This window comes from Bradyrhizobium sp. NAS96.2, assembly GCF_001908235.1.
GTDB lineage: Bacteria > Pseudomonadota > Alphaproteobacteria > Rhizobiales > Xanthobacteraceae > Bradyrhizobium.
This window is the reverse complement of the sequence record NZ_LGHK01000009.1, coordinates 1-57,671: the sequence shown is the minus strand read 5'-3', so window position 1 is coordinate 57,671 and position 57,671 is coordinate 1. Positions and strand designations below refer to the sequence as shown.

Sequence of the window (57,671 nt, the reverse complement as noted above, 5' to 3'; positions counted from 1 at the left end):
GGCTCGAATGTTGCCGTGATGTTCACGATGCGAGCCTTCGATGGAAACGAAGGTTCACCAAGCCAGACACGCATTCCGCGCGGCAGTCACCGCGCGCTGCTGGTCTCGATTACGTGATGCTCAGGCGGCGACCGCAGCGGCGCGCGGGCTGACCACGTATTCCTTCAGCACCTTGTCGGTGCCGTCGACTTCGGTCAGCGCGACGTCGTAGGACCACAGATCGGCGAGATGCTGCAGCACCCGCCGCGCGTCGGTCTCGTTGAGCTGCGCACCCTTCACAGTGGTGTGACGCAGCATCAGGCGGCGATCGCCGTCGAGATCGACATCCATGACCTCGATATTGGCGTCGACGAAGCCGACGTCGTATTGCCGCGCCAGTTCGCGCCGCACCCGGCGATAGCCGCGCTCGTCGTGGATCGCATCGACCTTGATCCCCTGGCTTTCGGCGGGGTCGTCGTGCAGATGGAACATGCGGAAGCGCCGGATCAGCGCCGGGCTGAGGAACTGGTTGATGAAGCTCTCGTCGCGGTAGTTGCTCCAGATCTCGCGCAGCACGCCCTCGACGTCGCCCTTGCCGGCAATATCGGGGAACCAGTCGCGGTCCTCGTCCTCAGGGTTCTTCACGATCCGCTCGATGTCCTGCATCATGGCAAAGCCGAGCGCGTAGGGGTTGAAGCCGGAATAGCGGCGGTCGTCGAACTCGGGCTGGAACACCACGTTGGTGTGCGACTGCAGGAATTCGAGGAAATTGCCGTCGGTGATCCGGCCCTGCTGATGCAGCCGGCTCATGATACGGTAATGCACGTAGGTCGCGGTGCCCTCGTTCATCACCTTGGTCTGGCCCTGCGGATAGAAATACTGCGCGATGTGGCGAACGATGCGAATGAGCTCGCGTTGCCAGGGCGCAAGGCGCGGCGCGGTCTTCTCGAGGAAATAGAGGATGTTCTCCTGCGGCAGACCGAGCAGCGCGCGGCGGCGCTCGACGGTGAGCGTAGCCTTGCTCTTGTGCTTGGTGTTGGGCACTGTCCGCCACAAATCGTTGAACACGCTTTCCTCGTGCTGCCGGCGCTCGCCGGCACGCTTCTCCTCGGCGCGCAGGTCGAGGATCTTCTTGCCGGGATAGCGGTCGACGCCATGCGACATCAGGGCATGCGCGGCATCGATGGTCCGCTCCACGGTCTCGCGGCCGTGGCGGTCCTCGCAGGCCGCGATGTAGCCCTTGGCGAATTCGAGATAGTCGAGGATGCCTTCGGCATCGGTCCACTGCTTGAACAGATAGTTGTTCTTGAAGAAGTGATTGTGCCCAAACGCCGCGTGCGCGATCACCAGCGTCTGCATCGTCGCCGTGTTCTCCTCCATCAGATATGAAATGCACGGCGAGGAGTTGATCACGATCTCATAGGCGAGGCCCATCAGGCCCTTGCGGTAGGACGCCTCCTGGAAGGCGAACTGCTTGCCGAACGACCAGTGCTTGTAGAACAGCGGCATGCCGACCGAGGAATAGGCGTCGAGCATCTGCTCTGCGGTGATCACCTCGATCTGGTTGGGATAGACGTCGAGCCCGAGCTCCGTGCGCGCGATCTTCTCGCAGGCGTCGTGAACTCGCTGCAGCGTCTGGAAATCCCAGTCGGCGCCCTCGAACAGCCGTCCCCCGGAAGATCCCATCAAACTATACCCTTTCCTGACTGGTGGTGCGGCGCTTGAACAGGTCCTGGAATACCGGGAAGATCTCGCCGCGCTCGCTCACCTTGCGCATCGACAACGGCGCGCCGTCGTTGCGCAGACGCTCATAGAGCGTCCAGAGCGAGGAGTCCGGCATGTCGAAGGTGTAGTTGGCGGCCTCGCCGACCTCGAGATAGGCGAAGAACTGGCAGACCGGCAGGATCTTGTCGGTCAGCAGAAGTCCGGTCAGCCCGCTATCCGACGTCATGTTGTCGCCGTCCGAAGCCTGGGCCGCGTAGATATTCCAGTCGGCCGGGCGGAAGCGGGCGCGGACGATGTCGTTCATCGCAACCAGTGCGCTCGACACCAGCGTGCCGCCGGATGCCGGTCCATGGAAGAACGTATCCTCGTCCACCTCCTCGGCGCGGTCGGTGTGCCGGATGAACACGATCTCGACATGCTTGTAGCGCCGCTTCAGGAAGACGTAGAGCAGCATGTAGAACCGCTTGGCGAGGTCCTTCATGTGCTCGGACATCGAGCCCGAGACGTCCATCAGGCAGAACATCACGGCCTGCGCCACCGGCTTCGGCACCGTCTCGAAGCGGCGGTAGCGGATGTCGATCGGATCGATGAACGGGATCCGTTTGGCCTTGGCCTTCAGCGCTTCGAGCAGCGCGAGCAGCTCGCGGCGGCGCGTATCGTCGTCGCATTCCGCAAGCTCCGCCTCAAGCGCCTCGATGTCGTCCTTGCGCGGCCTGCGCAGCGCCACCCGGCGCGCCAGCGCCCGGCTCACCGTGCGGCTGATCGAGATATTGGCCGGCGAGCCCGAGGTCGCATAACCGGCGCGCTGGAGGCCCTCGCTCTCGGTTTCCGCGAGCTTGCGCTTGGCGAGATCAGGCAGCTCGAGATCGTCGAGGAAAAGATCGACGAACTCCTCGCGGCTGAGCACGAAGCGGAAGGCGTCCTCGCTGTCGCCCTCACCCGCACCGGAACCCTTGCCGCCGCTCTGGTTCGGCCGCTGCAGCCAGTCGCCCTCGACGAACTTCTTGTTGCCGGGCAGCACCATGTCACGCGTGCCGCCCTCGCGCCGGAAGCGCGGCTCATCCATGCCGTCCAGCGGGATGGTTACTTCGCCGCCCTCCAGGACATCCTTGATGTCCCGGTCCTGCGACGACTTCTTGACGGCTCCCTGAACCAGCGCCTTGGCGCGCCGCAGGAAGCGCTGCCGGTTCTCCAGGCTCTTGCTACCCGGATTCAACCGCCGATCGACGATGTGCATGACCACTTTGCATCTGCCTCGCGCCGGATGCGATCAAAGTCGCATCGCATTCTTGCTTGGACGGAACGGAAAGCCGGTTGTTACCGGCCTTCCGGATCGTGCACTAGCCGGCCTGCTTCACCCGCATGTACCACTCGACGAGCCGACGGACCTGGCGCTCGGTATAACCGCGCTCCACCATCCGCTCGACGAACTCGCCGTGCTTCTTCTCGGTCTCGCCGTCCTTCTTGGAGCCGAACGAGATGACCGGAAGCAGATCCTCGACCTGCGAGAATATCCGCTTCTCGATCACGTCGCGAACCTTTTCGTAGGAGGTCCAGCTCGGGTTCTTGCCGCCATTGTGCGCCCGCGAACGCAGCGAGAACTTGACGACCTCGTTGCGGAAGTCCTTCGGGTTGGCGATGCCCGCCGGCTTCTCGATCTTGGTCAACTCCTGGTTCAGGAGTTCGCGGTTCATCAGCTGGCCGGTGTCGGGATCCTTGAAGTCCTGATCCTCGATCCAGGCGTCGGCGTAGTCGACATAGCGGTCGAACAGGTTCTGGCCGTAGTCGGCATAGGATTCCAGATAGGCCTTCTGGATCTCGTTGCCGATGAACTCGGCGTAGCGCGGCGCGAGATCCGCCTTGATGAATTCGAGGTAGCGCTTCTCGGTCTCGTCAGGCAGCTGCTCGCGGCGGATCGCCTGCTCCAGCACATACATCAGATGCACCGCGTCGGCGCCGACCTCGGTCGTATCGTGGTTGAAGGTCGAGGCCAGCACCTTGAAGGCAAAGCGGGTGGAGACGCCGTCCATGCCTTCGTCGACGCCGGCGGCGTCCTTGTACTCCTGCACGCTGCGCGCCTTCGGATCGGATTCCTTCAGGCTCTCGCCGTCATAGACCCGCATCTTGCCGAACAGCGTCGAGTTCTCGTGCTTGCGCAGGCGCGACATCACCGAGAAGCGCGCCATCGTCTCCAGCGTTGCCGGCGCGCAGGGTGCGGCGGCGAGCTCGGAGCCCTGGATCAGCTTCTCGTAGATCTTCTGTTCTTCGGTCACCCGCAGCACGTAGGGGACCTTGATGACGCAGATGCGGTCGATGAAGGCCTCGTTGTTCTTGTTGGTCTTGAAGCTCTGCCACTCGGCTTCGTTGGAGTGCGCGAGGATGATGCCGGTGAACGGGATCGCGCCGATGTTCTCGGTGCCGATGTAGTTGCCCTCCTGCGTCGCGGTCAGCAGCGGATGCAGCATCTTGATCGGCGCCTTGAACATTTCGACGAACTCGAGCACGCCCTGGTTGGCGCGGTTGAGGCCGCCGGAATAGCTGTAGGCGTCGGGGTCGTTCTGTGCGTAGGTCTCGAGCTTGCGGATATCGACCTTGCCGACCAGCGAGGAGATATCCTGGTTGTTCTCGTCACCGGGCTCGGTCTTGGCAACCGCGATCTGGCGCAGCCGCGACGGCTGGATGCGAGCAACGCGAAATTGCGAAATGTCGCCGCCGAAGGCCTCGAGCCGCTTGTAGGCCCACGGAGACATCAGCCCGCTCAAGCGCCGCCGCGGAATGCCGTACTTCTCCTCGATGATCGGCCCGAGCGTTTCCGGATCGAACAAGCCGAGCGGGCTTTCGAACACGGGCGAGAGCTCATCGCCGGCTTTCAGCACGTAGATGGGGTGGACTTCCATCAGTGACTTGATGCGCTCGGCGAGCGATGACTTGCCGCCGCCGACCGGTCCGAGCAGATAGAGGATCTGCTTGCGCTCTTCGAGGCCCTGTGCGGCGTGACGGAAGAAGCCGACCAGACGCTCGATCGTGTCCTCCATGCCGTAGAAGCCTGCGAAGGCCGGATACGACCGGATCGTACGGTTCAAAAAGATACGGCCAAGGCGTGGGTCCTTGGCCGTGTCGATCATCTGGGGCTCACCGATTGCCGCTAATAACCGCTCGGCCGCATTGGCGTATCGCATCGGATCACTTCGACACGACTCCAGATACTCGGCCATCGACATGTCGGTCTGGCTTCGCGCTTCAAACGACCTTGCGAAGGCGTTGAACAAAGAATCGTTGTACATGATCCCTATCTCCACGATATGTATCGCCGCACGACTGACACGAGTCGTAACCAGAGCGTCCTAGGATCGAATCAGCGTCGGCACGCTGGGTCCATTGGACACTCGACCGACTCACTTCGGCAATGCACGGCGCGTGCAGCCTCTGCCTTATCAACAGGCAGGAAGCTTAATGGTTCATCAATATCCCCTTGTTTTTGGTGGTTGTAACCCCTTCGCCACATCCGTGGTTTACCGGGGCCCAGCCCTCCCAAGTGGACATCCGAGCGGGGCAACTTCCCCGTCCGGCGATGAACGTTGGGCTTCCCTGAAAAGGTGTGGCTGTCCAGCCTTGGCGTCAAGATGTTTACGTCACAGACTCGCATGAACAAACTGTCAGGCGAGGTTGAACGTGCCTCCTTGTCGCCGCGACTAAGGCAACGAGCCCGCGCAGTTCCGCGCGGCACCATTGCCGCGCTGTAAAGATGACACCTTGGAGGCGCAGGCTATTCCCGAGGCCGCCATGAAGCAGACGCTCCTTGTTGTCGCACTTGCCGCCGCAGCCTGCGCCGGCGCGTCGTCAGCCATCCAGGCACAGGGAGAGGTCGACAAGGCCACGGCAGCCGCCTTCGACAACAGGATGTTCGCAGGCCCGCCCGGCGCGAAAGCCTATGCCTGCTTCGTGCGGCGATACGATGCAAATCATCTGGCGCAGCATCCGAAGCAGAAGGTCAGCGCCATGAAGCTTCTGGTCTCAGTCGAAGACGCCCCGGAGGACAAGACCACCAACTACTCATTCCGCCTCGGCGTCACCTACCGCCACCGCTCCGGCAATTTCGACTCCAGCGGCTACTGCAACCACGCGGTCGCGACCGACTCCGGCCACGAAATCCGCTTCGAATGCGGCGTGGATTGCGAGGGCGGCGGTATCAGCGTGGCCTTGTCGAAGGACGACAAATCCGCGATCGCACGCCTCGCCAGCATCAGGATGTGGAATCGCAACAAGCCCGACGATGACGCCAGCGAAGAGCTGCTCGCCGGCGCCGACGACAAGATCTTTCGCCTCGATCGCGCGGCCGCCGGCGAATGCGCCGAACTTGTGACCGACCGCAAGGAACTCGCGGCGCTCCGCCACAAGTGATAGGCTCGGTCAGATCAACAACAATTGCGCGGGGGACGCCATGCACCGACGCAGCATCCTGTGGGGCACCCTCTCGGCGATCGGCGCCGCCTTCGCGGCGTCATCAGCGAACGCCGCCGCCGAGGCGCCGCCCCAGAAACTGAAGGTGGTCTATCACCTCGACGACCTCGACAAGGTCAGTTTCGTGATCGGCAACATCCAGAACCATCTCGACGGCGTCGGCGGCCCCGGCAATGTCACGATCGCGCTGGTGGTGCATGGCCAGGCGCTGAAGGCGTTTCATGCCTCGGCGGCCAATCCCGACCTGTCAATGCATGTCGGGCAGTTCACCAGGGACGGGATCGAGCTTGCCGCCTGCGGCAACACCATGAAATCGCAGAACATCGGCCTGAAGGACCTGCTGCCCGGCTTCGTCGCCGCCGAGCGCGGCGGCGTCGTGCGCCTCGCCGAGCTGCAATCCCGGGGTTACCTCTACCTGCGGCCCTGACCTGCGGCGTGCGCCGCAACGCGTCATAAAAATGTGCTGAGTTCGGGGTCTGCTCGCACCCGCGTCCGAGGGGATCGAACTGTTGTGAATGGCGTTATCCCTTGGGAATGCTGATATTCCGCCCGGGGCCCCCAGCCATGTTGACAATCCCCCTCCGCCCCCGAAAGCTGCCCGGGAACCTAAAAATCGACCCTCGATCGAACGAGAACAGGCACCCATGAACCCCGTCAAAGCACTCGAAAATCACCGCCAGGCCGTCTGGCTGGACTTCCTCGCCCGCGGCTTCGTCGCCAAGGGGGACCTGAAGCGGCTGATCGAGACCGACGGCGTCAAGGGCGTCACCTCCAACCCCTCGATCTTCGAGAAGGCGATCGGCTCTTCGGACGAGTATGACGGGGCGATCGGCCAGGCGCTCAAGAAGGGCGACCGCTCGGTCGCCGACCTGTTCGAGCATCTTGCCGTCGCGGACATCCAGCATGCAGCCGACGTGCTGCGCCCGGTCTACGACCAGAGCCATGGCGGCGACGGCTTCGTCAGCCTCGAAGTGTCGCCCTATCTCGCGATGGACACCAAGGGCACGATCGCGGAGGCCGAGCGGCTCTGGAAGGACGTCCATCGCAAGAACCTGATGGTCAAGGTACCGGCGACGCCGGAGGGCCTGCCGGCAATCGAGTATCTGATCGGCGAAGGCATCAGCATCAACATCACGCTGCTGTTCTCGCAAGAGGTCTACCGCCAGGTCGCCGAGGCCTATCTCAAGGGCCTCGAGAAGTACGTCGCCAAGGGCGGCGATCCCTCCCATGTCGCGAGTGTCGCCAGCTTCTTCGTCAGCCGCATCGACAGTGCCGTCGACAAGCAGCTCGACGAGAAGATCGCGCGCGCCAACGACCCCTCCGAGAAGGAGCGGCTTGCCGCGCTCAAGGGCAAGGTCGCGATCGCCAATGCGAAACTTGCCTACCAGGACTACAAGCGCCTGTTCTCGGGCGCGCGCTGGGACAAGCTCGCCGCCAAGGGCGCCAAGCCGCAGCGGCTGCTGTGGGCGTCGACCGGCACCAAGAACAAGGACTACAGCGACGTGCTCTATGTCGAGGAGCTGATCGGCCCCGACACCGTCAACACCGTGCCGCCGGCAACGCTCGACGCCTTCCGCGACCATGGCAAGGTCCGCGACAGCCTCGAGGAGAATGTCGAGGACGCCCGCCACGTGCTGGACGAGCTGGAGAAGTCCGGCATCTCGCTCGATGCGATCACCGAGGAACTGGTCAAGGACGGCGTCAAGCTGTTCGCCGACGCCGCCGACAAGCTGTACGGCGCGGTCGCCCACAAGCGCGCCACCTCGCTCGGCGGCGGCATCGACCACCAGAAGCTGGCGCTGGGCGCCACGATCGAGAAGCCGGTCGAGAAGAGCACCGAGGAATGGCGCGCCTCGGCCAAGATCCGCAGGCTCTGGCACAAGGACAAGTCGGTCTGGACCGGCGATGACGAGGACAAATGGCTGGGCTGGCTGACCAGCGCCGCCTCCGCCGATGTCGCCGACTACGAGGATTTCGCCGCGCGCGTGAAGGGACAGAGCTTCACCGACGCCGTCGTGCTCGGCATGGGCGGCTCGAGCCTCGGGCCGGAGGTGCTGGCCCAGACCTTCCCGCACAAGTCCGGCTTCCCGCGGCTGCACGTGCTCGACTCCACCGATCCGGCGCAGGTGCGCGCGATGGAGGAGTATGTCGACATCGCCAAGACCCTGTTCATCGTCTCCTCCAAGTCCGGCGGCACCACCGAGCCGAACGTGATGAAGGACTACTTCTTCGACCGGGTGGCCAAGGCGATCGGCAAGGACAAGGCCGGCCACCGCTTCATCGCGGTGACCGATCCGGGCTCCTCGCTGCAGAAGGTCGCGATCAAGCAGGGCTTTGCCCGGATTTTCTACGGGGATCCAGCGATCGGCGGCCGCTATTCCGTGCTGTCGCCGTTCGGCCTGGTGCCGGCGGCTGCCGCGGGCATCGACGTCCGCAGCCTGCTCGGCCATACGCTCGCCATGGTGCGCTCCTGCGGCGCCGACGTGCCGCCGCAGGAAAACCCGGGCGTCCAGCTCGGGCTTGCGATGGGCATCGCCGGGCTCGAAGGCCGCGACAAGGTGACGATCTTCGCCTCGCCCGAGGTGGCCGATTTCGGCGCCTGGGCCGAGCAACTGATCGCGGAGTCAACCGGCAAGGACGGTAAGGGCCTGATCCCCATAGAAGGGGAAACCATCGGCGCCGCCGCGGTCTACGGCAATGACCGCTTCTTCATCGATCTCCGCACCGAAAGCGAGAACGACGCCGCGCATGAGGCCAAGCTCGCGGCGCTCGAGGCCGCCGGCCATCCCGTGGTCCGGATCGTGATGAAGTCGATCGACCATATCGGCCAGGAGTTCTTCCGCTTCGAGATCGCGACCGCGGTCGCGGGCTCGATCCTCGGCATCAACCCGTTCAACCAACCCGACGTCGAGGCTGCCAAGATCAAGACGCGCGAGCTGACGGCGGCGTTCGAGAAGACCGGGTCGCTGCCGGCCGAGCAGCCGGTGGTGTCGGCGGCCGACGTCGAACTCTATACCGATGCGCAGAACGCCGAGGAGCTGCGCCGGGCCGGCGCCAATGGCGACCTCAATTCCTGGATCAAGGCCCATCTCTCGCGCTCCGGCCGCGGCGACTATGTCGCCCTGCTCGCCTATATCGAGCGCGACGGCGACACCATCGACGCCATGCAGGCGATGCGGCTGAAGCTGCGCGACGCCAAGCACCTTGCGACCTGCGCCGAGTTCGGCCCGCGCTTCCTGCACTCGACCGGGCAAGCCTACAAGGGCGGGCCTGACAGCGGCGTGTTCCTGCAGGTCACGACCGACGATGCCCAGGACCTGCCGGTGCCCGGCCAGAAGGCCAGCTTCGGTGTCATCAAGGCAGCCCAGGCGCGCGGCGATTTCGACGTGCTCACCGAGCGCGGCCGGCGGGCGTTGCGCGTGCATCTCAAGGGCGATCTCAGCTCCGGGCTCGCGGCGCTCGATGCCGCGATCTCGGCCGCATTGAACTGACGGAGGCCAGGATGCAACTCGGCATGATCGGCCTCGGGCGGATGGGCGGCAACATCGTCCGCCGCCTGATGAGCAACGGCCACACCACCGTGGTCTACGACAAGGATCCCAAGGCGGTCGCCGCGCTGGTCGCGGACAATGCGACGGGGTCCACCTCGCTGGAGGATTTCGTCCTCAAGCTGGAAGCGCCGCGCACCGCCTGGGTGATGCTGCCGGCCGGCAAGATCACCGAAGCCACCATCGAGGCGCTGTCGAAGCTGATGCAGCCCGGCGACGTCATCATCGACGGCGGCAACACCTTCTGGCAGGATGACGTCCGCCGCGGCAAGGCGCTGCGGGAGCGCGGGCTGCACTATGTCGACGTCGGCACCAGCGGCGGCATCTGGGGCATCGAGCGCGGCTACTGCATGATGATCGGCGGTGACAAGCCGGTCGTCGACCGGCTCGACCCGATCTTCAAGACGCTGGCGCCCGGGATCGGCGACATCCCGCGCACCTCGGGCCGCGAGGGCCGCGACCCGCGCATCGAGCAGGGCTACATCCATGCCGGTCCTGTTGGCGCCGGGCATTTCGTCAAGATGATCCACAACGGCATCGAATACGGCCTGATGCAAGCCTATGCCGAAGGCTTCGACATCCTGAGGAACGCCAATATCGAGGCGCTGCCGGCGGAGCATCGCTTCGATCTCGACATCGCTGACATCGCCGAAGTCTGGCGGCGCGGCAGCGTGATCCCGTCCTGGCTGCTCGACCTCACCGCCTCGGCGCTGGCGCAGAACCACACGCTCGACAACTACTCCGGCTTTGTCGAGGATTCCGGCGAAGGCCGCTGGACCGTCAATGCCGCGGTCGACGAGGCGGTGCCGGCCGAAGTGCTGACGGCGGCGCTCTACACCCGCTTCCGCTCGCGCAAGGATCACACCTTCGCGGAGAAGATCCTCTCGGCGATGCGCGCAGGTTTCGGCGGCCACAAGGAGCCGCCGAAAAAGTCTTAACTTAAAGCGTTTTCGAGCGAAGTGGGCACCGGTTCGCGTCAAGCAAACGCGTCTCGAGCATGATCCGGAAAAGTGGAAACCGGTTTTCCGAAAAGATCATGCTCAAACAAGGAGATCGGATCATGATGCGTTTCCGTGGAAACGCATCATGATCTAGAGATAACCGTGGAAGGTCACGTGCAGAAGAAACCCGATCCTTGCTCCTTCATCATCTTCGGCGCCACCGGTGATCTGACCCACCGCCTGGTCGTCCCGGCGCTCTACAATCTCGCCGCCGGCAACCTGCTGCCGGACAAATTCTGCGTCGTCGGCATTGTCCGCAAGGGCATGTCGAGCGAGCAGCTCAACGACAGCCTGCTGCAGGGGCTGCGCAAGTTCGCCACCCGCCCGGTGGACGAGGCGGTCGCCAAGCGGCTGTTCGAATGCGTCACCTCGATCGAGGCCGATCCGCGCGATCCCGCGTCGTTCGATGCCATGAACGAACGACTCGACAAGCTGGAAAAGGCGCGCGGCACCGGCGGCAACCGGCTGTTCTATCTCGCGACCCCGCCGAGCGCTTTCCTGCCGATCAGCGAGCAGCTCGGACGCACCGGTATGCTGGAGGAGAACGGCGCCTGGCGGCGGCTGATCATCGAAAAGCCGTTCGGCACCGATCTGCCGTCGGCTCGGGCGCTGAATTCGGCGCTGCTGAAGCTGATGGACGAGCATCAGATCTACCGGATCGACCATTACCTCGGCAAGGAAACCGTCCAGAACATCCTGGTGCTGCGCTTCGCCAACGGCATGTTCGAGCCGATCTGGAATCGCAACCACATCGACCACGTCCAGATCACGGTGGACGAGAAGCTCGGCGTCGGCCATCGCGGCAGCTTCTATGACGCAACCGGCGCGCTGCGCGACATGGTGCCGAACCATCTGTTCCAGCTGCTGTCGCTGGTGACGATGGAGCCGCCGGCGCGCTTCGACGCCCATGCGGTGCGCTCGGAGAAGGCCGAGGTGCTGAGCGCGATCCAGACCCAGACCGAGCATGAGGCGCTGTCCAATTCGGTGCGCGGCCAGTATCGCGGCGGCCGGATCGGCGACAACGAGATCGTAGATTATCTGAAGACACCCGACGTCAGGCCCGACAGCTCGACCGAGACCTATGCCGCGCTGAAACTGACCATCGACAATTGGCGCTGGGCCGGCGTGCCGTTCTATTTGCGCACCGGCAAGGCGCTGACCACCAAGCGCACCGAGATCGCGATCAAGTTCAAGCAGGCGCCGTTCGCCATGTTCCGCAATACCGCGGTCGACCGCCTCTCGCAGAACTACCTGGTCATCTCGACCGAACCGACCGAAGGCATCGAGCTGCAGTTCAACACCAAGGTGCCGGGCCCGGCGATCAACATCGACGGCGTCGAGATGAAGTTCCGCTACAAGGACTATTTCAAGGCCGAGCCGTCGACCGGTTACGAGACGCTGATCTACGACTGCATGATCGGCGACAATCTGCTGTTCCAGCGCGCCGACAGCGTCGAGGCCGGATGGCAGGCGGTGCAGCCCTTCCTCGACGCCTGGAAGACCGCCGGCGGCCGCGGCCTGCAACCCTACAAGGCCGGCAGCGAAGGCCCGGAGGCGGCCAACGCGCTGCTGACGCGCGACGGTCGCAGCTGGCGGAAGCTGGGTTGAGATGACCACGAGCAACCAGCGCAAGGTCATCACAGTCGCCGATCCGGCGGCGCTGGCGAAGACGGCCGCCGAGCGGGTGATCGCGGGGATCGACGAGAACCCCGGCCGGATCGCGATCTGCCTCACCGGCGGCTCCAGCCCGAAGGCGCTCTACCAGCTGCTGGCGACGCCGGACTATCGGGCGAGGATTCCGTGGGACCGCATCGACTGGTTCATCGGCGATGAACGCCTGGTGCCGCGCAAGGACAAGCTGCACAATATGGGCATGGCGCGCCAGGCCTTCCTCGACCGCTGCGCGCCGGCCGCCAATGTCCACCCGATCGCAACCGACACCGCCGATCTCAGGGATCCCGACGTCAGCGCGGCGCTGTATGAGAACGAGCTGATGGCGTTCTACGGCGCCGAGCAGCTCGATCCGAAGCGGCCGCTGTTCGACCTGGTGCTGATGGGCATCGGCCCCGACGGCCACACCGCCTCGCTGTTTCCCGGCTATCCCGCGGTCGAGGAAACCCAGCGCTGGGTGGTCGGGGTGCCCAAGGCCAATGTCGAGCCATTCGTGCCGCGCGTCTCCTTGACGCTGCCTGCCCTCGCCTCCTGCCGCGAGATGCTGTTCGAGGTGTCAGGTCAAAACAAGCGTGCGATCTTGACGCGCCTGTTCGCAGGCGAGAACCTGCCGGCAAACCGCGCGCGATCGCTGGGCGAAACCGTCTGGCTGATCGATCAGGCCGCGCTGCCGGAGGATTTTGGTGGATGATATTCTTGGATGATTTTGTTGGGTGACTTCCTTGGGTGACGGGCAAAATCCCTGCGCGCTTGTCGTGATGGGCGTCTCCGGCTCGGGCAAGAGCACCATCGCTGACCGCCTCGCGATCAGGATCGGCTGGCGCTTCGAGGATGGCGACAGCTTTCATCCGCCGAGCAATGTCGCCAAGATGCATTCCGGCCAGCCGCTCACCGACGAGGATCGCTGGCCCTGGCTGCGCGCGATCGCCGCCGAGATCGACCGCACCTGCGGCATCCGCGAACGCGCCGTCATCGCCTGCTCCGCGCTGAAGCGCAGCTATCGCGACATCCTGGTGCATGGCCGCGACGATATCCGCATCGTCTTCCTCGACGGCACCCAGGAGCTGATCGCGACACGGCTTGCCGCGCGCAAAGACCATTTCATGCCGCCGGGGCTGCTCACCAGCCAGTTCAAGACGCTGGAGCCGCCGACGCCGGACGAACGCCCGATCACGGTTGCGATCGACCGTTCCGTCGACACCATCATCGAAGACATCGTCACTCAATTGAAGCTGGACCGCCCATGAACAGTATCGCGCTTGTCGTGTCCGACGTCGACGGCACGTTGCTCACCAAGGACAAGACCCTGACCGACGTCGCCAGGGCTGCGGTGCGCAAGCTGCATGAAGCGGGCATCGGCTTCACCATCGTCTCCAGCCGGCCGACGATCGGGATGGGTTTCCTGGTCGCGCCGCTCGAAATCACGCTACCGATCGGCGCCTTCAACGGCTCTTCGATCGTCGACCCGCAATTGAAGCCGCTCGAACAGCATTTGATCCCCGCGGCGATCGCAAAGCGCAGCATCGACCTGCTTCGCGAGCGCGGCATCGACATCTGGCTGTTCACCAACGACCGCTGGCTGACCCGCAATCCTGACGGCGAGTACAACGCGCACGAAAAGCGCGCGATCAAGCACGATCCGACCATCGTCGGCGATTTCACGCCGTATCTCGACCAGGCCTGCAAGATCGTCGGCGCGAGCTCGGATGCGGCCCTGCTGCAGCGCTGCGAGGCTGACATGCAGCAGATGGTCGGCAATGATGCGACCGCAGTCCGCTCGCAGACCTACTATCTCGACGTCACCCCGCCCGGCCACGACAAGGGCACCTTCGTCGAGGGCATCGCCAAGCGTCTCGGCGTATCGCTGGAGAATGTCGCCACGATCGGCGACATGCAGAACGATCTGCCGATGTTCGCAAGAAGCGGCGTCGCCTTCGCGATGGGCAATGCCAGCGACGACGTGAAGGCGCGCGCCACCCATGTCACCGAAACCAACGAGCACGACGGCTTCGCGCGCGCGATGGACACGGTGCTGCAGCTTCGCTGAAGGGTTCGGACGATCACCCGCTCCGCGCGATCGAGCGCGGTGGCAGCGTGATCGCCATTCCTGTCCGTCACATCGGATCCGCGTCACCCTGATCATGTGATCGCATCACAGTGACCACGCGGCCATGTGTCGCGGCGATGTCTGCCGTCCGACCAACCCCGGCTCCACCGATCCATCGGCAGTCAATTTTGAATGCCCTTCCTTCACGTTCGCGCGCGGCCGCCCGCATCCAGGAATTTTTCAGGAGGCAACCGATCACATCAGTTCGGCGAGTCCGGCCTGGGACACGCCAATATTGACTGGAGTGCAACTCATGGCCGTCACCGCCAACCTCGCCGCTGGAGTCCTCACCGTCCTCGGCGATGCCGCCGACGACACCATCACCACCAGCCGCGACGCGGCCGGGGTCATCGCGGTCAACGGAGGAGCGGTTCCGATCATGGGCGAGCCTGCGACGACGGCCAACACGACCGCCGTCGACATCCTCGGCCAGGATGGCAACGACACCGTCACGCTCGATGCGAGCCAGGGCGCGCTGCCGCCGGTCACATTGAACGGCGGAGCGGGCAGCGATACCGCCGTGATCGAGGGCGAGGACACGAGCGAGACCTTCGTCATCGCAGCCAACGGCAGCCATGTCAGCGTTCTCAGGACCAGCCCCGACCCATTCTCTGTCGACATCAGCGCGACGGAAAACCTGGTTGTCCACGCCGGCGGCGGAAACGACATCATCACCGCCGGCAACGGGCTGAGCGCGTTGATCTCGCTCACGCTCGATGGCGGCGACGGCAACGACACCATCACCGGCGGCGACGGCAACGATCTGCTGATCGGCGGCGCCGGCAGCGACATCGTCACCGGCGGACGCGGCAACGATACCGCCCTGCTCGGCGACGGCGACGATACCTACATCTGGAATCCCGGCGACGGCAGCGACACGGTCGACGGCGGGGCCGGCAACGATACCCTGCAATTCAACGGCGCCAATATCGCCGAAAAGATCGACATCTCGGCCAACGGATCCCGGGTACGGCTCACGCGTGACGTCGCCAACGTCACGATGGACCTCAACAGCATCGAGAACATCAACGTCAAGGCGCTGGGAGGCGCCGACCGGCTCACCGTCAACGACCTCAGCGGCACCGACGTCAGGCACGTGACCATCGACCTGCAGGCCAGCGCAGGCGGTGGCGACGGCGCCGCGGATACGGTGATCGTCGCCGGCTCGGCCGGCGCTGATCACGTCACCGTCACGGAAAGCGGCGGACGCATTGTTGTCGATGGTCTGCATGCCGACGTCACGATCACCGGTCAGGAAGCCGAGAACGACACGCTCGAGATTCACGCAGGGGCCGGCAACGACATCATCGACGGATCGGCTCTCGGGCCCAACCAGATCAAGCTTCTGATTGATGGCGATGGGGGTGACAACACCTACATCTACAAGCCCGGAGCCGGGGCCGAGACCATCACCGACTTCGTTGCCGGAGCAGGCACTCCCGACAAGATCGACGTCCGTGCCTTTGCAGGTGCCGGCGTCCACGGCCTCGCTGACATCCTCGCACTTACGACCCAATCCGGCACCGACACCGTCATCGATTTCGGGGGCGGCAGCACGCTGACACTCGAACACGTCACCAAGGCCAATCTCGCCGCTGACGATTTCATCTTCAAGGTTCCGCTTGTCACCGCGGTCACCACCTCGGGCACCGGGATCGCTGCCGGGTCAGGCGATCTGAATGCCAACAAGGAAGTCGATTTTGCGCTGAAGTTCGATGAGAACGTGACCGTCGCGGGCAACCCGATTTTGCTTCTCAACGATGGCGGAGCCGCTGTCTATGCCGGCGGCAGCGGCACGGACACGCTCGTCTATCGCTATGTTGTCGGTGCGCATGACAACACCCCCGACCTTGCCGTCATCGGAACCGGTGGCGGCACGATCAAGGACCAGGCCGGTAACGACGCCGACCTTGCCGGCGCCGTCGGCAACCCGGCCGGCGTCCTCCAGATCGATACGATCGCGCTGCATCTGACCGACATCACTGCTCTGCCCACAAGCGGCACCCAGACGGCCGGATCGCTGATCCAGTTCACCCTCGACTTCGACGAGGCGGTTCACCTCGCGGGCGGATCGCCGGCCCTGTCGCTGAACGATGGCGGCACCGCAACCTTCGACGCCGCGGCCACCGCACTGCTTGGCGATGCGAGCAAGCTGGTGTTCGACCATGTCGTGTCGGCCGGCAATCCACCGACGTCACCGCTGGCAATCACCGGCTTCAACGCCAACGGTGCTGTTGTGACCGACCTCGCCGGAAACCTTGCCGACCTTGGCCATGTGTCGCACACGTTCGACAATCTGTTCGTCAACGAGAACACGCTGCCGGCGTTCACGCTGAACGGCTTCACCCGGCCCGAACTGCACCTGAACGGATCAGGACAAATCCTGCTCGACGATACGGCCTCTGCATTCGCAGCCAAATATGGCCTGGAATATCTCTATCTCGGCGTGCCGCCGGGAACCCCATACCCGCCGGTTGACCTGCACTGACGAACCAGGATGTGGACTCATAAGCTTCGGCCATGTCCGCTTCGCTCCGATAACGACCACTCTTGTGCAACCGCAGCAAATGACGCGATGGGCCAGAGGCAGACTCACATGCCGAGCGGTTCGCCCGCTACCGGCTGCAATCGTCGTCGCATAACCATGGCTTAGCGCCACGGGGGATATCACCCCTTGGCTGCGAATACGTAGCCGTTGCCATCCTTAGCAAGCGTGCCGACGTTCGGCATCAGCCAGTGAGTACCCGAAATGGTGAGCTTGTCGGCGACCGCGCGATCGAAGATCTTCCTTCGCGTTTCCACTGCCATTTGTGGATCCTGATCGATTGAGAGCTGCCACTCGGGGTTTGTTGCAATGTGGGGCGCAAGATTGACCACGTCGGCGCTGATCAGGAACTGCTCGCCGCCGGAAGCGACCAGATGCGCGACCATTCCCGGGCTATGGCCGGGCACCTCAATTGCGTGCACGCCAGGCAGGAGTTCAGGTTCTCCCTCAAAGGTCCTGACGTTTTTCCAAGTAGCCACAGTAGCCTGAATGCGCCGCGCGAGACCCTTGCGCGTCGGTCCAAGATCGAGCGACTCGACCCCCGGGCGCGTCCACCATTTCAATTCCGCAGCGGGCACCACGATGTCGGCGTCCGGAAAGACCTGTGCATTGCTCTCATTGTTCATAAGTCCATAAATGTGGTCGCCATGAAGATGGGAAATGAGGATCGTCTTGACGGCCTTTGGGTCGAGACCCGCCGCGACCATGCTCTCGAATAGCCGGCCGTTCCCCTCGCCATAAATCGGATGACCGCCCGTACCCGAGTCGATCAGGACCACTTGATCGCGCAGCTTGAGCGCCATGACGATAAACCGCACGGGCGCCTGATTTTCGGGAAAACCGGCACCACGCAACACAGTCTTTACCTGTTCGGCGCTGACATTCCGGACCATACCGTCGCGCAGCGGCGCGTCCCGCATGCCATCAATCAGAGAGAAGATTTCAATGTCGCCGACTTTGTATTTGCGGAAAGGTTGAGTGACGGACTGTTGAGCGTGAGCCGCGCCGACAAACGTGATCGGCTTGTCGAGTCCAAACGCGGCAAAAGCACCGGCTGCGCCAAGTGTCACGTCACGACGCGAGATATCGGACATCGTTCGGGACTCCCCGCTGACTGAATGGATCGAGCATATCAATGGGGATGTACACTGCACAAGGTTGGCTTTGGGTCAAAGCACTGTTGGGATGATCGGCCGTCCGATTCCGGTCTACTCCGATCCATTGACAATTTGGCTCTCCGCCGGGACTTCGCCCTTGGTGCCAAGAATGGACGCTCCCACGGTTCATCTGATATTACCCACTGCCTCAGCAAATACAGCTTCTATGAGATTGAAGCGGCCCGCAGGATAAACCGCGATTGCGCGGAAGCCACTCTCGGTCAGGAGCCGATAATATTCCCTTTCCGTCCGTTCCCGTCCACCTGGACCGCGCAGCATGTTTAAATCGCTCATCGCGCACGACCTGCCCGCGTCATCGGTACCGGGCAATTCCGGCATCGCACGTTCGACCAATAGCAGTCTGCCTTTTTGGGGAAGCGCTTTGCGGCAGTTTCCCAAAATGATGCGGCTGCGCTCGTCATCCCAGTCGTGAATAATGCTTTTCAAGATGATCGCATCGGCCACTGCAGGCACCGCGTGAAAGAAATCGCCTGCAACAAAGTCGACGCGGCCGGAGATTCCGAGGTGCCCGAAGTGCTGGTTGGCGGCGTCGGCGCACCTCGGCAGATCGAACACCGTTCCTCTGATGGTTGGATATGCCCTCGCCACCGCGCTCATGAGTTCCCCGGAGCCGCCTCCGACATCCATCAAGTGGGAGATCGTGCCAAGGTCGTAGGCCTGCAGTAGATCGTGCGTGACCAGCCGTGTCAGGTCTGTCATGGCTTCATTGAATATCCGCACATGCTCTGGCGAGCGCGCCATCAGGTCGAAATTGTCGTCGACGTGCTGAAGTTGGGAAGCCGTCTTGCCCGACATGATCGAATCCAGAAGACCATCCCACCTCCTGGTCAGCATGGAGCCTTCAAAAATGACCCAGTTCTTGAATGATCGTCGCGCAGCACCGTCGAGCCCGGCCCCCAGTTCGGTCAGCAAATAGCGGCCTTCGCTGACGCGAGAGCAGATGCCGATGGTCGAGAGAGCGACGAGCAAGCGGGCCAGTGCGTCCCGGTCCGCGTGGGTTCGACTCGCGAGTTCTTCGACCGTTCGCGGTCCGTCGCGCAGCAATTCGGCAAGGCCCAGCCTGGCAGCGACATAGATCACAGCCGTCACACGGTGCGATTGAACAAGGTCCAACAACTGTTCGCGGGGATTGGTGGTCATGTGCCGCCCTAGTCTTCGATCGGGAATCCTGATGCCCTCACGATCGGTCCCCAGCGTTCGAACTCGGCGCGCTGGATGTGTTTAAGCTCGTCCGATGTCGTTCCTGTCGGCTCGCACCCCATGGCATGAATCTTTGCGCGCATTTCAGGATCGTTCCCGATTGCAACGATCTCCGTTCCCAGGCGCTCAACGAACTGACGCAAGGAATGGGCAGGCGCATAGAATGCGAACCACCCGGCCGCATCGATATCGATCCCGCTCTCCTTCAGAGTTGTGGTCTGAGGCAGGAAGGAAGATCGCGCAGCGGCTGCGGTGGCGATGATGCGTATGTCACCGCCCCCATGATGCTCCAGTAGTTCGGAAAGAAACGCCATATACATCGGGACCCGGCCGGCCAGCACATCCGGGAGGGCAGCAGGAGTACCCCTATAGGGCGTGTGGCGCAGATTTAGGCCTGTGATCCGGCCAAACTCGCCGCAGATAAAATGAGGTGCTGTGCCTGCTCCCGGCGAGCCGTACACGGCCTGTTCGGGATTGGCCTTCAGCCAGTCGATGAGTTCGGGCACCGAATGGATGGGCAGCTTCCGGCTGACCGCCAGAGCCAGATCGACGGTCATTACCTGCGAAAGTGGCACAAAGTCGCGCTTTGCATCATATCCCAGGCTCCTGAAGAGATGCGGCTGAAGCGTGAATTGCGAAGCGGAAGCAAACAGCACTGCCTCCTCTCCTGGTGCGGCATTCTTGACCGCCTGAGCGCCGATGCGCCCGCCAGCGCCAGCAAGGTTCTCCACAATCGCCACCTTGCCGAGCCTGGCGCGAAGTTGCTCGGCAAACAGCCGGGCGATCGTATCTCCCGAGCCACCAGGCGCGAATGGAAACACGATCTTCAGCGGCCGGTCGGCCGCAATAACGGGTAGCGGAAGAGCCAGAGCCGAAAACCCGGCCAGTATGGCGCGACGCGAGTAAAGCTGCATGGCGTTCTCCATGTGCTTGGGACAGCAATGCGATGATCCGGCCCGGCTTTCCATCTCGCCATTCTGAAGCAACAACGCTATAACCCGAAATTGCGTTTTCCTATCGGGCTATAACGTGAGGTGAATACCCATGCAGTGGCACGACCGCATTGGCCGACGCCTACGCCTCAAGGATCTGCATACGCTGCAGACCGTCGCAGAGGTCGGCAGCATGGCCAAGGCGTCTCGCCGTCTCGGGTTGTCACAGCCGGCGATCTCCAAAGCTATCACCGATATGGAGCACGCCGTCGGAGCTGCGCTGCTGGATCGCACTTCGCGCGGAGTTGAACTCACTGAGTGCGGTCGCCTTCTTGTCGATCGCACGCGCGTCGTTTTCGACGAAATAAAGCTGGGCGTTACCGACATTGTGCAAAGGTCAGATCCGGCGCAAGGGCTCGTTGCGATCGGTACAACCGAGCCGGTCACCGCCATCGTTACAGAAATTATCGGACATCTCGTCCGCAGATATCCAGGCATCAGGTATCATATCACGATAGGTGATCGGGATGCGCTGGAGCATGCTCTGCGCCAGAGAATGCTTGATCTGGCCATAACGCGCTGGGCGCCGTTGCCGGTCGCCGATGATTTGTCCGCGGAGGTGCTGTTTAGATCCTCCCTTGCGGTGATGGCGGAGCGACGGCATCCGCTCCTGCGATCGAGGAAGAAGTTAAAGCTCTCAGAACTTATGCAAGAGCAATGGACGCTCTCGCCGCCCGATTCTTTTTTGGGGCGTACCGGCGCCGAGCTATTTCGGCGACATAACCTGCCGCTTCCGCCAACGACCGTCACCACGATTTCAATCTACATGCGGTTGAATCTGTTGGCGAGCAGCCGGTTTATAACCCTATTGCCCATGCAGATACTCAGAATGCGATCAAGTAGCGCATGGCTGCGCGCGTTGAACGTCGATCTTGGCGATACTTCCGCCCCGATAGCCTCAATCACCTTGAAGGGACGACAGGCCGGAGGTGCCGTCAAATTATTCCAAGAGGCCAGCCGGGAGGTCTGTAAGGCACTGGTTGGAGTGAACTGATTGGTCGACCGACTTTCCGCAATGGGTCACTGGCGTCGCGCTCCGCAATCGCGAATTACCCGTCGACTTCCGCTATGCTCCCGCTTGCGACCGAAGTCGTGTGGCGGCGCAACATGTCACGATCGGCCAACAGCGGTTATTCAGGGACGCGCGCTATTCGATAGGCCTGGCCCAATCTCTCGATATCTTCGCGCCGACAGATTGGCGTTTTGCTCTGGATACTGGAAATGCCCGCTTGGCAGCGGATCGCTGCGTCAGGCCAACGCACCACCTTTGCCGACCAGCGGATCGCAGGTCGTATGAGCGATCTTTCCCGCGGAGTTGAAACGGAAGCGCATCCGAAAAGGCTGCCCGCCGTAAGCGCGGTACTCGAGACAAACGCCGCTCGTTTCCGGCACGACTGCCTTGATCTCGAAGGCGCCGGGGCCCTGATCGAGCAGCTTCAGCGTCCAGTACGCGCGCAACGCACACCGTCCTTCGAACCGGCCGCCTTCGCAGCAGTCCACCGTGGCATCGTCATCGTACAGTTCGAGCAGGTCTGGCAGGCGCCCCTGTCTGCAAGCGTCCAGCCAATCGACTACGATCGCTACAGTATCGAAAACCTCTGATGTGTTCGACATCACCGACCTCGTTCTGCCGACGCCCCATCCGCAGGCTAAGGATGGCAGCATGAACTGAGCCTGAACCGCACCGGGGCGGCCGGAACCTGTGGCGCGGCCTTCTCGCGTCGCTCAAGATCAGCCTCCAGCATGCCGGCGAACCGGTTAAGTGGCTTCATTCGCTCGCGCTAACGAAGCCAAAAAATCAGGCTGAGTATTTCGGAGACATCCCCATAAGCCGCAGAGAACGTTTCCATTCCGGTCAGGATTGAGGTCGACGTGGCGAGAGTGTGAGTGCCAAGGGGCGGTGGACGGGAACTCTGGGCGCCTCGCCCGGAAGGAACTTCCATTCTTGGCATCAATTATTCTTGGCATCAATTGATGAATAGTCGGCCAAGAGACTGGAAAACAGATCGTGCGCGTCCGAGGTCCCTACATTCCAAGACGGTCTTCGGAGCCTTCAGACGATAGCAAGGAGTACAGGCGAGTTCGTCAAGCGCAGGCGGAGCGGTTCTACAGGGAAATTCTCGCGGAACTGCTTGACGCCAAGCTTCCGTTCCTGGTTGGGGGCGGGTACGCCGTTAATGTCCACACTGGCGCAAGAATCCCGACGAAGGACCTGGACATCTTCACGACCAGGGCTGAATTGCAACGACTACTCGCTCACCTGAATCGCGGTGGTCGCCGAGTGTCAATCGTCGACGACAAGTGGCTCGGAAAGATCTACTACGGCGAGTACTTCGTGGATGTCATCTTCGGATCGAGCAATGGCATGGTTCCGGTCCAGGAAGGATGGTTTCACCACGCTCGCGAAGCTCAAGTACTGGGGCTTGGCGTACTGGTTATCGATCCCACCGAGCTCATCTGGTCGAAGGCCTTTATCCAAAAGCGATTTCGCCATGATGGCTCGGATATCGCGAACATTATATTGAAGCAGAGCAGCCGAATCGATTGGCAACGCCTCGTGGCCTATTTCGATGCTCATTGGGAAGTGCTGCTCTCTCATCTGCTGATCTTTCGATGGATCTACCCGAGTGAGCGGGATGCCATTCCGTCGTGGCTGCTCGACGAGCTTCTCGAACGACTGAATCGGCAGCGCGAACTTCCGCCAACAGCAGCCAGGATATGCCGCGGTCGAATGTTGTCGCGCTCCGATTACCAGAACGCCGTCGAAGTGTGGGGATTTTTGGAAGCCAAAGGCAAATGCGACAATGACCAGTGATACATCATTCACATTCGCGAGCATGGGCGACCTTCATGTGAAGGATGGCCAGCCGGGCTCGCTTCGCGAAGTATTCCGCCAAATCTCAAAGAGCGCCGCGGCACTGGTTCTTTGCGGCGATCTTACCGATACCGGAACTCCGAGTCAGGCGCGCGTTCTGGCGGAGGAACTGCGTGCGTGCACCGTCCCGGTGATCGGCGTTCTCGGAAACCACGACTACGAGTCGGGGCATGTCGACGAGGTGAAGCAGATTCTTTGCGATGCGGGCCTACGCCTGCTGGACGGGCAGGCGACCGAAGTAAATGGTGTGGCATTTGTGGGAGTAAAGGGCTTCGCGGGCGGGTTCGGACCGCGCATGCTCAGTTCATTCGGAGAACTCGCGATCAAGACGTTCGTTGCTGAAGCAGTGAACGAAGCGATGCGACTCGAAAATGTCATGCGCACCGTGAACAGTCAGCGTGCCGTTGTCGTCCTGCATTACGCGCCGATCGTCGAAACGGTCGAAGGCGAACCGCTGGAGATCTATCCGTTTCTCGGATGCTCGCGCCTTGCCGAGACCATTGACCGCTTCAGAGTGAGCGCGGTGGTGCATGGCCATGCACACCGCGGCAAGTATGAGGGGCGCACCCCGGCCGGAGCGCGCGTGTACAATGTCGCCGTGCACGTGCAGAAGCCTGATCGCTTGCCTTATGCCCTGATTACGGTCTAGCGGTCGGCTTTGCGGAGGTGTTGCACCCAACCATGGGGCCAGTGGCGGGTCTGCGTGTTCAACCCGATGGCTCGTGGGTATGCTGCCACAGACCTCGATCGCAGCCCGGACTCGGCGTCGTGCTCGTATCCTACCGGGTTATCGAAGGAGTGCCTCTGGATTTGCTGCCCCTATTGAACCATGCGACTGACGAACTCATCGCGTCCTATGGATACATCGCGATCTTCACGATCATCCTACTCGAGAGCGCCGGCGTCCCCTTGCCAGGCGAAACCACGCTCGTCGCGGCGTCCATTTACGCTGGCTCGCATCATGGTCTGGATATTCGGTGGATCATCGCGACTGCGGCCGGCGCCGCGATTCTGGGCGACAATATCGGCTATTGGGTGGGCCGCACGATCGGGCGCAAGGCGCTGCTCAAATGGGGCAACTGGATCGGCCTGGACCAGCGCAAGCTCGATCTGGGCGAGTATCTCTTCCTGCGCCATGGCGGCAAGATCGTCTTTCTCGGACGCTTCATAGCGGTGCTCCGCGTGTTTGCCGCGGTGCTCGCCGGCGCCAATCGTTTCCCGCTATGGCGATTCTTGCTCTTCAACGCACTGGGCGCGATCACCTGGGCAGCAGTCTTCGGCGTCGGCGGGTATCTGTTGGGCCACAGCTTCGGTCGCGTAACGGGCCCGCTCGGCTGGCTGACGCTCGCCGCGGCGGGGATCACTATCTTCTACCTGTGGAGCTACTACAAACACCATGAGCAACAACTGCTCCTGGAGGCAGAACGCAATTTGTCCGTATTGCGGCAGCGGTACCGTCGTCCGAGGACCTAGCGTCTTGGCCGCGCTCAGACGTTCCCTCCGGTGGCCGCTGATCTGCGGCACCAGGGGATCGACGCGGAGGCCACGCCGCGGTTTGCGCGGGGCGCGCGCTATTCGATAGCGCCTGCCCAATCTCTCGATATCTTCGCGCCGACAGATTGGCGTTTTGCTCTGGATATTGGAAATGCCCGCTTGCGGGGTCGAGACGAGCGACGCAGGCACTTGCACAATTTCGGAATATTGGAAATGTACCCCTGAGTTGCCCGACGTGTCAAGCTGCCGGGTCGACGCCAGCGGCCGCCGGCTCCTTTGCATGGGGTTGTTTTCGATATTTTGGCCCCGCGCTTCAGCTCGAGCGCTGCACCGCGGGCTTCTCGGCGTCGGCTCTTGCGGCGCTGAGATTGTGCGCGGTGTTGATCAGCGCGATATGGGTCAGCGCCTGCGGAAAGTTGCCGGTCTGCCGGCCGGCGCCGGGGTCGAACTCCTCCGCCAGCAGCCCGAGATCGTTGGCGACCGCCACCACGCGGTCGAACATGGTCTGCGCCTTGTCGACATCTGCTGCCAGCACATGGGCGTCGGCAAGCCACAGGCTGCAGGCCAGGAACGCGCCCTCGATCGGCTGGATTTCACCGGCCGCCTCGCGCGGATCGTGCCGCAGCACGAAGCCGCCGCGCATCATGTGCCGCTCGACCGCCTCGATGGTGCTGCGGATGCGCGGATCGTCCGGCGGCAGGAAGCCGACCGACGGCAGCAGCAGCAGGCTGGCGTCGAGCAGTTTTGAGCCGTAGCTCTCGACGAAGCTGTTGAGATCAGGGTCGAAGCCCCGTCGGCAGACATCGCGATGGATGGCCTCGCGCAGCACCCGCCACTTGACCAGCGGTCCCTTGAAGCCGAACCGCTCGGCGCTCTTGATGGCGCGGTCGAAGGCGACCCAGCACATCACCTTGGAGAACACATAATGCCGGGGCACGCCGCGGCGCTCCCAGATGCCGTGATCCGGCTGGTCCCAGACCTCGGCAAGATGATTGACGACGGTGCATTCCAGCGACCAGTTCTCCTCGTCGAGCTTCAGCCTCGCCATGCGCGACTGGTGGAAGGCGTCGATCAATTCGCCATAGACGTCGAGTTGCAGCTGCGCATGCGCGGCGTTGCCGACGCGGACCGGCTGCGCCCCTTCATAGCCGCACAGCCATCCGGCCTCCCATTCCAAAAGGCGCCGCTGGCCCAGGATGCCGTACATGATCTGCATGTTGGCCGGCGCGCCGGCCGCGGCCCGCAGCAACCAATTGTGCCAGGCCGCCGCCTCCTCGGTGTAGCCTGAATTCATCAAGGCCAGCAGCGTGAAGGTGGCGTCGCGCAGCCAACAGAACCGGTAGTCCCAGTTGCGGGCGCCGCCGAGCTTTTCCGGCAATGACGTGGTCGGTGCCGCGACGATGCCGCCGGTCGGCCTGAAGGTCAGCGCCTTCAGCGTGATCAGCGAGCGCATCACGAGGTCGCGTTGAACGCTGCCGTCATAGGTCGAACGGCGGCACCATTCCGTCCAGTAGTCCTCGGTATCCCTCAGCGCCGCCTCGGGATCGATCGGCTCCGGCACCGGCTGATAGGACGCACCATATGTCAGGACGAACGGCACGGTGTCGCCCTCGCCGATCTCGAAATCGGCGAGCGTGGTCAGATCCTGGCCGCGGGTCTCGACTGGCGTGCGCAGCACGGTCATGTCCTGCCCGCTGATCGCCAGCAGCCCCTCGCCGTCCGGGTTCTTCTTCACCCAGGGGACATCGACCCCGAGGCCGAAGCGGATCACCAGCTCCATGTGCATCTTGACGCGGCCGCTGACGCCGCGAACGAGACGGACCACGTCGGACGCCTTGCCGCGCGGCGGCATGAAGTCGATCAGATCAACCACGCCATCTGCGGTCTCGAACCGAGTCTCCAGGATCAGCGTATCGTCCCGATAGCGGCGCGTGGTCCGCTTGATCTCGCCTTCGGGCGCCAGCAGCCAGCGGCCGTTCCGCGATGTGCCGAGCAGCGCGGCGAAGCAGGCATCGGAATCGAACGCCGGCCAGCACAGCCAGTCGATCGAGCCGTCGCGGCCGACCAGTGCTGCGGTCTCGCAATCGCCGATCAGTCCATAGTCTTCGATCCGAGAAGCCACGCGCCGTGCTCCGCGTTGTCAGGCATGCGAACGCTCGCGGGTTGCGCGCCTGAGCGCGTCGATGTCGATCGCCGAGGCGAGATGCTCGATCGAGACCGGCAGCCGCCGTTTCCAGTTCGGATGCTCGTAGACGGTGCCGGGGATGTTCGGCTGCTCGACGATGCCGAGCAGGTCCTCCATCGACACTGCCATCATCCGCGATCGGGTTCGGGCCAGGAAGTTTGCCACCGAATAGAAATCGTTGTGGTGGATGTCGTGCCGGCGCAGCACGTCGTCGAGCTGGCCGAGCGCGTGCCAGCGCCCTTCGTCGGTCTCGCCGGGATCGATCCCGAGCGCGCGCTTGGTCTTGAGGTCGCTGAACGAGCGCCAGCCGGCATAGGTCGACAGGTCGTGGGTGTTGAAGGTGACCAGCGCATTCGGTAGATAGTAGTCGGCGTTGCGGAAGACGCCCTGGTCGTCGGTCTCGAACATCATCACGAGATAGGACCAGATGCCCCAGCCGTTCATCTGCTCGCGGAATCCCGGAGGCACGGTGCCGAGGTCCTCGCCGATCACGACGCAGCGGCTCGCTGCGCTCTCCTGCGCGGTCGCCGCCAGCAGCGCCTCGAACGGCATCAGCACATAGGCGCCGTTGGCCGGACCGAAGCCGCGCGGCACGAGATAAAGCCGCTTCAGCCCGAATGCGTGATCGAGCCGGATCGCGCCGGCATGGTGCATCGAGGCGCGCAGCATCTGCCTGAACGGCTCGAACGAACGCTGTTCGAGGCCCGCGGCGTTGAAGCCGGCGAGTCCCCAATCCTGGCCCGCGGTGTTGAGCGGGTCCGGCGGCGCGCCGACACCGAGATGGCGCGAGATCGCGGTCTGCTCGTTCCAGGCGTCGAAACCATCCGACTGCACGCCGACGGCGACATCGAGATAGAGACCGACCCGCATGCCGAGCTTGTGCGCGCGTGCCTGGCAGGCGCCGAGCTGACGGTCCGCGGTCCATTGCACGAATTCGACGAACTCGACCGCGGCGGCGGTGTCGCGCGCCCGGTGCAATCTGGCGCAGGCCGCATCGTCGGGCTGCCGCCATTCGTCCGGCCACTCCCACCACGGCGTGTTGAATTTATGCCGCATCACCTCGAAGCAGGCGAACCGCGACAACAACGTGCCCTGCTCCTTGCGATAGGCCTCGAAATCCTGCCAGCGGCCGATGCCGGGATTGGCCTTGAAGGCCGCGAAGGCCGCGCGCAGCGCCGGCCATTTCAGCGCCGCAACGCCGACATAGTCGACCATGTCGTTGCTGCGCAGATGCGCCAGCGCGGCCTGCGTCGCCGCATCGATGCGGAATTCGGGAATCTTCTCGACGTCGATGTAGAGCGCGTTGAGGAACAGCCGGCTGTTCGGCGAATACGGACTGCAATCGCCGGGCCGATCGTCGAACAGCGCATGCAGCGGATTGAGCCCGACGCCGTCGGCGCCGAGCCGATGCGCGAAGTCGAGCAGGCCCTCCAGATCGGAGAAGTCGCCGATGCCCCAGTTGCGCGCGGACCGCACGCCGTAGAGCTGGACCGCAATCACCCAGCAGCGGTCGAACGCGCCGCCGAACGCACCGTCCGGTGCCACCAACAGGGGCAGCTCCTCGCGGCCGGATGCGTCCGCCAGCTGCAACCGGTGCACGCCCTCGGGCAGGCCGGCCGGCCACGTCACGCTCCGCGCATGCGCCTCGCCCTGTGCGAGCACCGCGCTGCCGTTGGTGAGCTTCCATTGCACCGGAAGCTGGGCCGCTTCCGAGAGCTGCGTTTGCCCGCCATGGCCGCCTCTGACGACCACCGGATCGATGACGATCCGCCGCGGCGTGTGGGGCGGCAGCGCGGCGAGGATCGCCGTCAGCGCCTCGGGGGTTGTCACACGACGGTGACCGCTACCATCGATATACTCGGTCTGGATTCCCAGGGTCTGGGCTTTGGCGTAAAGGTCCATTCGGCACGCTGCCTGCTCGCAACGGTATTGGGATCGTTGCTAAATTGTACAGATACGGGAAAGGGATAGTTGATGTTCAACGCTCTACCCTATCCGGCGTTCCCACCGGGAACCATTGCCCGGCGAGCGGCTTTCTATATGGGTCTGGCGCGCCTCCTTCCCGGCGCGGGGACGTCATTTGCCTTTTCAATGGCGGCATCACCGTGAACAAAACCCTCCGGCCTGTCGAGAGTGCCCATGGCACTTTTCATATCACCGATGTCTATCCGTCGGTTGATGGCGGCCGCTTTCCGGTCAAGCGCATCGCGGGCGAACCGGTCGAGGTGTGGGCCGACATCTACCGGGACGGACATGATGTGATATCAGCGGCATTGGTGTGGCGGCGGGAAGGCGACGATGCGTGGCAATCCGCGCCGATGACGCCGCACAGCGACGACCGCTGGGGCGGCGCCTTCGTGCCCGACCGCCACGGCCGCTACAGCTTCGCGATCGAGGCCTGGACCGATGACTTCGCCAGCTGGCGGCATCGCTTCGAGCAGAAGCAGCGCGACGGCGGCGACCACGCGCTGGACGCACTCGAAGGCGCCGGCATGCTGACCCAGGCGCAGGCCGGCGGACCTGCCGCGGCTGCCGTCATCATCAGGCAGTGCGAGATCTTTCTCCAGACCGGCGAGCCGGGCGCGCTGCTGGCGCCCGAATTGCGCGAGGCGATGGCCGGCAGCCAGTTTCGCCGCGACCTGATGCGGTCACCGCTCTATCCCCTGACCGCCGACCGTCCGCGGGCACGCAGCAGCGCCTGGTACCAGATGTTTCCGCGCAGCCAGGGCAGGACATCCGGCGTGCACGCGACCTTCAATGACTGCATCGCGCGGCTTCCCGACATCGCCGCGATGGGCTTTGACGTCGTGCTGCTGGCGCCGATCCACCCGATCGGACGAACGCATCGCAAGGGCCGCAACAACGCCGCCATCGCGCAGGCCGGCGATCCCGGCAGCCCCTACGCGATCGGCGCGGCGGAGGGCGGCCACGACGCCGTGCATCCGCAGCTCGGCACGCTCGACGATTTTCGTGCCTTCGTGGCGGCATGCGAGGGCCACGGCATGGAGGTCGCGCTCGATTTCGCCGTGCAGTGCTCGCCCGATCATCCCTGGCTGACCGAGCATCCAGAGTGGTTCAAGCGGCGCCCGGACGGCTCGATGCGCAGCGCCGAACATCCGCCGCAGCGCTGGGACGATGTCGTCAATCCGGATTTCGGATCCGGGGATGCCGCAGCGCTGTGGCGCGCGCTGCGCGATGTCGTGCTGTTCTGGGTCGAGCAGGGCGTCAAGATCTTCCGGGTCGACAACCCGCACACCGAGCCGCTGGCGTTCTGGGAATGGCTGATCCGCGAGGTGCAGGATCTCGATGCCGACGCGCTGTTCCTGTCCGAAGCTTTCGCCCGGCCGAAACTGATGAAGGGCCTCGCCAAGCTCGGCTTCACGCAATCCTATACATACTTCACCTGGCGCACGCAGCGCGCCGAGCTCGAACAGTATCTCGGCGAGTTGACCTCGTATCCCGAGCGTGACTTCTTTCGGCCGAATTTCTTCGTCAACACACCGGACATCCTGCCCTTCCACCTGCAAAGCGGCGAGTCCTGGATGTTCAAGTCGCGTCTCGCGCTCGCCGCGACGCTTTCAAGCAGCTATGGCATCTATAGCGGCTTCGAACTGATCGAGCACGCGCCGGTGCCCGGCCGCGAGGAATATCTCAACTCCGAGAAGTACGAGATCAGGGTGCGCGACTGGGACGAGCAGGGGAATATCAAGCCCTACATCGCAACGCTCAACCGGATCAGGCGCGGCAATCCGGCCCTGCAACAATTCGCCGATTTGCGCTTTATCAATGTCGATGACGGCGGCGTGATCGGCTTCGTCAAGGAGGCGGCCGATCAGGGCAATGTGATCGCGGCCGCGATTGCATTGTCGTCGGAGCCGCGCGAGGTCTGGCTTCCGCTCGGCGACGTCATGGTCGGCCGCGGCGATGCCCGCCGCCCCGTCACGGAACTGGAAGACCTTGTCACCGGCGAGCGCCACGCGCTCGAATGGGGAGGCATCCGCCTGCGTCTCGATCCTGCGCGCGATCCCGCGTTGCTGTTGCGCTGTGTCGCCTGAAGGAGCCGTCATGAACGTATTCTCCTCCGTCAATACCGAGGCGAAGGTCGCGACCGAGACCACGGACCAGCTGTGGTACAAGGACGCGATCATCTACCAGCTGCACGTCAAGGCGTTTGCCGACAGCAACAATGACGGCATCGGCGACTTCGCGGGGCTGACGGAGAAGCTCGGCTATCTGCAGGAGCTCGGCGTCACCGCGCTGTGGCTGCTGCCGTTCTATCCCTCACCCGGCCGCGACGACGGCTACGACATCGGCGATTATGGCGACATCAATCCCGATTTCGGGACGATGAAGGACTTCAAGCGCTTCATCCAGGAAGCCAAGAAGCGTGGCCTGCGCGTCATCACCGAGCTCGTCGTCAACCACACCTCGGACCAGCATGCCTGGTTCAAGCGCGCGCGCCGCAGCCCGCCGAATTCGAGCGCGCGCAGCTGGTACGTCTGGAGCGACACCGACCAGAAATACCTCGATACGAGGATCATCTTCACCGACACGGAAAAGTCGAACTGGACCTGGGATCCTGAGGCCGGCCAGTTCTACTGGCACCGCTTCTTCTCGCACCAGCCGGATCTGAACTTCGACAATCCGCGCGTCGTGCGCGCCATCGTGCAGGTGATGAAGCGCTGGCTCGACACCGGCGTCGACGGCTTCCGGCTCGACGCCATTCCCTATCTGTGCGAGCGCGACGGCACCAACAACGAGAACCTGCCGGAGACGCATGCCATCATCAAGCGGCTGCGCCAGGAGCTCGACGCCTATGCCAAGGGCAAGATCCTTTTGGCCGAGGCCAATCAATGGCCGGAGGACGTGCAGGAATATTTCGGCCATGGCGACGAATGCCACATGGCCTATCACTTCCCGCTGATGCCGCGCATCTACATGGCGATCGCCCAGGAAGATCGCTTTCCGATCACCGACATCCTGCGGCAGACGCCCGACATCCCGTCGGCCTGCCAATGGGCGCTGTTCCTGCGCAATCACGACGAGCTGACCTTGGAAATGGTCACCGACGTCGAGCGCGACTATCTGTGGTCGACCTACGCCAACGACCCGCGCGCCCGCATCAATGTCGGCATCCGCCGCCGCCTTGCGCCGCTGATGGACAATGACCGGCGCAAGATCGAGCTGATGAACTCGCTGCTGCTCTCGTTCCCCGGCACGCCGATCATCTATTACGGCGACGAGATCGGCATGGGCGACAACATCTATCTCGGCGACCGCAACGGGGTGCGGACGCCGATGCAATGGTCGCCGGACCGCAACGGCGGCTTCTCGCGCGCCGACCCGGCGCGGCTCTACGCGCCGATGATCATGGACCCGGTGTACGGCTACGAGGCCGTCAATGTCGAGGCGCAGTCGCGCAGCCTGTCGTCGCTGCTGTCGGCAACCAAGCGGCTGATCGCGGTGCGCAAGTCGACGCTGGCGTTCGGACGCGGCACCATGACCTTCATCCGCCCCGAGAACCGCTCGGTGCTGGCCTATGTCCGGCAATATCAGGGCGAGGTCATCCTGTGCGTCGCCAATCTGTCGCGCTCGGCGCAGGCGACCGAGCTCGACCTCTCCGCCTTCAAGGACCGCATTCCGCTCGAAATGCTGGGACGCACGCGCTTCCCCGCGATCGGCGAATTGCCCTACATGATCACGCTGGCGCCGTACGGCTTCTACTGGTTCCAGTTGCAGGAGCGCGACAAGTCCGAGCCGGTGACGCCGCGCGCGGTGCCGGAATTCGAGACCCTGGTGGTGCCGCTGAATTCGACCTGGACGTCGCTGGCGCGGGAGCGCGGCGTGTTCGAGCACGACGTGCTTCCCGGCCATCTCGCCCGGATGCGCTGGTACCCGGAGCATTCCGCCAAGGCGATCCAGCCGGCGCTGGTGTCGGCGATCCCGTTCTGCGACGTCGGCGACAACCGGCCCTGGCTGATCTTCTTCGAAACCACCGAGCGCGGTAACACCAGCCGCTACGTGCTGCCGATGCAGATCGAGTGGGTGCGCTTCGACCGCGAGCGCTACAACCCGCGCGCGTTCGCCGCCGTCCGTCAGGGCGCGCGCGAGGGCACGCTGCTCGATGTCGCCACCGACCAGATCTTCACCGGCCTGTTCCTGCGCAACTTGCGGGAAAACCTCACGGTCAACGAGGGCGAGCAGGGCCTGAAGCTCGAATTCCGGCCGACCAGCCGCTTTTCCGACCGCCCGGTGCGGCAGCCCGAGCGCATCCGCGTCTTCGAGAACGATCAGCCGCATTCGACCGCGCTGGTCGACAACGAGTATGTCACCAAGATCTACCGGAAGCTCGAGGTCGGCATCAATCCTGAGATCGAGATGGGCCGCTTCCTCACCGAAGTGGTCAATTTCCCCAACACGCCCGCGTTGCTCGGCACCTCGGAACTGGTGGACGGCGACAATCGTAGCGCGATCGCGGTGCTGCACGCCATGGTGGTCAACCAGGGTGACCTCTGGAATGTCGGCGCCTTGCACCTCGACCGCCTCGTGGAGCGACAGCGCCTGCTTGCGGCGAGCGAAAACCCGGAGGAGAACGGCGATCACGCCACCTATCTGCGCCACTTGTCACATGGCGGAAAGCGTCTCGCCGAGCTGCACATCGCGCTCGCCAGCAACCGCGACCTGCCGGACTTCGCGCCGGAGCCGACCAGGCCCGAGGATCTGCAACGCTGGAACGACGAGATCATGGCGCGCGCCGAGCGCGTGTTCGACACGCTGAAGCAACGGCGCGGCTCCCTGAAGGAGGCCGACCGGCTGCTGGCGGATCAGTTGCAGGCCCAGCACGACATGCTGCCGGAGCGGCTAAAGGCGCTGCTGCCGCGCGAGAGCGACGGGCTTAACATCCGCCATCATGGCGACCTGCATCTCGGCCAGCTGCTGGTGGTCAAGGACGACGTCTTCATCATCGATTTCGACGGTGGGCCGGGCCGCACCATCGCCGAGCGGCGCCGCAAGGCGCCGGCGGCACGCGACGTCGCCGGCCTGATCCGCTCGATCGACTATGCGGCCACGGCGGCGCTGGAACGCGCGCTCAAGGTTTCACCCGACGAGAGCGGCAGGTTGAGCCTCGCTTTGGCCGAATGGCGCGACCAGGCCACGGACGCCCTCCTGGCCGCCTATCGCGAGACCATGGCCGGCCAGCGCCTGTGGCCCGCACGCGCCAAGGACGCCGACCGCCTGCTCAGCTTTTTCCTGCTTGAGAAAGCCTTCTACGAGATCGAGTATGAGCTGGCCAACCGGCCGGATTGGCTGCGGGTGCCGCTGACCGGCCTGTTAAGGATTTTGGCACAACAGCCGCATGAGGTTGCATGAGCAAACTGCCCGCCGAGGCCTATGCCATCATCGAGGGCCGCCACTCCGATCCGTTCCACTATCTCGGGCTCCACGCCGAGGGGGATCGCAACGTGGTGCGCGCCTTCCTGCCCGATGCCGCCAATGTCGAGGCGATCGGCGAGCATGGCGAGACGGCACCGCTGGCGCGGATCCATGACGCCGGCCTGTTCGCGGGCCCCTTGCCGAACGGCTCGACGCGCTACCAGCTCCGCGCCCGGTTCGGCGACAAGGTCGTCGAACTGGAGGACGCCTACCGCTTTCCGCCGATCCTGAGCGATTTCGATCTCTATCTGCTCGGCGAAGGCACGCATCAGCGGGTCTACGACACGCTGGGTGCGCATCCGATGACGCTCGACGGCGTCGACGGCATCGGCTTCGTGGTGCTGGCGCCGAATGCGCGGCGGGTCAGCGTGGTCGGCGACTTCAATTTCTGGGACGGCCGGCGGCATCCGATGCGGGTGCGCGGCCCGGGCTATTGGGAGCTGTTCATCCCGCGGGCGCGCGTCGGCGACCACTACAAGTTCGAGATCATCGGGCGCAACGGCCAGCATCTGCCGCTGAAGTCCGATCCATTGGCGTTCGCCGCCGAGGTGCGCCCGAAGACCGCCTCGATCGTGATCGACGAGCGCAAGATCCCGCACCCGCGCCCGGCGCCCGATCGCGTCAACGCGCTGAGCTCGCCGATGTCGATCTACGAGGTCCATCTCGGCTCGTGGCGGCGCAAGGGCCGCAATGAGTGGCTGACCTATCGCGAAATGGCGGAGCAGCTGCCGGCCTATGCCAGCGACATGGGCTTCACCCATGTCGAATTCCTGCCCATATCAGAGCATCCGTTCGACGGCTCCTGGGGCTACCAGCCGACCGGCATGTTCGCCCCGACCAGCCGGTTCGGATCGCCCGACGATTTCGCGGCGCTGATCGACGCCTGCCACGGCGCAGGGCTCGCCGTGCTGCTCGACTGGGTGCCTGGACATTTCCCCGACGATCCGCACGGCCTCGGCAATTTCGACGGCACCGCGCTCTACGAGCACGCCAATCCGCTGCAGGGCCGTCACCTCGATTGGGGCACGCTGATCTACAATTACGGGCGCACCGAGGTCACCAACTTCCTGGTGTCGAACGCGCTGTTCTGGCTCGATCGCTACGGCATCGACGGGCTGCGCGTCGATGCCGTCGCCTCGATGCTCTATCTCGACTACAGCCGCCCCGCCGGCGGCTGGATCCCGAACAAATATGGCGGCCGCGAAAACATCGAGGCGATCGACTTCCTGCGCCGCTTCAACACCGAGCTGTTCGCGCATTTCCCGCAGGCAACGACCGCCGCGGAGGAATCCACCGCGTGGCCACAGGTGTCGCGTCCGGTCGAATATGGCGGGCTCGGCTTCGGCTACAAGTGGAACATGGGCTGGATGCACGACACGCTGAAATACATCGGCAAGGATCCCATCCACCGCAAATTCCATCACGGCGACATCCTGTTCGGCCTGCACTACGCCTTCTCGGAGAACTTCATCCTGCCGCTGTCCCACGACGAGGTCGTGCACGGCAAGCGCTCGATCCTCGGCCGCATGCCCGGTGACGACTGGCAGCGCTTTGCGAATTTGCGCGCCTATTACAGCTTCATGTTCGGCCACCCCGGCAAGAAGCTGATGTTCATGGGCTGCGAGTTCGGCCAGGAGCGCGAGTGGAATCACGACTACTCGATCGATTGGCATCTGCTAAAACAGCCGAGGCATAGCGGCATCCAGAACCTGGTCCGCGACCTCAATCGTCTCTATCGCGTGCTGCCGGCACTGCATGAGCTCGATTGCGACCAGGCCGGCTTCGAATGGGTCGTCACCGACGACGCCAACAACAACGTGTTCGCCTGGATCCGCAAGGGCAATGATGCCCGCGCACGCTGCCTCGTGGTCGCGAACTTCTCGCCCAACGTCTATCGCAACTATCGCGTCCGCGTGCCGTTCGCAGGCAAGTGGCACGAGGTGTTCAACTCGGATTCCGCGCATTACGGCGGCACCAATGTCGGCAATATCGGTGAAGTGTGCGCCTCGGAAGGCGCCACGCCGGAGCTGAGCCTGACGATCCCACCGCTGGCTGCGATCTTCCTCGTACCGGAAAGCTGATTCATGCGACTGACCGGGGGAACCTCCGCACGGCTCGGTGCAAGCTGGGACGGCAGAGGCACCAATTTTGCGTTGTTCTCGGCCAATGCGGAGAAGGTCGAGCTGTGCCTGTTCGACGGCCAGGGCCGCCGCGAGCTCGAGCGGATCGAGATTCCGGAGCGCACCGAGGACGTCTGGCACTGCTATCTCAACGATGTCTCGCCGGGCCAGCTTTACGGCTATCGCGTCTACGGGCCCTACGCGCCGGAGCGCGGCCACCGCTTCAACGCCAACAAGCTGTTGCTCGATCCCTACGCCAAGCGGCTCGCCGGCCGGCTGGTGTGGAGCGATGCGCATTTCGCCTACCGCACCGGCAGCGCGCGCGAGGACCTCTCCTTTGACCGGCGCGACAATGCCCGCGGCATGCCGAAGGCTGTCGTGGTCGACGAGACCTTCAATTGGGGCCGCCGCGAGATCCGGCCGCAGATTCCTTGGGCAGACACCATCCTCTACGAGGCCCACGTCAAGGGCCTGACGCAGAAGCGCGAGGACGTGCCGCCGAGTTTGCGCGGCACCTATGGCGGCCTGTCGTCGCCGGCGATGATCGACCACCTCAAGCGGCTCGGCGTCACCACCATCGAGCTGTTGCCGATCCACGGCTTGATCGACGACCGCGTGCTGGTCGAGAAGAAGCTGTCGAATTACTGGGGCTACAACACCATCGCCTTCTTCGCGCCGGAGGCGCGCTACGCCCAGGACAATGCGCTGGACTCGTTTCGTACAACAGTCGCACGACTGCACGATGCCGGCATCGAGGTGCTGCTCGACGTCGTCTACAACCACACCGCCGAGGGCAACCATATGGGCCCGACGCTGTGCTTCCGCGGCATCGACAATGCCTCCTATTACTGGCTGGACCGCGAGAACCCGCGCTTCTATGACGACTTCACCGGCTGCGGCAGCTCGGTCAACCTCACCCATCCGCGCGTGCTGCAGATGGTGATGGATTCGCTGCGCTACTGGGTCGAGGTTTGCCATGTCGACGGCTTCCGCTTCGATCTCGCCACGACCTTGGCGCGCGGGTCGAACGGGTTCGATCGCAACCATCCCTTCCTCACCGCGATCCGCCAGGACCCGGTGCTGGCGACCGCCAAGATGGTGGCCGAGCCCTGGGACCTCGGTCTCGGCGGCTACCAGGTCGGCGCCTTTCCGTCGCAATGGTCGGAGTGGAATGATCGCTATCGCAGTGCGATGCGGCGCTACTGGAGTGGCGAAGGCAGCCTGATCGGCGACATCTCGGGCCGCATGACCGCCTCGTCGGATCTGTTTCACCACGACAACCGCGCGACCCGCGCCAGCGTCAATCACATCACCGTGCATGACGGCTTCACGCTCGCCGACCTGTTCAGCTACAACGAGAAGCACAACGAGGCCAATGGCGAGGACAATCGCGACGGCTCCAACGACAATCACAGCAACAATTGCGGCCATGAAGGCCCGACCGATGATCCCACCATCATCGCGCTGCGCCGGCAGCTCAGGAAGAATGCGCTGGCCTGCCTGCTGCTCGCACAGGGCACGCCGCTGATCCTCGCCGGCGACGAGGTCGCCAACACGCAAGGAGGCAATAACAACGCCTATTGCCAGGACAATGAGACCGGCTGGATCGGCTGGGAAAACCTCGGCACCGACGATGACGATATCGATTTCATCGGTCATCTCACCGCGCTGCGCCAGCGGTTCGGCCAGATCCGCTGCCAGAGCTGGCTCGACGGCCGCCGCACCGACGGCAGCTATGGCGTGCTGTGGCTGACGCCCTCTGCGGAGGAAATGAAGGAATCCGACTGGAAATTCCCGGAAAGCCGGTTCCTGGCCTATGTGCTGGGCCCGATGGAACAAGGCCAGGCGCCGATCTTTATCGTGCTCAATGCCGCGCCGCAGGAGATCGTGTTCAGGATGCCGAGGATGGCGGAATACAACAGCTGGCAGCAGGTCTTGAACACGACCAAGGTGGAGCAAACGGGCGAGCTCATCGTATCCGGCGCTGACGCCACGGCACCGCCGCGCTCGGTGCTGGCATTCGCAGGCTCCGCATGAGCGCACAGCATTTCGGACCCGAACTCACCGCTGATGGCGCGCGCTTCCGGCTCTGGGCGCCGGCGGCGAAACGCGTCGACCTCCTGCTCGACAAGCCGCATACGCTGACACGCGATGCGGCCGGCTGGTACGTCGCCGAAATCCCCGGCGCGCGCGCCGGTACACGTTACAAATTCCGCATCGATGACGACGTCGACGTCCCCGACCCCGCCTCCGCCTTCCAGCCGGACGACGTGTTCGGCCCGAGCGAGGTGATCGATCACACCGCCTTCAAGTGGCGCGCGGCGGATTGGCGCGGACGTCCCTGGCATGAGGCCGTGATCCTCGAGGCGCATGTCGGCACCTTCACGCCGGAAGGTACCTACCGCGCCATGATCGACAAGCTCGATCATCTGGTGGCAACCGGCATCACCGCGCTCGAACTGATGCCGCTGGCGGATTTTGCTGGCAGGCGCAACTGGGGCTATGACGGCGTGCTGTGGTACGCGCCCGACAGCGCCTACGGTCGGCCCGAAGACCTCAAGACCCTGATCGACGAGGCGCATCTGCGTGGGCTGATGGTGATGCTCGACGTGGTCTACAACCATTTCGGCCCCGAGGGGAATTATCTCGGCCGCTATGCGCCCTCCTTCTTCAGCGACGCGCATACGCCGTGGGGCAGCGCGATCGATTACCGCGTGCCTGAAGTGCGCGCGTTTGCGATCGGCAGCGTCGTGTCCTGGCTGCGCGATTACCGCTTCGACGGGCTGCGGTTCGACGCGGTCAACACCATCGTCGAAGCCGGCGAGGTTTCCATCCTGCACGACTTCAGCAAGGCCGCAGGCCAACTCGCCACGGAGACCGGCCGGCAGATCAACCTCGTGCTCGAGAATGGCGACAACATCGCAAGCCTGCTCGATGCCGCCGAGGACCCGCCGCACGGCAAATTCCGCGGCCAGTGGAACGACGACTATCACCACGCCTGGCACGTGCTGCTGACCGGAGAAAAGCAGGGCTATTACGGCGACTACCGGGCGCCGAAGCAGGGCCTCGCACGCGCATTGTCGTCCGGCTACATCTACCAGGGCGAAGTCTCGGAGTTCTGGGGCGGCAAGGCCCGCGGCGAGCCGAGCGGCACGCTGCCTCCGATCTGCTTCATCAACTTCCTGCAAAATCACGACCAGATCGGCAACCGGCCGCTCGGCGACCGGCTCGAGAGCATCGCAAAGCCGGAGGCGATCGAGGCCGCGCTGGCGGTGACGTTGATCGCGCCGACCACGCCGATGCTGTTCATGGGCGAGGAATGGGGCGCGACGACACCGTTCCCGTTCTTCTGCGATTTCAACGGCGACCTCGCCAACGCGGTCCGCGCCGGGCGGCGCAAGGAGTTCGCCTGGGCCTACGCCAAATATGGCGACGACATTCCCGACCCGCTTGCCGGGGAGACGGTACGATCGGCCGTGCTCGACTGGGCGGCGCTCGGCCACGATCCCGCCCGCGCGCGGCTTAAGCTGGTGCGCGACCTGCTCGCCGTGCGGCGGCGCGAGATCACGCCGCGGCTCACCGGGGCGCGCTTCGGCGGTGCCCGTGTCACGGGCGATCTCCTGACCGCGCATTGGCAGATGGGGGACGGCCGCACGCTGTGGCTGACGGCCAATTTGTCGGATCGGGATATCCGCGGCACGACGGAACCGAAGGGAACTGCAATCTGGGGCGGAGCGTTGTCGAGCGACCTCCCCGGCTGGGCGGTGCGCTGGCACATCGGATAGCACAATGCCTCCGGCGATCCCGATCGCGACTTACCGACTGCAACTCACCGCCGATTTCGACTTCGATGCCGCCGCCAATGTGGCGCCCTATCTGAAGGCGCTCGGCATCAGCCATGTCTACGCCTCGCCCTTCATGAAGGCGCGCAAGGGCTCGACCCATGGCTATGACGTGGTCGACCACGCCAAGTTCAATCCAGAGCTCGGCGGCGAAGATGGCTTTGCACGGTTCAGCGACGCACTGAAGCGCAACGACCTCGGCCTGATCCTGGATTTCGTGCCGAACCATGTCGGCGTGCATTTCGCCGATAATCCGTGGTGGCTCGACGTGCTGGAATGGGGACCGGTGTCGCCGCATGCGGTCTCCTTCGACATCGACTGGGACCAGCTGCCCTATCGCGCGCGCGGCGGCGTGCTGCTGCCGATCCTCGGCTCGTCCTATGGCCAGGCGCTGGAGCGCGGCGAGATCGAGTTGCGCTTCGACGCAAACGAAGGCAGCTTCTCGGCGTGGTATTTCGAGCACCGCCTGCCGATCGCGCCGGAGCGTTATGGCGAGGTGCTGCGGACCATCGTCCGCGAGGCCGGTGCGGAAGAGAGTGCGGCGGGACGCGCTCTGCTTGAGCTCGCCGCCAGGTATCGCGGGCTGCGTCACCCGAACCGCAAGGAAGCGCCAGCCCTGAAGGCCGCGATCAAGCCGATCGAGGCCAGTGCCGAGACCATCGCGCGCGGGCTCGATGCCTATCGCGCGGGCGAGGATCGCCCCACCCAGACATTGGCGCTGCATCATCTCCTGGAACGCCAGCACTACAGGCTCGGCCACTGGCGGCTTGCCTCCAGCGACATCAACTATCGGCGCTTCTTCGACGTCAACACGCTCGCCGGCCTCAGGGTCGAGGACGCCTCAACCTTCGAGGCGAGCCACAGCCTCGTGAAGCGGCTGATTGCGGAAGACCGGCTGCAAGGCCTGCGGCTCGATCACATCGACGGCCTGCGCGATCCCGCCCAGTATTTCCAGCGGCTGCGCCGCCTGATCCGATCAGTGCAGGGCGCCAAGGCCAGGCCGTTCTACATGGTGATCGAGAAGATCCTCGGCGAGGACGAGAAGCTGACGAAATTTGCCGGCGTGCACGGCACCACCGGCTATGAATGGATGAACACGATCAGCCAGGTGCTGGTCGATGGCAGCGGCCTCGATCCGCTGAGCGAGATCTGGCGCCAGATCAGCAACCAGTCGCCGAACCTGACACCGGTGCTGCGTGCGGCCAAGCGCCGCGTGCTGGAGACCCTGCTGACCAGCGAATTCACCGTGCTGGCGCGGCTCGTCGCGCGCATTGCCAGCGGGCACTATTCGAGCCGCGACTTCTCCGCCGACAGCCTGCGGCAGGCGCTCGAGCTCTATGTGCTGCACTTCCCGGTCTACCGCACCTATCTCACTGCCTCCGGTCCGACCACGCACGACCGCGCGCTGATCAGCGAAACCATCGAGCGCGCCCGCGCCGACTGGTTCGCCGCCGACGAAGGCATTTTCGACTTCCTGCGCGATGCCTTGACCATGGACCTGTTGAAGCCCGGCCGGCCGCCGCACAGTACGCCGCGGGTGCGGCGCTTCGCATTGAAGGTGCAGCAATTCACCGGACCGATGATGGCGAAGTCGCTGGAGGACACCACGTTCTACCGCTACCACCGCCTGCTGGCGCTCAACGAGGTCGGCGGCGATCCAGCGGCGAGCGCGATCGCGCCTGCGACCTTCCACAGTATGATGCAGGTTCGTGGCCGCGAATGGCCGCACGGCATGACATCGACCGCGACCCACGACACCAAGCGAGGCGAGGATGCCCGCGCCCGGATCATGGCGCTGGCGGAGATCCCCGGCGAATGGACCAGCGCGGTGGCGCGCTGGAAGGTGCTGAACGCGCCGCATCTGGTGCTGAATGGCGAGATGCGCGCGCCGTCGGCGACGTTCGAATACATGCTCTATCAGGCCCTGCTCGGCGCCTGGGACCCGGACGATCCATCGCTGCTCGCGCGAATCCAGGCCTATGCGCTGAAGGCGGCGCGCGAAGGCAAGCAGGAAACCAGCTGGCTCAATCCGCACGAGCCTTATGAGGCCGGCGTGAAGACCTTCATCGACCGGATCCTCGATCGCAAGACCTCGCCCGAATTCCTCGACGCGCTGGACACGCTGGCGCGGCGTACCGCGCTGATCGGCGCGCTGAACTCGCTCAGCCAGATCACGTTGAAGGCGACGATGCCGGGCGTGCCGGATTTCTACCAGGGCACCGAAAGCTGGGATCTTTCGCTTGTCGACCCCGACAACCGCCGCCCGGTCGACTTTGCCGAACGTGCGGAGCTGCTCGCCGCGCTGGAAGCGCCGGATTGGGATGCGTTGACAGAGAGCTGGCGCGACGGCCGCCTGAAATTCGCATGGACGCGGCATCTGCTGCGATTGCGCAACGAACTCCCCGAAGTCTTCACCAGCGGCGACTACGAACCGCTCACCGTCAGCGGCCCGCATCGCGATCATGTCGTCGCCTTCGCAAGGCGCCATGGCCGCGAGGCGGCCATCGTCGCGGTGGCGAAATCATTTGCACCTTTCACGCAGGGCGGACGCAGCTGGCCACGCCCTGAAGCCTTTGAAGGTGAGATCGACCTGACCGGATACGCGCTCCCGGGCGGCGACAGCAGCATTCAGCTCGCGACGCTGTTCGCAAAGCTGCCGGTCGCGGTGCTGAAGGCGAAGGCCGCGGCGGGTGCGAAGCAAGCCGCAAGGCGTGCGCGCCTGCACAGCTAGCGCCGCGCATCAGCGCTTGGTCAGCAGCAACTGCCCGCTCTTCCGAATGGCGGCCTGCGCGACCTCGGCGAAGCGTTGCAGCAGCCACGGCAGCGTCACCTCCAGGCGCACATGGTTGTCCTCGACATCGAGATGCCCGGCGGCAACCTGTCCCAGCGCGCGGACACGAAAGCTCATGCGATTGCCGTCCCAGCGCTCCTCGTCGACGCTCATGACCGGCACGTTCGCCGCTGCGCGCGACAAGCCGGTTTTCAGGCGGCGCATGGCCTCGTCGCGGCCGAGGCTGTGGGGAATCGAGACGATCAGCGGAGCCGACATCGCGGTGCACTCCTCCATGGATTCCGCTCATGTAATTCCGTTCCATCGCAAACGGAAGACCACACGGCTTTATCACGCCGCTCGACCCGGAACCTTCATAGTTGCGGGTTGTTTCCTCCCCCGAAGGGCAGAGACGACAGGCCCGCGGGGCTGAGGAGGATTGAGATGTCACTTGGAACGATCATTCTTATTATTCTGATCATCGCACTGCTTGGCGGCTTCAGCGGCATCGGCGGCGGACCGTTCTATGGCACCGGCTATTACGGCGGCGGCGGCCTCGGCCTCGTGATCGTGATCCTCCTGATCCTGCTGCTGCTCGGGCGGCTATAGCGTCGCGTGTGCCGCGGACTATCCGCATCAACGCCTGTCATCACCCGCGAAAGCCGGCGATCCAGTATTCCGGAGACGTTGATGATTGAACCGATGAGCCGCGGCGTACTGGATACCCCGCTTTCGCGGGGTATGACGAGCATCGGCGAAGACGCATAATTGCGACAATTCTCACCGCGCCGCGAGCTTCTTCATCGCCGCCTTGATCGACGACGCCGCCTCGCCATAGCCGTCCCAGGCCTTGGTCTTCGCGAGCAGCGCCGGCACGGAGCGGACCGTGTATTTCTTCGGATCGAGATCGCCGCGCACCTGGGTCCAGGTCAGCGGCATCGACACCGTGGCGCCCGGACGCGCCCGCGGCGACAGTACCGCGACCGCGGTCGAGAGCCGGTCGTTGCGCAGATAGTCGAGAAAGATCTTTCCGGTGCGCTTGGCCTTCGACATGTTGATCAGATAGCGCTCGGGATCATCCTGCGCCATCCACTGGCAGATGCCTTGCGCGAACGCCTTGGCCTCCTTCCAGGTCACCTTGTCCTTCGCGCCTGACAGCAGCGGCGCCACGACGTGAAGGCCTTTGCCGCCGGTGGTCTTGCAGAAACCCTCGAGGCCGACCGCGGTCAGCCGCTGGCGCATGTCCTTGGCGGCGTCGATCACGTCGGAGAACGCGACGTCGGGTGCGGGATCGAGATCGAACACCAGCCGGCCCGGCGTGTCATAGGCATCGGGTGCGCAATTCCAGGGATGCAGCTCGAGGCCGCCGAGCTGCGCGACCGCAGCAAGCCCCTCGACCTGGTCGATCTGAAGATAGGGCTTGCGATCGCCGGACACCTTGGCGAGCTTCAGCAGCTTCGACGTGCCGGCCATCGCATGGCGCTGGAAGAAGGTCTCGCCCTTGATGCCGTCGGGCGCGCGCACGATCGAGCACGGCCGGCCCTTGAGATAGCCGATCATCCATTCGCCGACCGCCTCGAAATAGTTGGCGAGATCGAGCTTGGTCACCGGCGTCCCGTCGCCGGCGTCGGGCCACAATGCCTTGTCCGGGTGCGAGATCGCGACACCCATCACCGCGCTGGACGCTTTCCCTTTCGTCATCGGCTTCACCAAATTGGTTACGACCGGCCGTTCGGCCTCGACCTCATGCGCAGGCTTGTCCTGGCGCAGGCCCTTGAACGCGGCCTGGCGGATATTGCCGGCGTCGGTCCAGCCGGCGAACTCGATCTCGGCGACGAGCTCGGGCTTCAGCCAATGCACATCGCGGGTCTTCTTCGGCGCATCCTTGCCGCCGAACGGGCTGGTGTCGGATGCCGCGGCCTTCAGCGCCGGCATGATGCGGCGGACGGTGTCCTGGCCGAAGCCGGTGCCGACGATGCCGACGAAGGCGAGATGCTCGCCGCGATAAACGCCGGCCATCAACGAGCGGAATTTGCCGTTGGTGGTCTTCCAGCCGCCGATCACGACCTCCTGGCCGGCGCGGATTTTCGCCTTGGTCCAGTCGTCGGAGCGCCCGGAGCGATAGGCGCCGCCGAGCCGCTTGGAGACGATGCCTTCCAGGCCGAGCTTGCGCGCCGAATCCAGCACGGCATCGCCGCGCTCTTCGAAATGCTCGACATAGCGGACCAGGCTGCCCTTGCGCGCCGCAAGCAGCGCCTTTAGCCGCGCCTTGCGCTCGGTGAGCGGCAGCGCGCGGAGATCCTCCTTGCCCGCAAACAGCAGGTCGAACGCGAAGAAGATCAGCTGGTCCGTCTTGCCGTCCGACAACGCCGCCTGCAGCGTCGAGAAATGCGGCGTGCCGTTCCTGTCGAGCGCGACGATCTCGCCGTCGATCAGGGCATCGGGCAGCTTGCGGGCCTCCCTCACGATCGCGCCGAACTTGTCGGACCAGTCGAGCCCCTTGCGGGTCTTCAGCACAGCCTCGCCGTCCTCGATCCGCAGCTGCACGCGGTAGCCGTCGAACTTGATCTCGTGGCACCAGCCCGCAGCATTCGGTGGGTTCTCGACCGCGGCGCAGAGCTGCGGCGAGACGAAATCCGGCATCTCCGCGACCTGCTTCAGTTTCGCCTTCGGCGGCGCCTTCAAGTTTGCCTTCAGTTTTTCTTTGGGCGCCGGCGCCTTGGTCCGCGCGCGCGCATCCGCGGCCATGCCGTGATTGGACTGCCAGACCGCGTCCGCTTTGGCCTTGCCGTTTCCCTTCGCCAGCATGAACGGCTTCGGCGCCCGGCCCTTGCCAGCGGCAATCTCGGCCATCGAGCGGCCGGAGGCGACCGAGCGGTCCTCGTCGAGGATCGCTTCGCCGTTGCCCTCCACGGCATATTCGTCGCGGTGCTTGATCAGCAGCCAGTTGGTGCGCTTGCCGCCGAAGCGGTCGTTCTTCATCCGCACCAGCACCCAGCTGCCATGCAGCTTGTCGCCGTGCAGCGTGAACTTCAGATCGCCCTTCTTGAAGCCGCGCTCGGGATCATCCGATTCCCAGGTGCCGCGATCCCACAGCTGTACGGTGCCGCCGCCATACTGGCCCTCAGGAATCGTGCCTTCGAAATCGCCATAGTCGAGCGGATGATCCTCGACCTCGACCGCCAGCCGCTTGTCATGGGGATCGAGCGACGGCCCGCGCGTCACCGCCCAGGACTTGAAGACGCCGTCGAACTCCAGCCTGAAATCATAATGCAGCCGGGTCGCGTCGTGCTTCTGGATCACGAAGCGCCGTTGCTTCGCTGGTGCGACCTTGACGTCGCCCGACGGCTCGCTGGTCTTCTCGAAGTCGCGCTTCTTGCGATAGGTGGTGAGGTTTCTCAGCGACACGTGCGGGCCTCGGCGCAAATGGCGGCCGCCGCGGGCGCGCGGCCGTCAGGAACCAAAACCTACGGTATCCGTTCAAGTTCCAAACTCAAGCTGTTTGGAGACGATCATGGCGGCTCCCCGCGCCTACTGGAAAGGCACGCTCAAACTCTCGCTGGTGTCGTGCCCGGTGGCGCTCTACCCGGCCTCGACCACGGTCAAGAAAACCCGCTTCCACATGATCAACCGAGACACCGGCAACCGGCTGAAGCAGCAGATGGTCGATACCGAGACCGGCGATATCGTCGAGGGCGACCAGAAGGGCCGCGGCTACGAGGTGAGCAAGGGCAAATATGTCGAGATTGAAAAGGACGAGCTCGAGGCGGTCCAGATCGAGAGCAACCACACCATCGATATCGACAGTTTCGTGCCCGAGGGCGAGATCGACAAGCGCTATCTCGACCACCCCTATTACATCCGGCCCGACGGCAAGGCCGGGGTCGACGCCTTCGCGGTGATCCGCGACGCCATGAAGGACCAGGACCGCGTCGCGCTGGCCCGGATCGTGCTGACCAACCGCGAGCACGTGATCGCGATCGAGCCGCTCGACAAGGGCATGCTCGGCACCACCCTGCGCTACCCTTACGAGGTACGCGACGCCGACGATTATTTCGACGATATCAAGAGCCCGAAGGTAACCAAGGACATGATCGAACTCGCCGGCCACATCCTCGACAGCAAGGCCGCGCATTTCGACCCGTCGAAATTCAAGGACGAGTATGAGACCGCGCTGAAGGCGCTGGTCCGCCGCAAGGCCGCCGGCAAGCCGATCAAGGCGGCCGAGCGCGAGGAGAAGCCGAGCAATGTGGTGAGCCTGATGGACGCGCTGAAGCAGAGCTTGAAGGACCGCAAGGGCGGCGCAAGGCGGCCGGGCTCGAGCCCGCGACGTCCGGCGTCGCACCGCCGTGCGGCGAAGAAAGCGCATCGCTCGAGCGCGCAGCGGCGGAAGGCGGGCTGAACTCCCTCCCCGTCATTGCGAGCGAAGCGAAGCAATCCATCTCTCCGCGCGTGCGGAAAGATGGATTGCTTCGTCGCTTTGCTCCTCGCAATGACGGCTGGACAGGTTCGGCTATCTTTACCGCTTCTTCGCGGCCTTGCGCTTCTTGGCCGTCTTCCGCGTCTTCGCGGTCTTCTTCTTGGACGCCTTCTTCGGCACCTTGCGTCCCTTGGCGCGCGCCTCCGACAGGCCGATCGCGATCGCCTGCTTGCGGCTCTTCACCTTCTTCTTGGAGCGGCCGCTGCGCAGCGTTCCGGCCTTGCGCTTCTTCATCACACGCTCGACATCATCAGATGCCTTCCGCGAGTATTTTCTTGCCATGGCTTCTCTCCCGGTAAGGGAAAACAAGCCTCGATCGGAGCGAAGGTTCCGAAGCTAATCCGCCGCGCGCAGCCGATAGCCGATGCCGGTCTCGGTCAGCACGAATTGCGGCCGCTCGGGATCAGCCTCGATCTTCTGGCGGAGCTGGCGCACATAGACGCGCAGATACTGCGCATCGGTCAGCTCGTCCCACAATTCCTTCAAGAGGAATCGATGGGTCAGCACCTTGCCGGCGTGCTGCACCAGCACGCGCAGCAGGTCATACTCCTTCGGCGACAGCTTGATCTCCTTGTCGCCGACCTTGACGATCCGGCGCACCAGATCGACCGAGAGATCGCCGGAGCGGAACACCGGCCGCTCGCCCTGCACCTGCAGCTGGTGGCGCAGCGCCGCCCGCAGCCGCGCCAGCAATTCATCCATCCCGAACGGCTTGGTCAGATAATCGTCGGCGCCGAGGTCGAGCGCCTGCACCTTGCCGGCCTCGTCGCCGCGGCTCGACAGCACCACGACCGGCACGCTCTCGTTGCGGCCGCGGATCATGCGCAGGAGGTCGTGGCCCTGGATATCGGGCAGCCCTAGATCGAGGATGATCAGCGCCGGCCCCTCGGCCAGCATCTCCAGCGCCAGCTTGCCGTTTGACGCCTCGAGGACGTCGTAGCCCTGCGTGCTCAGCCCCATCCGCAGCAGCTTGCGGATCGGCGGCTCGTCGTCGATGACCAGGACCTTGATCGGCGTTGCGTTCATGCAGCGGTGTCCAGCGCGTTGGTGTCGGCCGGGATCGGCAGGCGGATGGTGATGACGGCGCCGCTCCGGTCGGAGCGGTTGGCCGCCGCGATCGTGCCGCGCATCGCCTCGACGAAGCCGCGCGAGATCGCCAGGCCAAGGCCGGTGCCGGGACGGACATGGTCGCCCTTCTCGGCGCGATAGAACTTGTCGAACACGCTTTCGAGCTCGGCGGCAGGAATGCCGTTGCCCTCGTCCAGGATCTGCAGCGTCACGCCATCGCGGTCGCGCGCGCCGCGGATCGAGATCGTGGTGTCCGACGGGGCATATTTGGCGGCGTTGTCCAGCAAATTGAACAGCACCTGCTCGAACAGCACGGCGTCGAGCTCCAGCATCGGCAGGTCGCCAGCGAGTTCCAGCGACACACGGTGATGCACCAGGATCTTGGCGGCACGACGTAGCGCGCTGCCGACGATCTCGCCGACATCGTGCCGCGCGGTGTTGGGCACGATCGCGCCTGACTCCAGCTTGGTCATGTCGAGCAGATTGGCGATGAAGCGGTTGAGCCGCTCCGACTCATCGATCACGGTTGCGAGCAGATCATGCTTCTGGGCATCGCTGAGGTTCGCGCCGAGATCGCGCAGCGCCGAGGCCGAGCCGAGCACCGAGGCCAGCGGCGTCTTGAGGTCGTGCGAGATCGATGTCAGAAGCGCGCCGCGCAGCCGGTCGGATTCCACCGTCCGCTTGACGCGGTCCATGTCCTCGACCAGCAGCACGCGCTCGATTGCGAGGGCGCCCTGGTCGACCAGCGCATCGAGCAGCCGGCGCTGGTCCGGCGTCAGCAACGGCCCGGTGCGGTCGTCGTCGATGCCGATCACGCCGATCGGACCGCGGCCGGTGCGCATCGGCAGGAACAGCCGCTTGCCGCCCGGCAGTGTGTCCGAGCCGCGGCCGGCCGGGCGATCGTTGCCCCAGGCCCAATTGGCGGCGGCGAGATCGGCCTGGTCGAGCTGGTCCTCGGGCGGATAGCCGCTCTTGACGGTCAGCATCCCGTCTTCCGGCAACAGCAGCACTACGCGCACCTTGAGCATCAGCGCGATCTGGTAGGCGGTCGCCCACAACACGTCGTCGAGCGTCGCGGTGCCGGCGAGCTTGCGGCTGAAGGCGTAGAGCGATTCGGTGGTGCGGACGCGGCCGATCGCGGTGTCGGCCTGGGTGCGCACCCGCGCCGCGACGTTGGAGACCAGCAGCGCGATCAGCATGAAGAAGAAGAACGCCGCGACGTTGGTCGGGTCGGTGATGGTGAAGGTATAGACCGGCGGCAGAAAGAAGAAATTGTAGCACAGCGACGCCGCGACGCTGGCCAGCAGCGACGGCCACAGGCCGTAGCGCGCCGCCGCGCCGACCACCGCGGTGATGAAGACGAGGTCGACATTCTCGATGCCGAAGACCGGCTGGATCAGCTTGGCCGCGCCGAGCCCGATCGCCGTCAGCAGCAGCGCCATCAGATAGGGCCGCGGGTTGAACGGCTCCTGCCGCTGCGCGGTCTGCACTGCGGCCTTGCCGACCGGCAGCTCGTCGCCGGCGATCACGTTGACGCTGATATTGCCGGCGCGGCGCACCAGATCATGCACCACGGAGCCGTGCGTCAGCTCGAACCAGCGCGAGCGCGTCGACTTGCCGATGATGATCTGGGTGACGTTGTTGGCCTGGGCGAAATTGATGACGTCGTCGGCGATGCGGCGGCCGACGCCGGGAAGCGTCAGTGCCTCACCGCCGAGCGATTCCGCAAGCCGCATGGTGTCGGCAAGCCGGTCACGCTGCTCGTCGGTCAGCTGCAGGCTGCGCCGCGTCTCGATGCTGACGGCGGTCCATTGCGCATGCAGCCGGTCGGCCAGGCGCTTGGTGTAGCGCACGAGGCCGGCGGCGCGCGGGTCCTCGCTCAGGCAGACCAGGATGCGCTCGCCGGCGGCCCAGGGGCCGGCGATCGCATTGGCCTGCATGTGGTTGAGCAGCTGCTCGTCGACCCGCTCGGCGGTGCGGCGCAGCGCCATCTCGCGCAGCGCGGTGAGATTGCCGGGCGAAAAATAATGTTCCAGCGCTCGCTCGGCCTGCTTCGGCACATAGACCTTGCCCTCCTTCAGCCGCTGGATCAGATCGTCGGGCGTGAGGTCGATCAGCTCGATGGCGTCGGCGCGATCGACCACCGAGTCGGGCACGGTCTCGCGCACGCGCACATGGGTGATCTGTGCGACGACGTCGTTCAGGCTCTCGATGTGCTGGATGTTGATCGCGGTGTAGACGTCGATGCCGTGCGACAGCAACTCCTCGACGTCGAGATAGCGCTTGGGATGCCGGCTGCCCGGCGCGTTGGTATGGGCCAGCTCGTCGACCAGCGCGAGCTGGGGGCGCCGCGCGATCAGCGCGTCAAGGTCCATCTCCTCGAGGGTCTGGTCGCGATAGGCCAGCCGCTTGCGCGGCACCACTTCGAGGCCCCTGAGCAGGGCCTCGGTCTCCATCCGTCCGTGGGTTTCGACGACGCCGACCACGACGTCGACGCCCGCCTTGAGGCGGGCGTGGGCGCTCGAGAGCATCTCGTAGGTCTTGCCGACGCCGGGGGCGGCGCCGATGAAGATCTTCAGCCGCCCCGATCGATCGGTCTCCCGGCGCGCCGCCTCCAGCAGCGCATCCGGCGAGGGTCGTTTATGGGGGTCACGCTGATTGGCCATACCGCAATATAGTCATCCTGCGAGAGCGGGCCTACTCCCCTATTTCGCGTTTGCCGCGTCGAGCGCCAGGTTGAGCGCAAGAACGTTAACGCGGGGCTCGCCGATCACGCCGGCAAAGCGGCCTTGCGTGTTCTGCGTCACCAGTTCGCGCACTGCATCCTCCGACATGCTGCGCGCCTTGGCGACCCGCGGCACCTGGAACAGCGCAGCGTCCGGCGAGATGTCAGGATCGAGCCCGCTGGCCGAGGTGGTGACAAGATCGACCGGCACGCTGGCGGTCGGGTTCTCCGCCTTCAGTTTCTCGACATCCTCCTTGACCCGGTCGTTCAGCGCCTTGCTGGTCGGGCCGAGGTTGGAGCCGCCGGAATTGGCCGCGTTGTAGGGCGCCGGCACGGTCTTCGTGGAATCGTTCGGATCGGGCGCCACCGTCGCCGACGGCCGGCCGTGGAAATATTTGTCCTCCTTGAACTCCTGCCCGATCAGGGCGGAGCCGATCACCTTGCCGTCCTTCTCGATCAGGCTGCCTTGCGCCTGCCTCGGAAAGATGACGCCGGCGATCGCCGTCATGGCGAGCGGATAGGCAAGGCCCGTGATCGCGGTCAGCAGGACCAGCACCAGGATGGCGGGGCGGATTTCTCTGAGCATGATGTTGTCTCCGAATTTTGCTCCGTCATTGCGAGGAGCGAAGCGACGAAGCAATCCACACTTTGTTCGCGGACAGATGGATTGCTTCGCTGCGCTCGCAATGACGGTTGTGGTTAAGCCAGGCCCAAGGCGGCGACGATGAGGTCAATCGCCTTGATGCCGATGAACGGGATGATGATGCCGCCAAGGCCGTAGATCATCAGGTTGCGGCTGAGCAGCGCACCGGCACCGACCGCGCGATACTTGACGCCCTTCAGCGCCAGCGGGATCAGCGCAATGATGATGAGCGCGTTGAAGATGATCGCCGACAGGATCGCGCTCTGCGGGCTCGCCAGGTGCATCACGTTCAGCACCTGGAGTTGCGGGTAGAACGCGAGGAACATCGCCGGGATGATCGCGAAATACTTCGCGACGTCGTTGGCGATCGAGAATGTGGTCAACGCGCCGCGGGTCATCAACAGCTGCTTGCCGATCTCGACCACCTCGATCAGCTTGGTCGGGTTGGAGTCGAGGTCGACCATGTTGCCGGCCTCGCGGGCCGCCTGCGTGCCGGTGTTCATGGCGACACCGACGTCGGCCTGCGCGAGCGCCGGCGCATCGTTGGTGCCGTCGCCGCACATCGCGACCAGCTTCCCCTTGGACTGCTCGTCGCGGATCAGCTTGAGCTTGTCCTCGGGCGTTGCCTGCGCCAGGAAATCGTCGACGCCGGCCTCGGCCGCAATCGCGGCGGCGGTCATCGGGTTGTCGCCGGTGATCATCACGGTGCGGATGCCCATGCGGCGCAATTCGGCAAAGCGCTCGCGGATGCCGCCCTTGACGATGTCCTTGAGGTGCACGACCCCGAGCAGCTTGCCGTCCTTGGCCACCGCCAGCGGCGTGCCGCCGGCCTTGGCGATCTCGTCGGCAATGGCCTGGATCTCGCGCGCCTCTGCGCTCATCGTCGCAGCGACCGCGCGGACCGTATTGCCGGAAGCAACCGCACGCGGCGCGCCACCGTCGACATAGCTGAGGATGGCGTCCACCGCGCCCTTACGGACAGACATTGCGCCGGCATCGATGCCGCTCATCCGGGTCTGCGCCGTGAACGGCACGAAGGTCGCGGCAAGCTCGTGCATGTCGCGGCCGCGGATGCCGTATCTCTCCTTGGCGAGCACCACGATCGAGCGGCCTTCCGGCGTCTCGTCGGCCAGCGAGGCGAGCTGCGCCGCGTCGGCGAGATCCTGCTCGGAGACGCCACGGATCGGACGGAACGCGGTCGCCTGGCGGTTGCCGAGCGTGATGGTGCCGGTCTTGTCGAGCAGCAGCGTGTCGACGTCGCCGGCGGCCTCCACCGCGCGGCCGGACATCGCCAGCACGTTGAAGCGCACCAGGCGGTCCATGCCGGCGATGCCGATCGCCGACAACAGCGCGCCGATCGTGGTCGGGATCAGGGTGACGAACAGCGCGACCAGAACCACGACCGAGATCGAGCCGCCGGCATAGGCCGCGTAGCTCGGGATCGTCACGGTGGCGAACACGAAGATGATGGTGAGGCCCGCCAGCAGGATGTTGAGCGCGATCTCGTTCGGCGTCTTCTGCCGCTCGGCGCCCTCGACCAGCTTGATCATGCGGTCGATGAAGGTCGAGCCTTGGGCTGCGGTGATGCGGACACGGATCCAGTCCGACAGCACCTGGGTGCCGCCGGTGACCGCCGAACGATCGCCGCCGGATTCCCGGATCACCGGCGCGGATTCACCGGTTATCGCGGCCTCGTTGACCGAGGCGACGCCTTCGATCACCTCGCCGTCGGACGGGATGTTGTCGCCCGCCTCGACCAGCACGATGTCGCCGACCTTCAGCGAGGTGCCGGGCACCATGCGATAGGTCCGGTCGGTGCCCGTGAGCAGCTTGGCCTGGCTCTCGGTGCGCGTCTTTTTCAACGACTCCGCCTGCGCCTTGCCGCGGCCTTCAGCGACCGCCTCGGCGAAGTTCGCGAACAGCACCGTGAACCAGAGCCAGAGAATGATCTGGAAGGTGAAGCCGAGATTGGCGTTGCCGGTAACGAGATCGCGCACGAAGATGATCGTGGTCAGCGCCGCCACGACCTCGACCACGAACATCACGGGGTTCTTTGCCATCAGGCGAGGATCGAGCTTGACGAAGGCCGACTTGATCGCCGGCACCAGGATCTTCGGATCGAGCATGGTCGACGCCGTCACCTGCTTCTGCAGTCTTGTGGTTTCCATGGATGTCACTCCGGACAATTCGATCAGAACAGGGTGTTGGCGTTCATGGCGAGGTGCTCGACGATCGGCCCAAGCGCCAGCGCCGGGAAGAAGGTCAGACCGCCGATGATCAGGATCACGCCGATGACGAGGCCGACGAACAGCCCGCCGGTGGTCGGGAACGTGCCCGCCGAAGCTGGGATCGACTTCTTCTCGACCAGCGAGCCTGCGATCGCCATCGCCGGCACGATCATGAAGAAGCGGCCGACGAACATCGCCATCGCGAGCGTCAGATTGTAGAACAGGGTGTTGCCGGTGAGGCCCGCGAACGCCGAACCGTTGTTGCCGGTCCCCGAAGTGTAGGCATAGAGCACCTCGGTGAAGCCGTGCGGGCCGGCGTTGGCCATCGAGGCCACCGCCGACGGCAGCACCACGCCGACCGCGGTCCAGCCGAGATACATCAGCGGCAGCACAAGGATCGCGAGCATCGCCATCTTGACTTCGCGCGCCTCGATCTTCTTGCCGACATATTCCGGGGTGCGGCCAACCATCAGGCCGGCGACGAAGATCGCCAGCACGACGAACAGCAGCATGCCGTAGAGGCCGGCACCGACGCCGCCGATGATGACCTCGCCGAGCTGCATGTTGATCAGCGGGATCATGCCGCCGAGCGCGGTGAAGCTGTCATGCATGGCATTGACCGCGCCGCAGGACGCCGCGGTGGTGACGACGGCGAACAGCGAGGACGCCACGATGCCGAAGCGGACCTCCTTGCCCTCCATGTTGCCGCCGGAAAGACCCAGCGCCTGCAGCGCCGAGGTGCCGTTGGCTTCCGCCCAATAGGTGACGGCGACGCCGGCGACGAACAGGATGCCCATCACGGCGAAGATCGCCCAGCCCTGGCGCTCGTTGCCGACCATGCGACCGAACACGTTGGTCATCGCGGCGCCCAGCGCGAAGATCGAGATCATCTGCACCAGGTTCGACAGCGCGGTCGGGTTCTCGAACGGATGCGCGGCGTTGGCATTGAAGAAGCCGCCGCCATTGGTACCGAGCATCTTGATCGCGACCTGCGAGGCAACCGGTCCGAGCGCGATGGTCTGCTTGCCGCCCTCCAGCGTGGTGGCGTCGACATAAGCCCCGAGGGTCTGCGGCATGCCCTGCCAGACCAGGAACAGCGTGTAGACGATGCAGATCGGCAGCAGCACATAGAGCGTGCAGCGCGTGACATCGACCCAGAAATTGCCGACCGTGCGCATCGACGAACGGGTGAAGCCGCGGATCAGCGCCATCGCGAGCGCGATGCCGGTCGCCGCCGACAGGAAGTTCTGGTGGGTCAGGCCCAGCATCTGGACCAGATAGGACAGCGTGCTCTCGCCGCCGTAGTTCTGCCAGTTGGTGTTGGTGATGAAGGAGATCGCGGTGTTGAAGGAGAGATCCTCGGCAACCGCCGTCTGTCCGGCCGGGTTGAACGGCAGCACCGCCTGCAGCCGCATCAGGCCGTAAATCAGCGCGAAGCCGCCGACATGGAACAGCAGCATGGCGACCGTATAGGTCAGCCAGTGCTGCTCGCGCCCCTCGTCGACGCCGCCGACCCAGTAGATGCCGCGCTCGACCGGGCGCAGCACCGGGGAGAGGAACGTGCGCTCGCCGTTGAACACGCGGGTCATGTACCAGCCGACGGGTTTGACCAGCGCGATCACGATCGCGCAAAACAGAAGTATTTGAATCCAGCCGATGACGGTCATCGCGTCAAACCTTTCGAATGGGTGCGAAGCGCAGCAGCGACGCGAACACGCCGAGCAACAGCCCGGTCAGCACCGCGTCGGCTAACAGAATCTGGCAGAGCGTGAGCATCGCGGGCCGACTAGAAGCGTTCGGGCCGCAGCAATGCGTAGGTGAGGTAGAACAACAGGCCGAGCGAGACGAGGCCGGCGAGCGAGTAATCGAAGATCATCGCCGCCTCCGTTACAGCCGTTCGCAGGCGTAGGCGTAGCCGATGCCGGCCGCGAAGAAGCCGATCGCGAGCGCCGCCATGAGAATGTCCATCATGAGAGACTCCAATGCATCCGAGGGGCGCGGGCGACCGTATAAGCGCTCCGCACCGGATCGCCGTGAGGTGCCATCCGGGGCATAGGTTTTCGAGAGGTGGCGCATAGGGACGTTATAGGAATCGTATAAGTGCCGAGCCGCTCTCCGCTGTCGTCCTGGCGTGGCAACGAATCCCGATGCGTCGTGCAAACGCTTGCGGTTGCTTCTACCCTCCCCTGGAGGGGAAGGGTCGGTACGCATGAAGCGAGGCGGAATGCGAACCGGGGTCGGATGATCTCGCAACACGGGCACTGTTGGACGCGGAGGGACCGTCACCCCACCCCGCTTCGCATCGCTGACGCGATGTGAAGCGACCCTCCCCTTCCAGGGCCCTTGTGGGGGAGGGTGAAGAAGGGCCGGTTCCATCTTTATGGAATCCCTATATCTCGGCCCCTTCCCTCATCTCGTTTTCAAATGGCACTCCCGCCATTTTGGGCCTGCGGCCAATGCTTTGGGCCGTGCGCAAGACGAGATGACGCCATGTCCGTGCTATCGCAAAACACCACCACCGACCTCGGCGAACGGCTGCGCGACGCCTATGCTGTTACAGCCGAGTTCATGGCCGACATCGTCAACCAGACCTGCCGGCGCTTTCCTTCGGTCACGCAGAGCGGGAAAACTTCCCGCGTCGAGCGCCTGATCCAGTCCGGCGCCTGGACCGACGCCGCGATCGCGCTGCTCGATCTCGAGCTGCCGCAATGGCAGATCCGCCGCCTGGTCTATGACGAGGGCGAGTGGCACTGCGCGCTGTCACGCGAACGCGAGCTGCCCGACTGGCTCGACCAGTCGATCGAGACCCACCATACGGATCTCGCGCTCGCGATCCTCTCCGGCTTCGTCGAGGCGCAGCGGATCTCGACGCACGAGAACCGCACCAGCGTGCCGACCGTCCGTCGCGAACCGCGCACGCTGTACGAGCCGCTGCTGGTCGACAATATCGGCTGACGGCGACACGATCGTGAACGCGAAACAATTGCCGCGGCAGCTGCAATCGGTCCAGGTCATGGTCCGGTTCGGTTTCCGGCTTGCCATCATGATCGGCTTTGCCGTATTCGCCGGCGCGGGCTTCGGCAGGGGCCTCATCACGCTGCTCTGGATGTCGGCCGTGATCTGCGCCTTCGCCGGGATCGCCAAGCGGGAAATGCCGTTGGCTGCAAACCTCAATCACTGGGACGAGATGACCGCCTATGTCGCGCTATGCGCGCTCGGCACCGGCATCGTCCAACACACCTGAAGTCATCCCTCAAATCCTATGCCGCTCCTATGAAGTCGGCCGCGCTTCGCGCTCGATTTCATATCCGGCAAGACAGACATTGCTCGCGTGACTGTGACTGTAGCGTTTTCGAGCGAAGTGGATGCCGGTTCGCGTGAAGAAAACGCGTCAGAAACA

General features: G+C 64.3%; 41 protein-coding genes. 23 read left to right on the top strand and 18 right to left on the bottom strand.

Features of this window, described 5'->3' with window-relative positions; all coding sequences use genetic code 11:
- Positions 1–120: 120 nt before the first annotated feature.
- From AC628_RS02045 to AC628_RS02035, 3 genes are all read right to left on the bottom strand, one after another.
- Positions 121–1,665, bottom strand: a complete 1,545-nt coding sequence (locus AC628_RS02045) for a SpoVR family protein (RefSeq protein ID WP_074125111.1) — start codon at positions 1,663–1,665, stop codon at positions 121–123.
- A gap of 4 nt (positions 1,666–1,669) precedes the next feature.
- Positions 1,670–2,941 (bottom strand): YeaH/YhbH family protein, encoded by a 1,272-nt coding sequence (locus tag AC628_RS02040; protein ID WP_074125104.1) that lies wholly within the window; start codon positions 2,939–2,941, stop codon positions 1,670–1,672.
- Between the two features lie 103 nt (positions 2,942–3,044).
- On the bottom strand, positions 3,045–4,988 hold the full coding sequence (locus AC628_RS02035) for a PrkA family serine protein kinase (protein ID WP_074125103.1): 1,944 nt from the start codon (positions 4,986–4,988) through the stop codon (positions 3,045–3,047).
- 499 nt (positions 4,989–5,487) lie between these two features.
- Here AC628_RS02035 and AC628_RS02030 point away from each other — a divergent pair, with 499 nt between their 5' ends.
- The 9 genes from AC628_RS02030 (at position 5,488) to AC628_RS01990 (ending at position 16,980) form a co-directional block, all read left to right on the top strand.
- Complete coding sequence (locus tag AC628_RS02030) at positions 5,488–6,105, top strand: hypothetical protein (RefSeq protein ID WP_074125110.1); 618 nt, start codon at positions 5,488–5,490, stop codon at positions 6,103–6,105.
- 40 nt (positions 6,106–6,145) lie between these two features.
- Positions 6,146–6,592 (top strand): DsrE family protein, encoded by a 447-nt coding sequence (locus tag AC628_RS02025; RefSeq protein ID WP_074125102.1) that lies wholly within the window; start codon positions 6,146–6,148, stop codon positions 6,590–6,592.
- 217 nt (positions 6,593–6,809) lie between these two features.
- Positions 6,810–9,656 carry a bifunctional transaldolase/phosoglucose isomerase gene (locus AC628_RS02020; RefSeq protein ID WP_074125101.1) on the top strand — a complete coding sequence of 949 codons (2,847 nt, stop codon included), beginning with the start codon at positions 6,810–6,812 and terminating at the stop codon, positions 9,654–9,656.
- 11 nt (positions 9,657–9,667) lie between these two features.
- Positions 9,668–10,651: a phosphogluconate dehydrogenase (NAD(+)-dependent, decarboxylating) gene (gene gnd / locus AC628_RS02015; RefSeq protein ID WP_074125100.1), complete on the top strand. Its 984-nt coding sequence runs from the start codon at positions 9,668–9,670 to the stop codon at positions 10,649–10,651.
- 177 nt (positions 10,652–10,828) lie between these two features.
- Complete coding sequence (gene zwf / locus AC628_RS02010) at positions 10,829–12,322, top strand: glucose-6-phosphate dehydrogenase (protein WP_245320984.1); 1,494 nt, start codon at positions 10,829–10,831, stop codon at positions 12,320–12,322.
- A gap of 1 nt (position 12,323) precedes the next feature.
- Positions 12,324–13,076 carry a 6-phosphogluconolactonase gene (pgl, locus tag AC628_RS02005; protein ID WP_074125099.1) on the top strand — a complete coding sequence of 251 codons (753 nt, stop codon included), beginning with the start codon at positions 12,324–12,326 and terminating at the stop codon, positions 13,074–13,076.
- A 67-nt stretch (positions 13,077–13,143) separates the two neighbouring features.
- Positions 13,144–13,632: a gluconokinase gene (locus tag AC628_RS02000; protein WP_074125098.1), complete on the top strand. Its 489-nt coding sequence runs from the start codon at positions 13,144–13,146 to the stop codon at positions 13,630–13,632.
- Positions 13,629–14,432 carry a Cof-type HAD-IIB family hydrolase gene (locus AC628_RS01995; protein WP_074125097.1) on the top strand — a complete coding sequence of 268 codons (804 nt, stop codon included), beginning with the start codon at positions 13,629–13,631 and terminating at the stop codon, positions 14,430–14,432. The genes AC628_RS02000 and AC628_RS01995 overlap by 4 nt, the downstream gene beginning before the upstream one ends.
- A 313-nt stretch (positions 14,433–14,745) precedes the next feature.
- Complete coding sequence (locus AC628_RS01990; protein WP_074125096.1) at positions 14,746–16,980, top strand: calcium-binding protein; 2,235 nt, start codon at positions 14,746–14,748, stop codon at positions 16,978–16,980.
- A 179-nt stretch (positions 16,981–17,159) separates the two neighbouring features.
- Here AC628_RS01990 and AC628_RS01985 read toward each other — a convergent pair whose 3' ends face one another.
- From AC628_RS01985 to AC628_RS01975, 3 genes are all read right to left on the bottom strand, one after another.
- Positions 17,160–18,131, bottom strand: a complete 972-nt coding sequence (locus AC628_RS01985; protein ID WP_074125095.1) for an MBL fold metallo-hydrolase — start codon at positions 18,129–18,131, stop codon at positions 17,160–17,162.
- A gap of 189 nt (positions 18,132–18,320) precedes the next feature.
- Positions 18,321–19,355 carry a methyltransferase gene (locus tag AC628_RS01980; RefSeq protein ID WP_074125094.1) on the bottom strand — a complete coding sequence of 345 codons (1,035 nt, stop codon included), beginning with the start codon at positions 19,353–19,355 and terminating at the stop codon, positions 18,321–18,323.
- An 8-nt stretch (positions 19,356–19,363) separates the two neighbouring features.
- Positions 19,364–20,329, bottom strand: coding sequence for a Bug family tripartite tricarboxylate transporter substrate binding protein (locus AC628_RS01975; protein WP_168193286.1), 966 nt, complete (start codon positions 20,327–20,329; stop codon positions 19,364–19,366).
- Positions 20,330–20,459: 130 nt separating this feature from the next.
- On the opposite strand from AC628_RS01975, the gene AC628_RS01970 reads away from it, so the two are divergent.
- A complete protein-coding gene (locus AC628_RS01970; RefSeq protein WP_074125092.1) occupies positions 20,460–21,401 on the top strand; it encodes a LysR family transcriptional regulator in 942 nt (313 codons plus the stop codon).
- A 254-nt stretch (positions 21,402–21,655) separates the two neighbouring features.
- On the opposite strand, the gene AC628_RS01965 is transcribed toward AC628_RS01970, so the two are convergent.
- The gene (locus tag AC628_RS01965; RefSeq protein ID WP_074125091.1) at positions 21,656–22,021 is read right to left on the bottom strand and encodes a nuclear transport factor 2 family protein; all 366 of its coding nucleotides are present in this window, start codon (positions 22,019–22,021) and stop codon (positions 21,656–21,658) included.
- Between the two features lie 667 nt (positions 22,022–22,688).
- Between AC628_RS01965 and AC628_RS01960 the strand changes: the two genes are divergently transcribed.
- The 3 genes from AC628_RS01960 (at position 22,689) to AC628_RS01950 (ending at position 24,755) form a co-directional block, all read left to right on the top strand.
- On the top strand, positions 22,689–23,222 hold the full coding sequence (locus AC628_RS01960) for a hypothetical protein (protein WP_245320983.1): 534 nt from the start codon (positions 22,689–22,691) through the stop codon (positions 23,220–23,222).
- Positions 23,212–23,931 (top strand): metallophosphoesterase family protein, encoded by a 720-nt coding sequence (locus AC628_RS01955; protein WP_074125090.1) that lies wholly within the window; start codon positions 23,212–23,214, stop codon positions 23,929–23,931. Before AC628_RS01960 ends, AC628_RS01955 begins: the two co-directional genes overlap by 11 nt.
- A gap of 173 nt (positions 23,932–24,104) precedes the next feature.
- Positions 24,105–24,755, top strand: a complete 651-nt coding sequence (locus AC628_RS01950; protein WP_502689527.1) for a DedA family protein — start codon at positions 24,105–24,107, stop codon at positions 24,753–24,755.
- Positions 24,756–25,089: 334 nt separating this feature from the next.
- Here AC628_RS01950 and AC628_RS01945 read toward each other — a convergent pair whose 3' ends face one another.
- Both AC628_RS01945 and malQ read right to left on the bottom strand, forming a co-directional pair.
- Complete coding sequence (locus tag AC628_RS01945; RefSeq protein ID WP_074125088.1) at positions 25,090–26,898, bottom strand: glycoside hydrolase family 15 protein; 1,809 nt, start codon at positions 26,896–26,898, stop codon at positions 25,090–25,092.
- Between the two features lie 18 nt (positions 26,899–26,916).
- Complete coding sequence (gene malQ / locus AC628_RS01940) at positions 26,917–28,863, bottom strand: 4-alpha-glucanotransferase (protein WP_074125087.1); 1,947 nt, start codon at positions 28,861–28,863, stop codon at positions 26,917–26,919.
- Positions 28,864–29,066: 203 nt separating this feature from the next.
- On the opposite strand from malQ, the gene AC628_RS01935 reads away from it, so the two are divergent.
- From AC628_RS01935 to treY, 6 genes are read left to right on the top strand one after another with little or no spacing between them, the layout of a single operon-like run.
- Positions 29,067–31,016, top strand: a complete 1,950-nt coding sequence (locus tag AC628_RS01935; RefSeq protein WP_074125086.1) for an alpha-1,4-glucan--maltose-1-phosphate maltosyltransferase — start codon at positions 29,067–29,069, stop codon at positions 31,014–31,016.
- 10 nt (positions 31,017–31,026) lie between these two features.
- Positions 31,027–34,332, top strand: a complete 3,306-nt coding sequence (gene treS, locus AC628_RS01930) for a maltose alpha-D-glucosyltransferase (RefSeq protein ID WP_074125085.1) — start codon at positions 31,027–31,029, stop codon at positions 34,330–34,332.
- Positions 34,329–36,476, top strand: coding sequence for a 1,4-alpha-glucan branching protein GlgB (gene glgB / locus AC628_RS01925; RefSeq protein WP_074125084.1), 2,148 nt, complete (start codon positions 34,329–34,331; stop codon positions 36,474–36,476). The genes treS and glgB overlap by 4 nt, the downstream gene beginning before the upstream one ends.
- A gap of 3 nt (positions 36,477–36,479) precedes the next feature.
- Complete coding sequence (glgX, locus tag AC628_RS01920) at positions 36,480–38,552, top strand: glycogen debranching protein GlgX (RefSeq protein WP_074125083.1); 2,073 nt, start codon at positions 36,480–36,482, stop codon at positions 38,550–38,552.
- Entirely contained in the window at positions 38,549–40,300 is a 1,752-nt protein-coding gene (gene treZ / locus AC628_RS01915) for a malto-oligosyltrehalose trehalohydrolase (RefSeq protein WP_074125082.1), read from the top strand. The genes glgX and treZ overlap by 4 nt, the downstream gene beginning before the upstream one ends.
- A gap of 4 nt (positions 40,301–40,304) precedes the next feature.
- Positions 40,305–43,088 (top strand): malto-oligosyltrehalose synthase, encoded by a 2,784-nt coding sequence (treY, locus tag AC628_RS01910; RefSeq protein ID WP_074125081.1) that lies wholly within the window; start codon positions 40,305–40,307, stop codon positions 43,086–43,088.
- A gap of 9 nt (positions 43,089–43,097) precedes the next feature.
- Here treY and AC628_RS01905 read toward each other — a convergent pair whose 3' ends face one another.
- Complete coding sequence (locus tag AC628_RS01905; protein ID WP_074125107.1) at positions 43,098–43,406, bottom strand: polyhydroxyalkanoic acid system family protein; 309 nt, start codon at positions 43,404–43,406, stop codon at positions 43,098–43,100.
- Between the two features lie 165 nt (positions 43,407–43,571).
- On the opposite strand from AC628_RS01905, the gene AC628_RS01900 reads away from it, so the two are divergent.
- Positions 43,572–43,736: a DUF3309 family protein gene (locus AC628_RS01900; RefSeq protein ID WP_074125080.1), complete on the top strand. Its 165-nt coding sequence runs from the start codon at positions 43,572–43,574 to the stop codon at positions 43,734–43,736.
- Positions 43,737–43,907: 171 nt separating this feature from the next.
- Here AC628_RS01900 and ligD read toward each other — a convergent pair whose 3' ends face one another.
- On the bottom strand, positions 43,908–46,535 hold the full coding sequence (gene ligD / locus AC628_RS01895; RefSeq protein ID WP_074125079.1) for a DNA ligase D: 2,628 nt from the start codon (positions 46,533–46,535) through the stop codon (positions 43,908–43,910).
- A 106-nt stretch (positions 46,536–46,641) separates the two neighbouring features.
- On the opposite strand from ligD, the gene ku reads away from it, so the two are divergent.
- Positions 46,642–47,529: a non-homologous end joining protein Ku gene (ku, locus tag AC628_RS01890; protein WP_074125106.1), complete on the top strand. Its 888-nt coding sequence runs from the start codon at positions 46,642–46,644 to the stop codon at positions 47,527–47,529.
- 117 nt (positions 47,530–47,646) lie between these two features.
- Here the strand turns inward: ku and AC628_RS01885 are convergent, their stop codons facing one another.
- The 7 genes from AC628_RS01885 to AC628_RS01855 all read right to left on the bottom strand — a co-directional run bounded on the left by AC628_RS01885 (position 47,647) and on the right by AC628_RS01855 (position 56,147).
- Positions 47,647–47,889, bottom strand: coding sequence for a DUF6496 domain-containing protein (locus AC628_RS01885; protein WP_074125078.1), 243 nt, complete (start codon positions 47,887–47,889; stop codon positions 47,647–47,649).
- A gap of 54 nt (positions 47,890–47,943) precedes the next feature.
- Complete coding sequence (locus AC628_RS01880) at positions 47,944–48,633, bottom strand: response regulator (RefSeq protein ID WP_074125077.1); 690 nt, start codon at positions 48,631–48,633, stop codon at positions 47,944–47,946.
- Positions 48,630–51,341: a DUF4118 domain-containing protein gene (locus AC628_RS01875; protein ID WP_074125076.1), complete on the bottom strand. Its 2,712-nt coding sequence runs from the start codon at positions 51,339–51,341 to the stop codon at positions 48,630–48,632. The genes AC628_RS01880 and AC628_RS01875 overlap by 4 nt, the downstream gene beginning before the upstream one ends.
- 39 nt (positions 51,342–51,380) lie before the next feature.
- Positions 51,381–51,986: a K(+)-transporting ATPase subunit C gene (locus AC628_RS01870; RefSeq protein WP_074125075.1), complete on the bottom strand. Its 606-nt coding sequence runs from the start codon at positions 51,984–51,986 to the stop codon at positions 51,381–51,383.
- A gap of 113 nt (positions 51,987–52,099) precedes the next feature.
- Positions 52,100–54,211, bottom strand: coding sequence for a potassium-transporting ATPase subunit KdpB (gene kdpB, locus AC628_RS01865; protein WP_074125074.1), 2,112 nt, complete (start codon positions 54,209–54,211; stop codon positions 52,100–52,102).
- Positions 54,212–54,234: 23 nt separating this feature from the next.
- Positions 54,235–55,938 carry a potassium-transporting ATPase subunit KdpA gene (kdpA, locus tag AC628_RS01860; protein ID WP_074125073.1) on the bottom strand — a complete coding sequence of 568 codons (1,704 nt, stop codon included), beginning with the start codon at positions 55,936–55,938 and terminating at the stop codon, positions 54,235–54,237.
- Positions 55,939–56,057: 119 nt separating this feature from the next.
- The gene (locus tag AC628_RS01855) at positions 56,058–56,147 is read right to left on the bottom strand and encodes a K(+)-transporting ATPase subunit F (RefSeq protein WP_016846764.1); all 90 of its coding nucleotides are present in this window, start codon (positions 56,145–56,147) and stop codon (positions 56,058–56,060) included.
- Positions 56,148–56,761: 614 nt separating this feature from the next.
- Between AC628_RS01855 and AC628_RS01850 the strand changes: the two genes are divergently transcribed.
- Positions 56,762–57,226: a hypothetical protein gene (locus AC628_RS01850; protein WP_074125072.1), complete on the top strand. Its 465-nt coding sequence runs from the start codon at positions 56,762–56,764 to the stop codon at positions 57,224–57,226.
- Positions 57,227–57,239: 13 nt separating this feature from the next.
- Positions 57,240–57,515, top strand: a complete 276-nt coding sequence (locus AC628_RS01845) for a hypothetical protein (protein WP_083632527.1) — start codon at positions 57,240–57,242, stop codon at positions 57,513–57,515.
- Positions 57,516–57,671: the final 156 nt, after the last annotated feature.

What these genes read in the sequence shown, in the direction of transcription:
- AC628_RS02045 (WP_074125111.1), bottom strand. Translation starts at nt 1,665, where the DNA reads ATGGGATCTTCCGGGGGACGGCTGTTCGAGGGCGCCGACTGGGATTTC.
- AC628_RS02040 (WP_074125104.1), bottom strand. Translation starts at nt 2,941, where the DNA reads ATGCACATCGTCGATCGGCGGTTGAATCCGGGTAGCAAGAGCCTGGAG.
- AC628_RS02035 (WP_074125103.1), bottom strand. Translation starts at nt 4,988, where the DNA reads ATGTACAACGATTCTTTGTTCAACGCCTTCGCAAGGTCGTTTGAAGCG.
- AC628_RS02030 (WP_074125110.1), top strand. Translation starts at nt 5,488, where the DNA reads ATGAAGCAGACGCTCCTTGTTGTCGCACTTGCCGCCGCAGCCTGCGCC.
- AC628_RS02025 (WP_074125102.1), top strand. Translation starts at nt 6,146, where the DNA reads ATGCACCGACGCAGCATCCTGTGGGGCACCCTCTCGGCGATCGGCGCC.
- AC628_RS02020 (WP_074125101.1), top strand. Translation starts at nt 6,810, where the DNA reads ATGAACCCCGTCAAAGCACTCGAAAATCACCGCCAGGCCGTCTGGCTG.
- gnd (WP_074125100.1), top strand. Translation starts at nt 9,668, where the DNA reads ATGCAACTCGGCATGATCGGCCTCGGGCGGATGGGCGGCAACATCGTC.
- pgl (WP_074125099.1), top strand. Translation starts at nt 12,324, where the DNA reads ATGACCACGAGCAACCAGCGCAAGGTCATCACAGTCGCCGATCCGGCG.
- AC628_RS02000 (WP_074125098.1), top strand. Translation starts at nt 13,144, where the DNA reads ATGGGCGTCTCCGGCTCGGGCAAGAGCACCATCGCTGACCGCCTCGCG.
- AC628_RS01995 (WP_074125097.1), top strand. Translation starts at nt 13,629, where the DNA reads ATGAACAGTATCGCGCTTGTCGTGTCCGACGTCGACGGCACGTTGCTC.
- AC628_RS01990 (WP_074125096.1), top strand. Translation starts at nt 14,746, where the DNA reads ATGGCCGTCACCGCCAACCTCGCCGCTGGAGTCCTCACCGTCCTCGGC.
- AC628_RS01985 (WP_074125095.1), bottom strand. Translation starts at nt 18,131, where the DNA reads ATGTCCGATATCTCGCGTCGTGACGTGACACTTGGCGCAGCCGGTGCT.
- AC628_RS01980 (WP_074125094.1), bottom strand. Translation starts at nt 19,355, where the DNA reads ATGACCACCAATCCCCGCGAACAGTTGTTGGACCTTGTTCAATCGCAC.
- AC628_RS01975 (WP_168193286.1), bottom strand. Translation starts at nt 20,329, where the DNA reads ATGCAGCTTTACTCGCGTCGCGCCATACTGGCCGGGTTTTCGGCTCTG.
- AC628_RS01970 (WP_074125092.1), top strand. Translation starts at nt 20,460, where the DNA reads ATGCAGTGGCACGACCGCATTGGCCGACGCCTACGCCTCAAGGATCTG.
- AC628_RS01965 (WP_074125091.1), bottom strand. Translation starts at nt 22,021, where the DNA reads ATGTCGAACACATCAGAGGTTTTCGATACTGTAGCGATCGTAGTCGAT.
- AC628_RS01955 (WP_074125090.1), top strand. Translation starts at nt 23,212, where the DNA reads ATGACCAGTGATACATCATTCACATTCGCGAGCATGGGCGACCTTCAT.
- malQ (WP_074125087.1), bottom strand. Translation starts at nt 28,863, where the DNA reads ATGGACCTTTACGCCAAAGCCCAGACCCTGGGAATCCAGACCGAGTAT.
- treS (WP_074125085.1), top strand. Translation starts at nt 31,027, where the DNA reads ATGAACGTATTCTCCTCCGTCAATACCGAGGCGAAGGTCGCGACCGAG.
- glgB (WP_074125084.1), top strand. Translation starts at nt 34,329, where the DNA reads ATGAGCAAACTGCCCGCCGAGGCCTATGCCATCATCGAGGGCCGCCAC.
- glgX (WP_074125083.1), top strand. Translation starts at nt 36,480, where the DNA reads ATGCGACTGACCGGGGGAACCTCCGCACGGCTCGGTGCAAGCTGGGAC.
- treZ (WP_074125082.1), top strand. Translation starts at nt 38,549, where the DNA reads ATGAGCGCACAGCATTTCGGACCCGAACTCACCGCTGATGGCGCGCGC.
- treY (WP_074125081.1), top strand. Translation starts at nt 40,305, where the DNA reads ATGCCTCCGGCGATCCCGATCGCGACTTACCGACTGCAACTCACCGCC.
- AC628_RS01905 (WP_074125107.1), bottom strand. Translation starts at nt 43,406, where the DNA reads ATGTCGGCTCCGCTGATCGTCTCGATTCCCCACAGCCTCGGCCGCGAC.
- AC628_RS01900 (WP_074125080.1), top strand. Translation starts at nt 43,572, where the DNA reads ATGTCACTTGGAACGATCATTCTTATTATTCTGATCATCGCACTGCTT.
- ku (WP_074125106.1), top strand. Translation starts at nt 46,642, where the DNA reads ATGGCGGCTCCCCGCGCCTACTGGAAAGGCACGCTCAAACTCTCGCTG.
- AC628_RS01885 (WP_074125078.1), bottom strand. Translation starts at nt 47,889, where the DNA reads ATGGCAAGAAAATACTCGCGGAAGGCATCTGATGATGTCGAGCGTGTG.
- AC628_RS01880 (WP_074125077.1), bottom strand. Translation starts at nt 48,633, where the DNA reads ATGAACGCAACGCCGATCAAGGTCCTGGTCATCGACGACGAGCCGCCG.
- AC628_RS01875 (WP_074125076.1), bottom strand. Translation starts at nt 51,341, where the DNA reads ATGGCCAATCAGCGTGACCCCCATAAACGACCCTCGCCGGATGCGCTG.
- AC628_RS01870 (WP_074125075.1), bottom strand. Translation starts at nt 51,986, where the DNA reads ATGCTCAGAGAAATCCGCCCCGCCATCCTGGTGCTGGTCCTGCTGACC.
- kdpB (WP_074125074.1), bottom strand. Translation starts at nt 54,211, where the DNA reads ATGGAAACCACAAGACTGCAGAAGCAGGTGACGGCGTCGACCATGCTC.
- kdpA (WP_074125073.1), bottom strand. Translation starts at nt 55,938, where the DNA reads ATGACCGTCATCGGCTGGATTCAAATACTTCTGTTTTGCGCGATCGTG.
- AC628_RS01855 (WP_016846764.1), bottom strand. Translation starts at nt 56,147, where the DNA reads ATGATCTTCGATTACTCGCTCGCCGGCCTCGTCTCGCTCGGCCTGTTG.
- AC628_RS01850 (WP_074125072.1), top strand. Translation starts at nt 56,762, where the DNA reads ATGTCCGTGCTATCGCAAAACACCACCACCGACCTCGGCGAACGGCTG.